This window comes from Nostoc commune NIES-4072 (assembly GCF_003113895.1).
Classification (GTDB): domain Bacteria; phylum Cyanobacteriota; class Cyanobacteriia; order Cyanobacteriales; family Nostocaceae; genus Nostoc; species Nostoc commune.
Genome location: NZ_BDUD01000001.1, coordinates 4,709,654 through 4,767,324, shown reverse-complemented (window position 1 = coordinate 4,767,324; position 57,671 = coordinate 4,709,654). Strand labels below are relative to the sequence as shown.

The following is a 57,671-nucleotide window of genomic DNA, read 5'->3' as shown; positions in this document are numbered from 1 at the left end:
TAAATGGACGCTAAAAGTCAGGTAAGGGGAAGGTTGAAACTTATCCAGGCTCTTTTCTAACAACAAGCCATTGGTACACAAGTAAATATACTTCTTGCGCTCAATTAATCCCTGAACAATCTCATCAATCTGGGGATGTAGAAGCGGTTCTCCCCCCGGAATTGAAACAACCGGTGCGCCACACTCTTCCACTGCGGCAAAGCACTGTTCTGGGGTGAGATTTTGCTTTAAAATTTCCTTTGGATGTTGGATTTTACCACAACCAGTACAGGCCAGATTACACCGAAAAAGAGGTTCCAACATCAATACTAAGGGGAAGCGTTTACGTCCTTTCAAACGCTGGGTAACAAGATACTTCCCAATATCCATAGCTTGTTGTAGATTAACTGCCATTCTATTACTCCTCTGTTATCAAAACACCACGTTCTCAACCCCAATATTGATCTGTGGGGTCTTTAATTTTGAATTTTGAATTTTGAATTTTGAATTCCCCAGAGGGGTTGACATACCCCTGAGCAACAAACCAATTCACGGCATCCTTGAGTGCCACCTTTAGCGGAGATTGAGGTAGACCCAACTCTCGTACAGCCTTGGCGGCATTGTAATACATAGGTTGTTTCGCCATCCGAACGCCATCCAATGGCACTGAGGGCGATTTACCCAAGGGTGCGAGAATGTTTTCATCAACCCAGGCAACACTAAAAGGGAGCCAAGCGGGTACTGTTCGTTGAGGTGCTATTAGACCTGTGATATCGGCGAGTTGTTCGAGTAGTTCCTTGAGGCTTAGGTTTTGATTACCTAAGATATAGCGATCGCCTGATTTACCCCGTTGCAAAGCCAGTAAATGTCCCCATGCCACATCCCGCACATCGATAAAATTTAAACCAGTATCTAAGTAAAAGGGCATTTGCCTACGCAAAAACCGCAGAATTATATCACCTGTCGGGGTAGGTTTGATATCCAACGAGCCAATTGGGCTGCTGGGATTGACAATAACTACCTCCTGACCTTTAGCAAAGGCTTGTATGGCTTCTTGTTCAGCGAGAAACTTAGACTTTTTGTAGTCACTCACCAACTTTTCTAAGGGACTCTGATGTGTTTCATCCACAACTTCCCCAGATGATCCTACCCCAATTGCCGCTACTGAACTGGTATAAACCGTGCGCTCAATGCCAGCTTTGCGGGCTGCTGCTAACACATTGCGCGTACCCAGAACATTGTTATGGTAGAGTAACTCCCGGTCTGTTTGCCAGAGGGAATAATGGGCTGCCACATGAAATAGATATTGACAACCTCTCATCTGTTGCCAGAGATTTGGATCGTTCAAATCGCCTTTGACAATTTCCACCTCCAAACCGCGTAGATTCTCCAAATTGCTGCTTGAGCGTACCAGGGCTTTGACATCATATCCCTGTTGTAGTAACAACCGTACTAAGTGGGCGCCAATAAAGCCCGTACCCCCAGTGACAAAAACTTGCATCAACTTCTTTCTCTCGTGCGAAATCGGGGAAACCAATCGTCTAAAATTGCGTAGACTACCGGCACAACTATCAAACTGAGGATAGTTGAAGTCACCAGTCCACCTGCGATCGCTACAGCCATCGGCGATCGCAATTCTGAACCAGCACCAAAACCTAATGCGATCGGTAGCATCCCTAAAATAGTGGAGGCAGTGGTCATCATAATTGGTCTGAGGCGCACTAGTCCGGTGTTGAGGATTGCCTCAGTGCGGTCTAAGCCAGCGTTGCGTAATTGATTGATGTAATCCACCAGTAAGATGGCATTTTTATTTGCCAGCCCCAGCAAAAACACAAAACCGATCAGTGAGATCATGCCAAAGTCGCTTTTGGTAATTAGTAATGCCAACATTGCCCCCACTAGCGCTAAAGGCAAAGAGACACCAATCACCAGAGGGTCTACCCAGCTTTTGAACAGCAAAATTAGTACTATGACAATACACAGAGCAGATAGAGCTAAAGTACTGCCAAAACTGTTAAAAACCTTACCTTGGCTAGCAGAGTCTCCTCCTAAATTTAAGGAAACATTAGGGGGTAACACCGCCTTAGCTTCAGCTACCACTTTGTCAGTAGCATCACCCAAGGATAAATCCTTGCCAAGATTAGCACTGACGTAAGCCACGCGCTGATTATTCAGACGCTCGATTTGAAAAACTGTACCCTGTGGATTCGTTTCACCTGTAACTGTGACATCAGCGAATCCCGGTAGTCTCTGAATTCTCTCTTTAATTGCTTTGACTGCTTTGCTTAAGGCTTGGAGATCATTACCGCGTAAAGCTATCTGGAGGGGTTTTTGACCGCCAGAATCAACAAATTGAATATCTTCGACACTAGTAGTTACTCCAGAAAGAGTAGGTAATGAGGAGCGGAATTGGTCTTGTAGTTCGGCAGTTGTGATTGTGCGGTCTTTTTTAAGCTTTACATATAGTATCCCTTTGTTCGGCTCACCCTCACGGGAACCAACAGTGGTAAATACCGTTTCTACTGCCGGTGATTTTCTTACAACCTCTTCTAATTTCTTTGCAACCTCAAGAGAATCGTTCAAGGGATTGGGGATTGGGAATTGGGGATTGGGCACTAGCGATTGGGATGAGGGAATTAATTTTTCTCCCCCTGCTGCCCCTGCTCCCTTACTTGCCAAATCGGGGATACTCGGTAAAGGAGCCGTATAAGCAATATTAAATTCACCGCGATCGAGTTTAGGAATAAAGCCTTTGGGAATTAGTGGAATCAGTGCTATACCTGCGATAAAGCTGAGTACAGCTAATCCGATAACTATCTTGCGGTGATTCAAAGACCAACTCAGCAAGTTTCTGTAAAATTGGCTAAACGCTACCGATATATTTGCTTCTCGACGCGGGGAGAGCGAGGATTTGGGTTTCAGCCAGTAGATAGCTAGGACTGGAGATAAAGTCCGAGCAACTAGCATAGAAGCGAGCATCGCGGCTGAAACAGTAATACCGAAAGGCTTGAAGAACTGACCGATTACCCCGCCCATCAAACCTATGGGCAGAAAAACCGCTACTGCTGTTAAAGTGGCGGCGGTGACTGTCAACCCAATTTCATTTGTAGCTAAAAGCGCTGCTTGGCGAGGAGTTTCCCCATCATCTACGTGTCGCATGATGTTTTCCACATCAACGATCGCATCATCAACAATACTACCAATCACCAAAGCTAAAGCCAGCAGGGTAATTGTTTCCAGGTTAAAGCCGAAAATCGCCATGACGATAAACGTCGCCAACAAAGACGTAGGAATCGCCAAGGCAGAGATTAGAGTGGCTCGCCAATTCCATAAAAAAGGAAAAATTACCACTATCGACAACAAGATTGCTTCCATCAGCGCATCAATTGTTGACCTAGTGGCTTGGCGGATATATTCTGCTTGAGTAGAAGCTAAAGTGAGTTTGACATCCTTCAGGCTAGACCGCAGCCTTTGGACTTCTTTTTCAACTCGACTCACTACTTCCAAAGTGTTAGCATTGCCACGTTTGATTACCTGAAATGCGAGTGCATCTTGCCCATTAAATCGGACTAATGTTGCCCCTGCTTGGGGAATAGCTGCACTCGCATTCAATGGATTTACGGGAGGAGTTGCAGTAGCACCACCCAACAGCGAGACTTTTAGAACTCCTGGCAGTTTAGCGATCGCACTCACAATCTCGTCTTTCGCCAACTCTGTCAAATCTGTAAGATTCCGTGTGGAACTCTCAATGGCATAACTAATGGCGGCTGATTCATTTAAATTCAGGGGAATAATTTTAGAAGTCGCCCCTTGAGGTAGAGTCAACTGCTTGAGGGCAGTTTCAACTTTTTTGGTCGATGTTTCTAAATTCGTCCCAACCGCGAAAGAAAGGGCAACGGCTGTTTGACTAGGATAAGTGGATGAGCGAATATTCTCCAGTCCTTCTAGGGAGCGGAGGCGTTCTTCCAGGGGTTTAGTGAGCTTTGCTTCTGTATCCAGGGCAGTTGTCAGGGGGGCTGTAGCATTCACAACCACCACTGGAAATGTAATATCTGGAAACAAGGCATACTTGAGGGAACTGAAAGCCAGAACACCAGCTACTGTTACGGCAATCCAAAAACTCACTGTCAGCCACGAAAATTGAATCGCCAATTTAGAAATATTGAAGACTTCTCGTGCGGATTTGGAGTTATGAAGCTTTACCATCTTGGAAAATTATCGTGTGGGTGACACAATTATTTAGTCATGCTACAGCAATCACCTTCGGTTTGCGAGTTTTGGTTAGTACTAAACAGCAATATTACTTATTGTCACTCAGATATGACCCAATCTTTAATACAAAAAGAAACATCCTTGAGTTAATACCCAAACGTAAACTTGAAACTGTCGAGAGGGCTAGTGCCTAATTTTTTGCCCATTACCACAATTCTGGTACCTCAGGGAGCAGAATAGTGCGATTCGTTGGATAGTGAATCACGGTAATCAATCCGTAAATAACTAACCCAGCCTGACAGCAGATTACTGTCGCCAAAGGCTGAACTCTCGGTCAGATGCAGGTGCAAGTCCTGCCATTCAGACTCAGAATTGACTCCTCATCTGCCCACACCGAACAAGCTCGGTTCTTGTAGAGTGAAGCTGGGAACAGGGCGCAATCAGACGACCGTTGCGGGTTGACACTGGCGCTAATAGGGAGTTCCTACGATGAAACAGAGCCTAGAAAAGCGACTTACTCCCAGGCAGGGCGCAACCAAAAAACCCCTGACCCCACTGGAGTCTATTCCCGCCGAATACTTACTCTAATATCGGCAAGAGTCCAGGGAATCCAGTAGTCGAAATGGCTGCATCTAACGGAACAATCAATCTCTCCGAGGGAACGAATAAAAACGAGTTGTGGGTCTAGGGGCTTTCGTTCCCCAAGTAGCCCAGACGAGCGGAGGAATCCCCACAATTCGGGTAGGACAGACCGTAATTGGTCTGAGGTGTTCAGAAAATACAAACTCTAGAAGAGAAAATGATTAGACACAGTTATAAAACTAGTGAATCTTGGAGAGCTTTACCGTGGAAGAAATTCCGCCGTAACCTTTTCCGCCTTCAAAAGCGCGTATTTAAAGCTGTTCAAGTTGGAGACAAGCGGAAAGCTCGGTCACTCCAAAAGCTTATTCTTAAATCCACCTCGGCTCGATTTCTTGCAATAAGACTTGTATCTCAGCTAAACGCTGGTAAAAAGACGGCTGGTATTGATGGGAAGAAATCCCTCTCATTTGAAGAACGCTTCAAACTTGAAGAACTACTGAAAATGAACAGTGGAAATTGGAAGCATCAAGGACTAAGGGAAATCCCCATCCCCAAAAAGGACGGGACTACCAGAATGCTCAAGATACCGACCATCGCGGATAGAGCTTGGCAATGCCTAGCAAAATATGCACTCGAACCAGCACACGAAGCCACTTTCCATGCTAGGAGCTATGGGTTTAGAACTGGGCGCTCTGCCCATGATGCACAAAAGTACATCTTTGAAAATCTTAAATCCACATCCAATGGAATAGAAAAACGAGTAATTGAACTCGATATTGAAAAGTGCTTCGATAGGATTAACCACTCAGCAATAATGGACGAACTCATTGCCCCTTTTGGCTTAAAACTCGGAATATACCGATGCCTCAAGGCAGGGGTAAATCCAGAATTCCCAGAACTTGGAACCCCACAAGGGGGAGTGGTCAGCCCATTACTAGCTAATATTGCGCTCAACGGAATTGAGAGTATCCACAGACACCACGTTCAATATAGAGATGGTAAAAGGATTACACCTAAAACATCGGCAGAAAGAATTGCCGAGCCATCAATCCGATACGCGGATGACATGGTTATTATACTCCGACCCGAAGATGATGCAACAGAGATACTTGAAAGAATCAGCGAGTTCCTCCGCAAACGCGGAATGAATGTAAGCCAAAAGAAAACCAAAGTTACCGCCGCGACAGATGGGTTTGATTTCCTCGGCTGGCACTTCAAAGTCCAGAAAAACGGAAAGTTCAGATGTAGCCCCTCAGTGGACAACTTCAAAGCTTTTCGTAAGAAAGTAAAATACATCGTCAACAACTCGAATTATGGTGCTACCACAAAGGCTCTTGAATTAGCCCCGGTAGTTAGAGGTTGGAGGAATTACCATAAGTTCTGCAAGATGGACGGGTCTAGAAACTCGCTATACCACATCGAAACAAGAGCATACAGGGTATTTAACAAGGAAACCAAACAAAACCGCTACTCTAGCAAGAAGTTACTAGACAAGGGATTCCCAGCAGTTTCCTACTCCGAAAATAAACACGTCTCAGTCAAAGGATTAAAATCCCCCTATGACGGAGATATAGCCTACTGGAGCGAACGTAATAGTATGCTCTACGAGGGCGAAACTTCTATTGCTCTTAAGAAGCAAAACCATAGATGTGCTTCCTGCGGCTTAAGGTTCATCAATGAAGAACGGGTTCACCTGCATCACATCGATGGAAATCACGCCAACTGGAAGAAAAACAATCTGGAAGCAATTCATGAGAGTTGCCACGATTATAAACACATGAGCAAAGGCGCAAGCTAAGAACATCGGGAGCCGTGTGCAGTGAAAGCTGCACGCACGGATCTAACTGAGAGGTGCGGGGAATAATATCCCCCATCGACTCAACCTAAAGCTGTCTGTCGCGGATTAAGCGGCGTTACTGGTTCTATCCCAACGGTAGTAGCCATACCTGTCGGGATGAAGCCTTTACTTAAATACCTACAACAAGGACAATTTTTAGGGACTTCCAGAGTGCTGATTATGGGTATCTGTGGCAGCTTGAGCGATCGCTATACAGTTGGTGATATTGTTTTGTATCAAGATTGTATTTATCAAGGGAAGCGGCTAGAGTGCGATCGCACTTTCACAGCACAATTACACTCAGCACTCAGTACAGACGCGATTAATCGCGTTTCTCCCCACTCCCTACCCAATTTAGTCAAGTCACTGACAAGCGATCGTGTAATTTGGTCTGCTGCCGAAAAACGTCGTTTAGGTGAGATGGCGGCTGATGTTGTTGATATGGAAGGATTTACCGCCCTAGAGTTTTTCAATGCAGCTGGAGTTGCAGTGGCAATGCTGCGAGTAGTCAGCGATGATTGTCAGCACAATATCCCTGATCTCACACCAGCAATTAACTCTGATGGTTCCCTAAATCCTTTGCCTTTAGCGATGGGAATGCTTCGACAGCCCCTTGCTGCTACTCGGCTGATTCGAGGTTCATTAACAGCATTAAAGGTGTTAAAGCAAGTTACGAATCGCCTCTTTTCTGGCAATAGATTGTAGTAATAAGTATTAGACGACTAGAAGCCGCTACTACATAAACAAAGTCCACCTCCGTGGACTAAAACAAAATCAAAGGTTTGCTAATCTGCGGAGGCAAATTTTGTCTCATGTAGTCAAGCTAGTGCGACTTATTGCTGCCAGGACTACTGCTTTTGGGAATGGAAAGGACAACCCCCTGCGGTTAATTTTTGAAGAAAGACATTATTATCAAAATAATGCTCTAAAGATTCAATCTTCAAATCATCACTCACGCGAGCAATGCTAATTCCTACGATTTCTATTGTTTCTCCTGTAGGTGCATAGTCTTTATAAGAACCATTAAATGTTCCCCAATGCCGCCACTTAAAAGTAACATTAGGTGGCCCCGAAAGGACTTCTGTTAATTCCCAAAGGAAGCCATTAGGAAAAGCATTATGAAAAACCTGAAATGAAGATTCAAAGGTTTCTGTTTCAGAGCTATATTGCTCACTTTCACCCAGGAAGAGATTATAAGTACCTTCGACTGCAACATCCTGAGCAGTGTATTGTTGCCCTCCATTGGTACTCATCTTAAACTTATCAGTAACAATAGAAAGCCACTGTTGAGGATTAGATTTATTAGAAGCTTCCATCTCAAAATTTCGGACTAAGTTTTGTGCGATCGCTTCTAAAGAACCTTCTGGATGCTGAAATTTACTTTCTTGATGAAGAAATTCATTGGTATAAGAATAATCCGGGCGTTTTCCTTCTCGCCATTGTACTTCTTCATCATGAGCAATGACTATATCTCTATCTTGTAACCAGAGCGGTAATTCTGTAGTTTTTTTGCTACTCATACAAGTTGACTGGCTATAAACATCGTTTCTCAGAATAAAGTTTTATGGATACAAGTCAGTCAAAAAATATATAAAACTAAAAAATATTTATCATTAACTTAAAAAAGTTGACTTTTTGCACAAATCTAAATAATGCCAATTATCTAATACCAATTCGCAATTCGCTTTTTCGCCCATTCGTAATCAAGAAACTTAGATACAGCAAGACTTTCCTGATTTACATCTGTTGCCTCATTTTGGAGAATTGGTATAAGAGGCTGCACAAAATCAGGCTTGTCCAGGCTTGAAGCTTAACCTGTATCACAAAATGAGAATAAAGAGGGGTCAAAAACTAGTTTTGAACCTCAGTATGCTTTCAAAATTCAAGCCGGAATCCTATATTTGCTTTGATATTACATAAAAACAAACTAATAAATATTAATAAAATAACAATCAATCCAGTTACGTATTAATGCTGAAGTTACTTAAAAAATAATTTTTACACAAACTTTATCGTTATATATATCAACTAGAAAACTAAATTGGGAAGCATAATATATAACCTGATCAGGGTTGGGTTACATGAGAGCTAATTTCACTAGAGAATAAAAAATCCTTTTTTGTCAGGATAGCTCGGAACTAATTAGCCAATTATCAAATATTATTTATGAACCTCAATCACAAGCTCTACCTCTACTCGTTCCTAGCTAATTTCAGATGGCTCAAGAAAAGTTACACCGCTAAAATCATGTTGGTGGCATTTTTGGGCACTCACGTACCACTTTTGACCTTACTTTTGAGTTTCGTTATCTCAAACTCCTATTCTTTAGAGATGGCGGCGCGAGTTATGATTATTGCTCTGTTAGCGACGTTAGTGGGTACGGCTATCACCCTCTATGCGCTAAACCATCTCCTCAAACCGGTCATTTTGACATCTGCTACATTGCAAAATTATCTGAACACCAAAGCTCTACCTGAATTGCCCACAGAATTTGCTGATGAAGCGGGTACATTGATGGCGGATACCTCACAAACTCTTCACAAATTAGATGAGTTAATTCACTACATCACTAATTATGATGACCTGACTGGATTACCCAATCGTGATTTATTCTGCGATCGCCTCCGTGAAATTCTATCCCAACCTGAAAACAACCAGCGCCTGGTAGCTGTCTTTTTGCTAAGTATTGATGATTTCACTGGGATAAGTCATGGGTTGGAGCATGAGGCAATAAATTTGTTGTTAAGAGCAGTTGCCCAGAGGTTATCAACCTGCATGGCACAAACAGATATTCTTGCCCATTTGAGCAAAGATGAATTTGCCCTTGTCCGAACAGAAATTCATTCTTTTGAAAGTGTGATTAAGCTATCTCAGGTGCTGTTGAGTACCCTGAGCAAACCTTTTTCTGCTGGGGATAACTTGATTCATATCACTGCCAGCATTGGGATTACAATTAATGACCTAAATGAGCGCAATAGCGTAGACCAACTTTTGCAACAGGCTCATATAGCACTTTACCAGGCAAAGCAGCAAGGGCGTAGCCAATACCAATTCTATTCGCCAGAAATTAATACTCAGTTGCAGGAGCGACTGACATTAGAAAATGAATTACATGGGGCGCTTGAGCGCAACGAAATGGTGGTTTATTATCAACCTCTGATTGATTTACATAGCGGACAAATTACAGCTGTGGAAGCGTTGATTCGCTGGCAGCATCCTACTTTAGGCATGATTTCGCCAGCAAAGTTTATTCCGATTGCAGAAGCCAATGGTGCGATCGTACAAATTGGCGAATGGGTTTTGCGAACTGCTTGCGCCCAAAACCGTGCTTGGCAGCTTGCTGGATTTACCCCAATTAGGATGTCTGTGAACCTGTCATCTCGACAGTTTGAACAACCGTATCTGGTTGAGATCATCAATCAAATTCTTGAAAAAACTGAACTCCAAGCATCCGATCTGGAACTGGAAGTAACAGAAAGCTTCTTAATGGGTAACATTGAGCGATCAGTCAAAACCTTAAAACAATTACGAGAACTCGGTATATGGTTGGCTCTAGACGACTTCGGCACTGGTTATTCCTCCCTGAGCTACTTGAAGCGGTTTCCTGTGAATATACTGAAAATTGATCAGTCATTTGTGCAAGATGTCGTGTCCAATCCTGATAGCGCTGCCGTCACCGATGCCATTATTGCCCTCGCAAAAAGCCTCCGGTTGAGTATCACGGCAGAGGGAGTAGAAACCCAAGAACAGCTTGACTACCTGAAAATGCAGGGATGTGACGAAGGACAGGGTTACTACTTCAGCCGTCCTGTCCCTGCTGATGTAATTGCCCCTATGTTGCAGAAAATTTCTCAGCATATTGAGGCAATTGCACTATAGGTGGATGCCTAAGCCAAAGAGTCACCCGAATACGGTTCTGATAAGTAATCTTCATCTTGCTTGTGCTTAGGGAAAAGGTAAAGGATGTCTTCAAAACCTTTTCCTTTTCCCTTTCAGCCGTTTCACCTTAATTTTGATAGAAATGTCACGGGTAAAACTTACCACCCCCACTAACGTATGCAATCATGATTGGCAATAGAGAGGTAGTGAGAGTTACTTGGGATGCTGCCAATATTACCAATAACCGCACCTTTACAGACGGACACCACTACCGTTAGAAAGATTAAAATCTCTTAACCTTTCGTTACACTAAAGACATCGAGAAGGACGAAAGTAAACCTCTCGAAGCTGAAATCAAAGGTGAACGACATGAATGGCACAATTCGCGTTGGTAATCTCTTCGGAATTCCCTTCTATATCCATCCGTCATGGTTTTTAGTTCTAGGTTTAGTAACTTGGAGCTATAGCAGTGGACTGGCGGCACAATTTCCCCAATTGTCTGCGGGATTAGCTTTGCTACTGGGATTGATGACAGCGCTGATGTTATTTGCCTCTGTCGTCGCCCATGAATTAGGCCACAGTTTTGTTGCGATTCGTCAGGGTATTGATGTCAAATCTATTACTCTGTTTATATTTGGCGGTTTAGCTAGTTTAGAAAAAGAGTCAAAAACCCCAGGTGAAGCTTTCTGGGTAGCGATCGCCGGGCCCTTAGTTAGCTTACTCTTGTGCGGTATCGTTACAGCTATTGGTGTTACTACTACTGCATCAGGGCCGTCAGCTGCAATTCTAGGTGTTTTAGCTTCTGTTAACTTGGCATTAGCCCTGTTTAACCTGATTCCTGGCTTGCCATTAGATGGCGGAAATATACTGAAAGCTTTGGTTTGGAAAATTACAGGCAATCCTTATAAAGGTGTGACCTTTGCTAGTAGAGTTGGGCAAATCTTTGGTTGGGTAGCAATTCTTTCAGGTGTACTTCCCCTAGTCTTATTTGGCAGCGCCGGTAACTTCTGGAACTTGTTAATTGGTTTCTTCTTGTTGCGAAATGCTGGTAATTCGGCTCAATTTGCTAGAGTGCAAGAAAAACTCACAGGTTTGACTGCTGAAGATGCTGTAACTCATGATAGCCCGATTGTATCTGGTAATCTTACCCTAAGAGAGTTCGCCGATGAGCGAGTTATAAGTGGGCAAAACTGGCATCGGTTCTTGGTGACTGATGATGATGGACAATTAGTAGGTGCGATCGCTATTGATAATTTACGAACCATCCCAACAGCACTGTGGTCACAAACTCAAGTAAAAGAAGTCATGCAACCAATTACCGAATCTACCACAGTTCAATCCGATCAACCTTTGTTGGAAGTCATGCAGTTACTCGAACAACAAAAGCTATCTGTGCTTACTGTGATTCGTGAGAATGGTGCCTTAGTTGGAATCTTACAAAAAGCTGCAATTATCCAGCTACTTCAAAGCCGAACCCAACCTAACCCTGCATAGTTAAACTGATTGCGGCAAAGATTCCCCCACCAAATTTTTAATTATGGTGGGGGAATCTTTGCAGTTTTCTTACTCTTTACTGGGAAAAAGTTTTTGAAATTTGATGGTGGGTAATGAGTATTTCGGAATGCGTAGGCGCAACCCGCCCCCTGGTTTTATTGCAAATTAACTCATCCCACGGCTTTTTATGAAAACATGGCTTTGCTAGTTTCCATAAAAAGCCGTGGGGAAATCGAATCATTGGTCATTAGAAAGTCGTGTCTCTCCCTGTGCCTATGGCGTTACTGCTAGTAAGCTGTTCAACATTAGTAATTGCAGAACTACTCAAGGGTGACTCACCCACAAAACCTGTGGCTCCGAATAGGACATCATTGTTTGAAGCAATGCTACCCAAGGACAGAACTTGGATGTTGTCAACTATTAGTGCCGAATCAACACTAGCATCGCCAACATCTACAACCCCAAAATTTAAAGTGTAGGTTCCAGTTTGAGCAATGCCAACAGAAATAGTTTGAAACCCTGTTTCTTGACTAAAATTGACGGCTGAAGTGCCGAAAAAACCGCTCGAATTAGTATCTGCTAATTCCAAAGCAAAAGGACTGACGCCAAAAAACGCAAAATCGTTGAAAGAAGATGGAGTTGCCTCATTAGTCAAGAAGTTCCAATCAAAAGTCAAGACATCGCCAGCATTGGCTGTAAAAGTTTGTTTAATTGCAGAACCTTCTGTCGCATCTCCATTACCTAGATTATCCAACAGACCAGATGAGAAATTGAGAAATTCTTCCAAATCTGATTGCTCAACTGAACCCCCAGAAGCGCTAGCACCAGTGGTAAGTAAGGCTTGAAAAGTGCCTTCGCTAGTACCAGTTCCCAAAGCTGCTGTCTCAATCCTGGTATCACCGATAGTTCGCCAATTGCTGAAAGTACCAACCTCAAAATTGCCGTTGACAACTGTCATCTACTTCTCTCCATGACTTGATGTAATTCAATGAAATCATGTAACTAATAGTAAATTATAATACTAATTTTATTTAGGCAATCGCTCTAAGGGGAGATGACAGCAAGCAAAAAACATATAATTAACATGCTATTAACCTGCAATTAGCTAATTAGCAACTTAAACAAGCCCCTAGAGCAATACCGTTCGGTTAAGGAATTTCTTGGTTAAGGCAGGCAGAGGGAGCAGGGGGAGAAGAGAAGCAGGGGAAGAAAAGAATGCCTGAAGATATACCCTATATACCCTCTTGCCTCAAGAGCTTATCCGAACCGTATTGATGCAACAGGAATGTCAATGCATTCATTGCCTGAATAATCAGTGAGAATGAGGCATTGAAGAAGGTAGGAATTTTATCGTTATCACAGCAATTAATCCTTAGCGATAAAAAACCCTTTCCCTTTTTTCTTTTCCCAAGTTTGGAATTAGATGGTGTTGAGAGTAACAGATAAATTCCAACCTCCTCCCTTCTTCACCATCTCTGTGCTGAGAACACGTTGCCAAGTTAATTCTTTTGTAGTCTTATCCCAATGCCAGCGTAATAAATTAGCGGGTTGACTCTTGACAATTTCTGGTAAACCAATCGCTTTTCTAGGTGCATTAGTAGCTAGTAAAATTGCACTTTCTACGTCACAAATTCCCCACTTCACCAAATTCTGCACTCCCACTAACAAAGGTAAAGTCGTCCCCGACAAAGTGCCATTCGCCAGTCGTGCCGTACCATTTTTAACTTCAATTTGCCGACTATCCCAAGGATACACCCCATCGGGTAGCCCTAAAGGTGAAAGGGCATCACTGACGAGGAACAGCCCTTTTTCGTAATTACTAGCGCGAAGTAAAATTTGCAGCATCGTGGGCGAAACGTGTTCACCATCAGCAATAAAACCACACATTACATTAGGATGGGTAATTGCTGCCCCTAATAATCCTGGTTCGCGGTGATGTAGTGCTGGCATGGCGTTGAAAGCATGAGTTACCATCGTTGCACCCTCCTCAAAGGCACGTTGCGCTTGGGCAGCTGTTGCTTGAGAATGCCCTAAACTGACAGTAATTCCCAGAGAACGCAAATATGGAATGACTTCGCCAGTGGGATCTAACTCCGGTGCTAAGGTGATGATTTTCACAACATGAGCATAATTACCCAAAACCCGCTTTACCTGATCGATTGTTAAGGGTAACAAGTACTCTGCTGGATGTGCGCCGCGCTTTTGGAGATTCAAAAAGGGGCCTTCTAAATGTACTCCAAGAATCCTGGCACCAGCATTTTGAGTGGGAATAACCTCAGCAATAATAGCAAGCGATCGCTGAATATTTGCGACTGAAGTTGTGACAAGTGTAGGTAAAAATCCATCTACCCCAACATCCCACAAAAATTGTGAGATTTTTTGGAGTACATGAGCATTTTCAGCCGTCAATTCGGGAAATGCCAAACCCAACGCACCGTTAATTTGCAAATCAACGCCGCCTAGAGAAATCCAGTCACCACCAACATCTAGTAGGGACGTACATCTGTGCATCCCTACCGTACCCATTGGCAAGATTTCTTCAATTATGCCTTCTTGGTTAACCAAGAGCATCTGCAAATCTTTGTAACCAGGTACTCTAGCATTGATAATATCTACAGGATTTTGTGTTGCTTTGGTCATCACACTGGCTAGGGAATAATTAAACCTGACCCGATTTTAGATGGAACAATCGGCAATTAATCCAAAATCCAAAATCCAAAGTCCAAAATCCAAAATTCTATGACTCCCTTAGTTGGTATTATCATGGGCAGCGATTCCGATTTGCCCACCATGAAGGACGCGATCGCAGTTTGTGAAGAATTTGGTGTTGAAATCGAAGTGGCGATCGTTTCTGCTCATCGTACCCCAGAACGCATGGTGCAATATGCTCAATTTGCACACCAACGCGGTATTAAGGTAATTATTGCTGGTGCTGGTGGTGCAGCACATCTGCCGGGAATGGTAGCCTCTTTAACTCCACTTCCTGTTATTGGTGTTCCTGTACCTACTCGTAACTTACAAGGCGTTGATTCTTTGTATTCTATTTTACAAATGCCTGCGGGTATTCCAGTAGCAACAGTGGCGATCGGTAATGCCAAAAATGCCGGACTTTTAGCAGTACAAATCCTCGCAACTCATCAACCAGAATTGTTAGACAAAGTGCAGCAATATCGCCAAACGTTATGTGAATCAGTAATTGCAAAACAAGCAAAACTAGAAGAATTAGGCTATGAGCAATATTTACAGCAAATGTTTTAAGATTAGTGTCATATTGCTCACTTGAAGCAGATTCTTTATTTTTAGGGATCATTTGGAATATCTCAGCTTTCAATTCTAAGATTGAAGCGATCGCTCCAGAATCAATGAGCATTCTGAAGTATCTTGATCCTGAGGCCGTAGTCAAAAATTGAGAGCGACAACATCCATGTGTCAATTGCTCGGAATGAATTGCAATGTTCCAACGGATATTTGCTTTTCTTTTGAAGGGTTTTCTGCACGGGGAGGAAAAACGGATGATCATAGCGATGGTTGGGGCATTGCTTTCTTTGAAGGAAAGGGATGTCGAATGTTTTTAGACGCTCAACCTTCTGTTGCTTCTCCTATCGCAGAGTTTGTGCGGAGTTATCCCATCCACTCAACCCATGTTATTGCCCATATCCGTAAAGCTACTCAGGGTGAAGTTGCCTTACACAACTGTCATCCTTTCCGCAGAGAATTGTGGGGTCAATATTGGGTGTTTGCCCACAACGGTAATTTGCCAAATTTTGAACCAGAAAATTTGGGATTTTATCAAGCCGTAGGTGATACAGATAGCGAAAAAGCATTCTGTATGATCTTAGAAACATTGCGATCGCGCTTTCCTGGAGGTAAGCCTGACATAAAGGAACTGTACCCTGTGTTGCAAGAAATTACTGCTGTAATTGCAAACGTGGGTATATTTAATTACTTATTATCAGATGGAGTCCACTTTTTTGCTTATTGTTCAACCAAACTCAGCTACATTGTCCGCCAAGCGCCTTTTGCAGCTGCCCATTTAATTGACCAAGACATGACTGTAGATTTTCGGGAGGTGACTACAGAACGCGATCGCGTCGCTGTCATTGCCACCACACCCCTTACTGACAACGAAGTTTGGACACAAATCCAACCTGGAGAATTACTAGTTTTTCAGGATGGACTACCCCTGAAATATGCATTTAGTTAAGAATCTGATCCTGTTGGCGAATTCACAAATTAACCAGAAATTTTCCCATTTAGATATAGATACTTTCTAGATGGGTTTTATTTTTGATAACTTTTTGGTACATACCTCGCCCTTTCTAGGCGAAAAAAACCAATGATATCAGACTAATTCAAACTATGTCAAAAAGTGGGCGTGGTTTCTCTGGGACTAATAACTAAATGAAGCAATTTGCTGGATTTACTAGGTAGCGAATTGTGATGATAAATTGATAGTTAAAAGTAAAAGCATTGTAATTGTTCACAAAACTGCTAAAATCACCATATTCTTGATAAAGAATGTGAGGTTTGTTAGTGTTTGCAACTAGATACATGGAATTATCCAGTATGATAAACACTAATAACTGTATTCCCATCAATTATTTGTAGATTTAGCGGAGGAAATAAAATGAGTTTGTGGCAACGCCCACTAAAAAGGTTACAAGCGATGTCTTATGACAAGCTGCTTCTCTGCGAGACGCTCCGCAAACGCATCTACGTTAAACATAGAACGTATCGGTTCAGACTAAATTCGCTCAAAAGCTTTGTATCACTCTTTTTGGTAGGGACTGTATTGAGTTTGGCGCTTGCCGCCTGCTCTGGTGGAACAGCGAGTAATCCTTCCTCTGAAACCCCTGCTGCCAGCCCTGTGGCAGCAAGTAAAGATAATGTTGAACTAACTCTGGTTTCCTTTGCAGTTACCAAAGCGGCTCACGAAGCAATTATTCCTAAATTTGTAGAACAGTGGAAGAAAGATCATAACCAAACTGTCGTCTTCAAGCAAAGCTATGGCGGATCTGGTTCCCAAACTCGCGCCGTTATCGATGGTTTGGAAGCAGATGTTGTTCACTTGGCACTAGCTGGAGACACCTCAAAGATTGAGAAGGCTGGATTGATTCAGCCAGGATGGGAAAAAGAAGTTCCTAATAATGGGATTGTTTCTAAATCAGTGGCAGCATTAGTCACCCGTCCAGGCAATCCGAAAAACATCAAGACTTGGCAAGATTTATCTAAGGACGGTATCAAACTAATTACTGCTGATCCTAAAACATCAGGAGTTGCTCGCTGGAATTTCTTAGCTCTTTGGAATTCAGTAATTAAAACTGGTGGAGATGATGCTAAAGCGACTGAATTTGTTACCAAAGTGTACAGAAATGTGCCCTTGTTAACTAAAGATGCCCGTGAAGCTACTGATGCCTTTTTTAAGCAGGGTCAAGGTGATGCCCTGATTAACTATGAAAATGAGATTATCTTGGCAGAACAAAAGGGTGAAAAATTAACTGCGATCATCCCTGATGTCAATATATCTATCGATAATCCCATCGCAGTGGTAGATAAAAATGTTGATAAGCACGGTACGCGTGAAGTTGCCGAAGGTTTTGTCAAATATCTATATACTCCAGAGGCTCAACAGGAATTTGCAAAATTGGGATTCCGGCCAGTGGATGATACTTTGACCCTAAGTAAGGAAGTAGCAGACAAATTTCCTAAGGTGAAAACTTTAGGTACAGTTGCAGACTTCGGCGGTTGGGATGGAATCAATCAGAAGTTCTTCGCAGAGGGAGCGATTTTTGACCAGATTCAAGCCAAGAAAAGGTAATTAGTCATTTGTCATTTGTCATTTGTCATTTGTTAATGGTCGGTGAACAAAAAGACCAACTAATGACGAAAAACTTCGGTCTTGCTGAATCGAGGTATAAATCGAGATGTAGAGACGTTGCATTGCAACGTCTCTACAAAGATTTTAAAATGACGCAAAATTATTTTTCATATCCCAATCAGCAACGCCAAAACTTCTTGTGAATTTCAATTTTTGAATTTTTGACTATGACAACTGTATCTCCGTCTCTCGAAGTTGAACGCAAAACACCGTTTTGGAAGAAATTGGGGCGGGTTCCTTGGACTTGGCGAATCACCATAGGATACCTGACAGTGATGTTGTTTATCCCCATAATTGCCATGTTCCTGAAAGCAAGTACGGAACCTCCAGCGAGATTTTGGGCGATCGCAACCAGTGATGTAGCATTAGCAACATACAATGTCACTTTTTTTACAGCAATCTTTGCAGCCTTGCTCAATGGCGTATTTGGTACTCTAATTGCCTGGGTTTTGGTTCGCTACGACTTTCCCTTCAAACGCTTGATTGACGCCACAGTGGATTTACCCTTTGCACTACCAACATCGGTAGCAGGGTTAACATTGGCAACAGTTTACAGCGATAATGGTTGGATAGGTTCGCTACTAGCACCACTGGGAATTAAGGTATCCTTTACCCGCACGGGAGTAGCAGTGGCAATGATATTTATCTCACTACCTTTTATCGTGAGAACTGTGCAACCCGTGCTTCAGGAAATGGAACATGAAATTGAAGAAGCCGCTTGGTGTCTGGGTGCTTCTCAATGGCAGACCTTTTGGAAAGTGATTTTGCCACCTTTATTTCCGACAATTTTAACTGGTGTTGCCTTGGGTTTCTCCCGTGCAGTTGGGGAATATGGTTCGACTGTAATTATCTCTTCCAATACGCCATTCCAAGATTTGATCGCACCTGTGTTGATTTTCCAACGGTTAGAGCAGTATGACTATTCTGGTGCAACAGTAATTGGCATAGTTTTACTATCCATTTCATTGGTACTACTATTGGCAATTAATTTCTTACAAGCATGGGCAAGGCGATATGACAGTAGATAAGCCAAGTTTTCACTCATCTGCATCTGATACAGATATAGCCAAACCGAAAGAGCAGAAGAGTTGGGTACCAATACTTTTAATTGGTATAGCGATCACCTATTTAGCTTTAGTTCAATATATCCCGGCAATTAACGTTTTTGTGCAAGCCTTCAGCAAAGGAACTGGGCCGTTTTTATCCAACCTGTTGCGCCCAGCTTTTCTCCATGCAGCTTGGTTAACACTGTTATTAGCTGTGATTTCTCTACCTTTAAATACGGTATTTGGTTTATGTGCAGCTTGGGCGATCGCTCGTCATAAATTTCCCGGACGCGCTGTAGTTTTGAGCATTATTGACCTGCCCTTTTCCATCTCGCCCGTAGTTGCAGGATTGATGATTGTGCTACTTTACGGTCGCAATGGCTGGTTTGGGCCTTGGCTCCAGGCTCATGATATCAAAATTATCTTTGCCTTTCCAGGTATGGTGCTGGCTACAGCGTTTGTAAGTATGCCCTTTGTGGCGCGGGAAGTAATTCCTGTTTTAGAGGAATTTGGCAAGGATCAAGAAGAAGCTGCTAGAACTTTAGGTGCGAAAGATTGGCAAATATTTTGGCGCGTCACCTTGCCTAGTATCCGTTGGGGTTTACTCTATGGTTTAATTTTGACCAATGCCAGAGCAATGGGTGAATTCGGCGCGGTTTCGGTGGTATCTGGCAACATTGCTGACCAAACCCAGAGCCTACCACTGTTTGTAGAAGACGCTTACAAACAATATGAAACCGAAGCTGCCTTCTCTGCGGCTGTACTGTTAGCGTTGCTAGCAGTAGTAACCTTAGTACTGAAGGAGCTTTTAGAACGGAAAACCCGCATTAAAGATGTTGAATAGAAAAATTAAGAGATTATAGTTATCCTGTGAATAGGATACAAGCAAATCATGGGACATGGTACGATCTACTTAGTACCTATCAGGAAATTACCGCTAAGGTTAAGAGTAGTTCTGTACCAATCCCTATCAGGGATTGAAATAATTCAGATATGGCTACTGACAATACACTTACTAACAAACGGATTCTACTAAGAATTCCCAAAGACTATCACCAGGAACCTGTAATTTCTCGCCTGGTATCTGACTATGGACTGACTGTGAATATCACCGCAGCCATGTTGGGAGCGAATGCTGTCGGTGATGGTTGGTTTGACCTGGAATTACAAGGAACAGATGCACAAATTCAGAGCGGGTTAAGTTATCTCCGCGACTTGGAATTGGAAGTCTGGGATGACACTAAAGCAAGTGATTGGTAAACTCAAAGGCAGGTGAAATTAAATTACTTTGGGCTTACTAACGCTTTTTTATGACTCTCACGAGATAAAAATCAGAAACTAATGTTTGTGATTAGTTTTTATAAATCTAAGCGTAGGTTGGGTTTCACTTTGTTTAACCCAACCTACAAATATTTTATTTTTTCATAGTAATAAAAGAAAATATTTAGCGATCGCTCTCTGGAGAAAAACTTTTTGGTTTACTGATATATGCGATCGCCCACTAGCCAATCAATTACTTTCGATTAAAAAACCTTAAAATTGCGTTTCAAGCTGTGGAAACACTTTAATATTATTACGTCATATATATACTACAGATATAGTGAATTGTCAACAGTAGTGCTATAATACTCCAAATAAACTGAGCATAGTTACGTGCATTTACACATTGCTTTTTTGCAAACTTTGTGATACGTTGCTTTGCATAAGAATAAATGCGTAAAATCGATAGTGTTACCGTAGTTTAATAGAAGCCAGAAATATGAAAATCTCTATGAGGCTGACATTCATGGAAGCACAGTTGAGTTGCAGGGGTACGGCATTAGCAAAATTCTCTGCCGAACCTAAAGATTGCGTAGGCACAGTCCCCTGTAGGCATCGCTATTGGGAATTAATCTGATGTCTCAGAGTAAATCTGTAGAACCCGCTTCAGTCCACAGTCGAATTCTTGTGCCTCAGAGGTATCATAGGCAACCTGTAATTTCTCGACTGGTGTCTCGTTATGATTTAACCGTTAATATCAAAGCCGCATCCTTGATATCTGACAGTGACAGCGATGGCTGGTTTGACTTGGAACTTTCGGGAAATCCTCAAAAACTGACAAATAGTCTAACTTACTTGCAAGGATTGGGAGTGAATTTGCTGGAATTAGCGATCGCTAACCACATTCAACCCAACCAACACTCTTTAACTTTCCCACATCCAGCTAGCATGAGTCCCAAAGACTCTGCATGGCTAAAAAATCAATGGCAAGAACAATTCCAGCAATGGATTTCTCTCGGTCAAACCAGTCGATTGCGCTTGCAAGTGTGCGTCTTAAAATCTTATTACGAAGAACCAGTGATTTCCGAGTTAGTTTCTCGTTATGGACTAACAGTCAATATCACCAGTGCTAGACTCCAACCCGATACCGAAGATGACGGCTGGTTTGATTTGGATTTATGGGGGAGAACAAAGCAACTCTACTCTAGCCTGAGTTATTTAGAAAAACTGGGGCTACCAATTTGGCTAGATTTGTCTAGCGTTTATAGCGATGTATACGACGGGCTACGCCTACGCTAATTCACAAAATAGTCACTACCCAATGGCAGCATTAAATAACCGTCACAATTCCCAAACCAGATTATCACTGGTTTCTTCAGTTTACACAAAAAGCCAAATCACCCAGATTCGGCTGCGGATATATATTCCTAAATGCTATCTGCAAGCGCCTGTGATTTCGCAGTTAATTTCTGCTTACGGCTTGGTAGTTAATATTACTAAAGCTATGCTACAACCAAATACAGATCAAGAAGGATACTTTGACATTGAATTGCGGGGAACAGTGTCACAAATCTCTAGTGGTCTGGCTTACCTGGAATCCCTGAATCTGAGAATTGTGGGTAAGCCGAATGCTGACGGCGATGGCTGGTTTTGCTGAAATAATCTAAATTTCATAGTACCAAATTTCTTCTTCTCGCAGCACAATTCGATGCAAGGAAAGACGAGCAATCAGGCCCTCTTGCTCAAACTGTCCAAGAATACGAGTGATAGTCACACGAGTTGAACCGAGCATTTCCGCCAGGTCTTCGTGAGTCAGACGCATATCTATTAAACGTCCTTTTTCAACTTCTGAACCAAACTTTTTGGATAACCATGCCAATAGCTTGAGCAGCATAGTTTCAACTTTTTTATGGCTACGAATAACCATCAATTCTTGAGCCTGTTGGATATGGGTAAGTAGAGTTTCTGTTAGTTGAGTCCATTCCTCTAGAGGTAAGACCGTCGCCTCTACTTTAGTTAGGCATTCCATTTGGTAAGGATCTAATTTTGACAAAGCCTTACCAACGACATCTCCAGGGCCCCACAATCCCAGCGCGACGGTTGTACCATCTTCCAGATAAGTAAAAGTCCTGATAAAACCCGTTTCAATCTTCCAAAGTCCGTTTTCATGCTCTGGTAAAAATGACCTACGGGCAAAAACTTCTTTAGTATTATTACTTGAGCTAGATAAACTTGTGTACAAAGCTACCATAATATATAAGACTATTCTCCGATAAATTAACCGTAGTATTATATTTATATCAGGTTCTCAGAGGCTATGAATATTTTAAAGAGGGGAGTGGGGAGTGGGGAGTGGGGAATGGGGAGATGAGGGAGATGAGGAGAATTAATAACCAATGCCTAATGCCCAATACCCCATGCCCAATGCCCAATGCCCCATGCCCCATGCCCCACAACCAATGCCCCATGCCCAATGCCCAAAATTAAATTCCCGCACCATCAAGAAAATCTTCAATTATCCCATCAGAATTATTGCTCTTAGGGTTGTCGGTTGGTTCGTTGTCAAGCTCAGTTGGGGACAAACTTGATTCTTGCAACTCCTCGAATTGTTTCTCTAGAGCCTTGACGCGTTCAAATAAAGCGCGGATGACTTCAGCTTCTACGTCGCGTACTTTATCATGATCCAGAACATTGGTAGACGAGTTGTTCTGACGAGTCACGCGCCCTGGAATCCCCACTACAGTAGTGTTACTGGGGACATCTCGCAACACCACAGAACCTGCTCCAATACGGACGCGATCGCCAATTTGAATATTTCCCAAGACCTTTGCACCCGCTCCCACAACTACATGAGAGCCTAAAGTTGGATGGCGTTTGCCGCTTTCTTTCCCAGTCCCGCCAAGGGTAACACCTTGATAGATCAAGGCATAATCGCCCACGATCGCAGTCTCGCCAATCACTACTCCCATCCCGTGGTCTATAAACACTCCCTGGCCAATTAATGCCCCAGGATGAATTTCAATTCCGGTTAAAAACCTACTAATATGAGAGATGAGCCTTGGTATAAAGGGAATACCAATTTTATACAGCCAGTGTGCTAATCGATGAAACACTAAAGCTTGGAGTCCAGGGTAACAGAACAATACTTCTAGCCAGTTACGGGCTGCTGGGTCACGCTCAAAAATGGTTCGCAAATCAGTTAGTAGCATACTCTGTTAAGGTTTTCGTTAGTAAGTGAGGTTCTGAAAACAGAAACTCAGAATAATTCCCACTAAAAGATCAGGTCATTTATAGGAATTGTGTAGGATAATAATCTACGGTAAGCCGATAGGATAGAGTGTTTTTGCGGGTAATAAGTGGGATGCTATCACATTCCACACTTTGAGAAAAATAAATTTCGCTTAAACTGCGAGAAGTCCCCCAATTTACCGTAGTATGTTGAGTACAGCCTTGAATAGCCAAAACTACGCTCTCTTGGATTTGTCTTCCAAAGTGGAATACGCGCTGCTGGCACTCTTAGAACTAGCAAGCCACCACGGGAAAAAGCTTCCTCTAACCATGAGTGAGATCACTGCCAAGCAACCCATACCTGAGCGCTATTTGGAACAAATTTTGACCAACCTCCGGCGTGCTGGTGTGGTGCAGAGTCAACGCGGCTCTAAAGGAGGTTTCGTTTTAGCTCGTGAACCTTGGCAGATTACAATACTTGAAATTGTCACTTTGGTAGAAGGCGAGCGGAAAGAGAAAGATACCTCTGACTCTCCGACTCTGGAAAAGACTCTGGTTTATGAAGTTTGGGAGCAAGCTAACGCTGCCTCAATTGAAGTTTTGGGTCGTTATACACTCCAAGACTTGTGCCAGGAAAGAGAGACTCGCGCACAGCAAAGTCCAATGTATTATATTTAGACACGACGGAGTACCTACATGCGGATAGCCAAAGATATCACAGAGTTAATCGGCCGAACTCCTTTAGTTCAATTAAATAAGATTCCCCAAGCTTCAGGAGCGGTTGCTCAGATTGTGGTGAAGCTAGAAAGCATGAATCCAGCATCTTCTGTCAAAGACAGGATTGGTGCGAGTATGGTGGAAGCGGCGGAGGAAGCAGGCTTGATTCACCCTGGAAAAACTGTTTTAGTAGAGCCGACTTCTGGAAATACAGGAATTGCGCTGGCGATGGTAGCAGCCGCCAAGGGGTACCATCTTATTCTAACAATGCCTGACACAATGAGCCATGAAAGACGATCCATGCTCAAAGCTTATGGCGCTCAACTAGAGTTAACGCCAGGGGTAGAAGGGATGCGAGGAGCGATCGCTCATGCAGAGGAAATTGTCGCTAAAACGTCCAATGCTTATATGTTGCAGCAGTTCCGCAACCCCGCTAACCCGAAAGTTCACGCCCTAACCACGGCAGAAGAAATTTGGGATGATACCGATGGAGAGGTAGATATTCTCGTGGCGGGAGTGGGTACTGGTGGGACGATTACCGGAGTTGCCGAAGTTATTAAAAAACGGAAGCCAAGTTTTCAAGCGATCGCAGTTGAACCAAGCAATAGCCCAGTATTAGCAGGCGGTAAATCAGGGCCTCACAAAATTCAAGGTATTGGCGCGGGATTTGTCCCAGCAATTTACCGTTCAGAATTGGTGGATGAAGTGATTCAGGTAGCGGATGAGCAAGCGATCGCTTACAGCCGTCGTCTAGCAAAAGAAGAAGGATTGCTATCGGGGATTTCTACTGGTGCTGCGTTGTATGCTGCTATTCAAGTAGCACAACGGCCAGAAAATGCAGGTCGCCTAATCGTGATGATACAGCCCAGCTTCGGTGAACGCTACCTCAGTACTTCACTGTTTAAAGACCCAGAGGAGAATGAGTGGTTGAGCAAAGTTTAACTAATTTCAGCAGAAGTCCCACGTCTCACTAGACGGAGCGTGGGATGAATGCGAGTGAGTTGACGACTGTCAGTAGACCGATATTGAGCGTAAGCCAAATCAAGTTCATAATTTTTTGTAGCTATAGCCAAATCAGCGTATACTAAAAGAGTAACACTTATCTAGTCGAACAAGTGAGAACATCCTATCAGTACCGATTAAAACCAACTGCATTGCAAGCTCAGGCTATTGACAACACGTTAGATATGCTGCGTTGCCAGTACAATTATCAACTTGCTCAAAGGTTTGAATGGTACGAGATGAACCGATGTCCAATAGATAGATGTTCTCTAATTGTTTGTCATATTCGAGAACTTAAAGATAAGCCTAATCGCTTTAGTCAACAGGCAACGCTAACCCAGCTAAAGAAAGTCCGTCCTTGGTACAAAAATATTCACTCTCAAGTACTACAGGAAGTACCAAAAAAAGTTGAGATAGCTTTTGACCGATGGCTAAAAGGTGACGCTAATGGTAAGCGTAGCGGTAAGCCTAGATTCAAGGGTAAAGGTCAATATAAGACTTTCACTTATCCACAATTCAAACCGACCTGTACTCAGGCGGTGTAGGTAGGTCACTTGTAAGAATTTAGGAGCAAAGCCGCAGAAGCTCCGCCGAGGCGTCAGAATTCAGGATTGAGAATAGTTAGAGAATCAGAAGAATTTTCAGCGATCGCAATTAATAAGTCGAATGCGAGATGCTATTATAGGCATCTCGTATTTGCATAATTTCTTATTTTTATCTGGCTAGAATCATCAAACGCTCATCACGATCAAGCAATCACATAAAAATCGTTGTTAGTTAGTGACACTCCACCAAATAGTTGTGCAAATTTTACCTGAGTAAACCCACCTCGACTGCCATCTTGGTCAAAGTACAATGCACCTGTAGTGTCATCATAGATAAATCGGTGAGCGATCGTGGTTGCAGATGTTCCAAGGGTAAACTCCCTAGCAGAGAGGAAACCTTTTAATAACCCCCCACCAAAACCAGCAGGCGATACCTGAATAAATTCATTATTTGCGTTGAAGTCATAAATACTATCAACGCCTTCATTATAACTATTGAAAGCAAAGGTATCAGCACCATTTCCTCCATAGAGGGTATCATTACCGTTCCCACCCTTCAGGAAATCACTCCCAGCACCACCCTTGAGAGTGTTATTGCCAGAAGCGCCAGAGGCACTAAGAGAATCATTGCCATTGCCCCCATCCAAGAGATTATCGCCACTTGAATTGTCAATATTCAAGCTATCGTTACCAGCGCCACCGTCGAGGGTGTTATTTCCAGAAGCTTCATAGACGTAGTTATAGATGTCGTTTTCAAGGTAGTAGTTGTAGTAGGAGCGAGAGGCAAAGAGATAATCATTGCCATTGCCCCCATTTAAAAGGTTATCACCTGCTGAACCGTCAACGTTCAAGGTATCGTTACCAGCACCACCGTTTAGCGTGTTATTTCCAAAAGCACCATCATCGTCATTATACAGGCGAGAGAAAAAAAGAGAATCATTACCATCTCCCCCATTTAGAAGGTTATCGCTTCGTGATAGGTTAACATTCAAGGTATCGTCACCAGCACCACCGTTTAGGGTGTTATTTCCAAAAACGCCATCATCGTCGTAATAATACTGGCGAGACACAAAAAGATAATCATTACCATCGCCCCCATTTAGAAGGTTATCGCTTTGTGGTAGGTCAACATTCAAGGTATCGTCACCAGCGCCACCATTTAGGGTGTTATTTCCAGGAACATTATTGAATTCTTGGAAGGATTCAAAGTAGCCATAGACAGAGAGAGAATCATTGCCATCGCCCCCAAAGGCTAGATTATCGCCTGTTCCACCAACAATCAAGGTATCGTTACCATCGCCACCGTTGAGAGTGTTATTACCTGAGGAGTCAAAGAGACTCCCTCTAATTGTGAGGGCATAGGAACTGAGAGAATCATTACCATCGCCCCCAAAGACTAGGTTATCGCCTGTTGAAGATCGAACATCCAAGGTATCGTTACCATCACCACCGTTGAGGGTGTTATTCCCTGAAGTCTCATATCTCTCGAAGTAGTAGTAGTCGTAGTAACCAGAGGCAGAGAGATAATCATTGCCATCGTCCCCAAAAAGTAGGTTATCACCTGTTGAACCGTCAACATTCAAGGTATCGTCACCAGCGCCACCGTTGAGGGTGTTATTCCCTGAAGTAGGATAAAAGCGGTAGCGATAGTTGGAGGAGGCAAAGAGATAATCATTGCCATTGTCCCCAGAGAGTAGGTTATCGCCTGTTGAACTGTCAACATTCAAGGTATCGTTACCATCACCACCGTTGAGGATGTTGTTGCCACTATTATCAATGAGAGTATCATTCCCCAGATCACCAGTGAGAGTATCATTCCCCGTACCACCGCGCAGCAGGTCGTTGCCACTTTTGCCGTTGATGCTGTCATTACCGCCCTGACCATTGATGACATCATTTGAGTTGTCAAAGCCGATGACATAGTTATTCAGGTCGTTAAAAAAGGTAACTGTGTTCTTGTTGAACGGGTTCTCTTGGATGGAGTTGGCATTGACGACATCAAAGCTATCACTGATGCTGGTTTGCCCAGAAAACTGGATATTGCCCAGCGTTGATAGGTTATCTAGGTTTTCCAGGGTAAAGTTTTGCAGGATGACTTTCGTCTCAACGAAATATGGATCGCTAAAGTAAGCCGGATAGTTATCAATCAGATCACCCACCTCTTCAAAGGTAATTTCCAGATTGTTACCATTTTGGATGAGTAGCAGATTTTGGGCAGTTATATCTTGGAATATCAAGGTATCCACTTCGGCAATGACTGGTGCCGAGGGATTTGAGCCTTTACCTACGCCACCGAAATCGGTGATAATATCGATGCCGTCGTACAAGTCATAAACAAATTTATCGTTGCCGCTGCCACCAGTCAGGATATCATTGCCTATATCGCCTTTGATGGTATCGTTTCCCCTGCCACCAGTCACGATATCATTGTCTATACCACCTGTAATGGTATCGTTCCCCCTTAGACCGTCAATTGTATTCTCGTCGGAGTAGTCGCCCACTAGAGTATCATTACCGTTGGTTCCAATGATATTTGCCATAACTTTTACCTACCTGAATCGATTTTTGAGGACACAATTAACTCGCCAAGAGTTGAAGCTTTTAGCAATATGATCAATAAATACAAAATATTTACTTAGATATCTATACTTAAAGAGACATCTTTGCTTAGTCTTCACATTATTGATTGATAAATGTATATAAAAATACTGAACTTTGTATAATCTTCACACTTTTATATTGATGGTAGCGATGCCTGGGTTAGGCTACACCTAAGGGATGATGAAGGTTAAACTATCGCTTCACATCATTTTACAATACCTATTTGGGACGAAAAATATGAATGCGATCGCTCCGGTCTAAATTGGTGTTTCGTTAATCTGAAAATCGCTAGAATTTAAATATCGTGTCAATATTGACTCTAATTGAACTACTCGAATTGGTTTGATAAGATAGTCGTTAGCACCAGCTTGCACAATAGAAAGCTTCTCCTGTGGAAGCTCACTAAAGCCCATCATCACTACCTGCAAATCTGGGAAATAAGGCTCTTGTTTGAGAACATTTAACAAATCCCAGCCACTAGCATTACCTATTAACTGGACATCTAACAAAATTAAATTTGGTTGGAGGTTTTGCACTTGTTCTAAAAAGTTATTTATGTTGTCTATCCACTTAACTTGATAGCCAATTGTCTGGAGATAATCTTGCAATACTATGGCAGCATTTTCTTCTTCTTCCACAAGTAAAATGATTTGATTCTGGGGGGTAGCTGGGGAAGATGTTGTTGCTGTATCTTGCTGTCCTTTATTTTGTTCTGTTTGCATCTCCACTGGATTTGGTAGAAATAGCGTGAACTGACTACCTTCTCCCAAAGTCGATATAACAGTCACATCTCCACCATGCAAACGTGCTAATTTGCGTGTTAACGCTAAACCCAAACCAGTACCTTCATACTGCCTATTTAACCGACTATCAAGTTGTTTAAATGGTTCAAATAAAAATGTAAACTGATTTGAATCTATACCAATTCCAGTATCTGAAACTGTAAATGTTATTCCTTGCGATACATTTTTTACTACTAGCGATACCTGACCGACTGAGGTGAATTTAATCGCATTAGTGAGTAAGTTGAGTAACATTTGCTTAATACGCCGCTCATCACCAATACAAATATTATCTTCTACGTCAATTTTACAGGTGAGTTGCAATCCCTTTTCTAAGGCGCGATCGCGCACTGTCCATATAGCATAATTACATAAATCTGACACTGGCAAAGGTGAGAGTAAAAGTTCCTCTTTATCTGCTTCTATCTTAGATAAATCCAGGATATCGTTAATTAGTGCCAGCAGATGTTCACCACTACTGTATATACAACTTACATATTCGTTCTGCTTTTCATTGAGAGAGCCAACTATTTCTTGTTGCAACAACTGCGACAAACCCATAATTGCATTGAGAGGTGTCCGTAACTCATGGCTCATGGTTGCTAAAAATTCACTTTTTGCCCGACTAGCAGCTTCTGCTGCTTCTTGAGAAACACGAAGTTTCAATTCTGTTTCCTTACGTTCAGTAATGTCCTCAATCATCGCTAGAAAAAACTCAGGTTCACCATTGCTGGCTGGGATAACAGAAACAGAGATATGAGTCCAAACTAAACTACCATTTTGATGCAGGCAGCGTCTCTCCATCTCAATCCGATGTCTTTCGACAAACTGTTCCTGATGTTTGGAGGGTTGGAAGCCTACTCTCGAAGTTCTCTCTAAGTCTGTGTGAATTCCTGACGTCAGTTGTTTGTAAAGTTTTAAATCCCCCCTTTGTGTGCAAATGTAATCTGTAAAGCGCTTGCCGTCTAACTCTTCTCGGCTATATCCTAAAATCTCGCACAGTGCCAGATTAGTATCGACTATCTGCGCTTTCATATCTATAAGTGCAATGCCGATAGAAGAACGCTCAAAAATCGCCCGAAATTGCGCTTCACTCTGTCGCAATGCTTCTTGTGCGAAGTTTCGCTCTTTCGCTTCTATAGCCAGCGTCACAAAATCTGCAATGGAGCCAGCAAAAGTCTCTTCCTCTAAAGTCCATTGGCGTTTTTCGCCTATGTGTTCATGACAGACTACACCTATCAAACAACCCTCTAACCAAATTGGTGCATCCAGCACGGATGTGATGCCCCAAACTGAAAGATAGGACTCGGCTAATTCTTGGGTTCTTTTATCGTTTATGGCATCATCTACGGCAATGGTACGTTCTTCTTCTAAAGCCTGGAAATAAGCTGGATAATTTTTTTCTGAAAGCGAGTTACCAAAGCTATGCTCCTTGGTGCTTACATTATATAAATCGATACATTCAATTTTTGAACGTTCTTGATTATATAACCATACACCAACGCGCTTTACTGAAAGCGTCCGAGCAGCAGCCTTTGTGATTTCCTTTAAAGCTGCATTGAGATCACCTTGCTGAAATGTCTTGCTTCTTGCCAACTGCACCAGCGTCTGACTTTGTTTTCGCCGATGATTTTCTTTGATTTGCAAAGCCTTTTGGGACTGGTTGCGCTCTGTAATATCTCTAGCTGACACCACCTGCATTAGTTGACCTCAAGAAGAAACAATTTTGCCTTGCAGTTTTATGGAAAAAGTAGAACTGTCTTTGTATAACTACAACTACTTAATCTAGTTTTTCATAACCGGAATATATATTTTTTCTAATTAAAATTTCTGATTTTGGATAACAAGTTTTAAACTAAATTTTTATCATCGCTTCTGTTACTTCATACCAGTGATTTTTACCAGGGGAGAATTAGCATTTCAAATAATTTCAATATCAAGTAATTCTACTATAGGAATCCGGTTTGATTTGGAGAAAATATACGTAGGATGTGTTAGCACGGAGAGTACGGCATCAAACCTGTGATAGTAGTGCGTTACGAACTCCGTTCTAACACACTCTACAATACTTAATTTCGTTCAAAAATCAAATAGTAATCCTATATTAAGTAGTATCAGTAGTATAGGATTTTGAATTTGGGTCTAAAGACTGAGGGTTAGGAAAGACTCTTCCAAATACCGAACACTGAGTTTAATTTATTGCTGAGTGTTGACTACTAAAACAAGCTTAATTCTCCTAGAGAAAGATGCCTAATGACTCAAATTTTGCGAAAATTGAAGTAACGGCAGGTTTTGTGGAGGTGGAGCGATGACGGATAGTAATGTGAGAATTGTTTCCCTGATTCCCGGTGGAACAGAGATATTAGCGACACTAGGCTTGGTTGATGCTATTGTGGGGCGATCGCACGAATGCGATTACCCTCCAGAAATCCTCAATCGCCCTATTTGTACCCAAGCACGCTTGAACTCCAATGCCTCTAGCAGCCAAATTCATGATCAAGTGAGCAATTTATTGCAATCTGCTCTTAGTATTTACCAAATCAAAACAGATGTTTTAGAGAAATTGCAGCCTACCCACATTCTCACTCAAGACCAGTGTGATGTTTGTGCTGTCAGCTTACACGATGTTGAAAAGGCAGTTGCTACACTCATTGACAGTAAACCGCAGATTATTTCTTTACAACCCAATCTTCTCCAGGATATTTGGGCTGACATTGAGCGAGTCGGCAACACCTTTAGCGTAGACTCTGTAAAAGTCATAGAAAATTTAGAAGCTCGCGTCAAAATTTGTCAGCATAAAATCCAGGGACTTTCGTTAAATGAACAGCCTACAGTCGCCTGTATCGAGTGGACTGATCCTTTGATGGTAGCCGCCAATTGGATTCCCGAATTAGTTAACTTAGCAGGAGGACAGTCTCTATTTTGTACTACAGGTCAGCCTTCTCCTATTTTGCCGTGGGAAACACTGTTAACAACCAATCCTGATGTAATTGTTTTTATGCCTTGTGGCTTTGATTTAAATCGCACTCGCCAAGAAGCCAATTCATTAACTCAACATTCAGACTGGGAAAAACTGCACGCTACCAAGGCTGGTAGAGTATACATCACTGATGGCAATTCTTACTTTAATCGTCCAGGGCCACGACTGGTAGATTCTCTAGAAATTTTGGCAGAAATTTTGCATCCAGAAATTTTTCAATACGGCTACAAAGGAACCGGTTGGGAGGTTTTGTGAAGAAGAATTCAGGAGTCAGCAGTCAGAATTCAGTATGAATTCGAGTTTGAGTGGGTGATATTATGTCCGCTTGATAGCTTATTAAACCCGGAGAACCCCACTCCGCCAAAGCTTTGCTTTGTCTCCCCTCCCCGCATGTGGGGAGGGGTTCTTTTATTACGGCTAATTTTGCGTAGTTACTTATTAGTTTAAAACCTTGGCGGTTTCCAATTCTACACGAAGAATAATTCTGATTCCTGGATTCTGAATTCTTCTTTAAGGTGTTTGTTCAGAGTCTGCCGATGGTTCATTGTTAAATAACAGCAGGCGTGCAGCAAGGATGGCAAATCCCACAGCAGCGATCGCTTTTAACAAGCGCGTAGGTAATAATTCTGCTACTGCACCTCCTGCTAATGCACCTAAAAGGCTTGTCAACAGCAATGCGCCTGCTGCACCAAAAAATACTGCACGCGGAGAATTACAACGCCCTGAAAGTGCGATCGCCGCTAGCTGACTTTTGTCACCCAATTCTGATAAAAAAACTGTAATAAAGCTCAGTCCTAAAAGATGCCAATCCATATTATTAAGGGGGAGTGGGGAGTGGGAGTCGAGGAGATGAGGGAGCAGGGGAGGCAGGGGGAGAATGACAAATGACTAATGACTAATGACTAGTAAATACATCCCAAAACAGCATTAGGGAAATCACCAACAACATCACACCTGCTGATTTTTCTACAGTTTTTGGGCTGAGTCGGGTGGCTATCCAACTACCTAAAAGCACACCTAATAAGCTGGTGGTTATTAGTGCAGCCGCAGATCCGATAAATACCACCCACGGTGAATGAGATTCTGCACTCATTAACAGCGTGGATAGCTGAGTCTTATCTCCAATTTCTGCTAGAAAAATGGTTATAAAAGTTGTGCCAAAAACTACTAGTGCTGATTGCTGCTTCTGAGGACTATCGGCAACTACAGCCTCAACTGGTTGGGCGATCGCAGGAGTTAAGTTAAAATCATTGCTGTCTTTCAGTTCTAGCTCGATCTCAGTCTGAGATATGCCAGAAATGTCCAAAGGAGCAGAATCAAGTTTCACAGGCAATAGTTTGGTTGCGAGGTTGTTTTCATATTTCTATCATATTCTCAGATTGTTGTAATAAATTGCAATTCTAGATACTAAAACCAGCAGTGGGTGTGTTACAGCCCAACAGTTTGATTGAAGCGTAGTATTTCCAGACTGCGATCGCCGTATACTCCTTCTATTTGCTGGCGACAGCAGTCAATAGCAAAATCGTTGACTTCTTCTGGTTCAACCCCATACATATCTTGAAATACTTCTGATTCCACACGACAAAAACGAGGACGATCTGAGTAAATGCGGCATTCTCGCGTGCTATGGTCGAAGTTAACGCACCATCCGCCTTCGCCTACCATGCTGAGGTAGAGTTCTAGTTCGGGTGGTGAGAGATACTCATCTAAATCTGGACGATCTGCTGGATCGAGATTACAGCAGGCTCCACATTGTTTTACACATTGCCAAGTTGCCATTTTAGATTGGGGAGTAGGGAGATGAGGGAGATGAGGGAGCAGGGGAAGCAGGGGAAGAAGAACTATTGATTCTTGAGCCATGCCCAATGCCCAATGCCCAATGCCCCATTCCCTCATTTTACGTTTTTATGTCTTTTCTTATAATTTTGTTAAGTAAATTAAATCTAACAGGCCATAGCCAGATATGATCGATTGCGGGTTTTGTAATTAAGTTATTGAATTTTTTAAGACTATTGGCAGGAGAAAAGGAAAAATGTTTGACGCTGTGTCTGACTTGTTTAATGCTTTTACCAGTATCAATTGGGAAGTTATTTTCCAATTGTTGTCTGTGGCGCTAATTGTGATTGCTGGCCCAGCAGTAATCTTTGTGCTGGCATTTCGCAACGGCAATCTATAAGAGTTTTGAGTGCTGACTCAGGAGTTAACAGTTAAGAGTTAGGAATGAGAAGTTAATTAAGAATTCATAACTCATAACTCATAACTCATAACTCAGCACTCAATACCGATAATGCCTGAAGGGCAGCTTGAATAATGCTGTCATACTGTGGCTGAGAGATATCAACTTCTTTAGCGTTCTGACGATTAGTGCCTAGTAAACCGATTATATGTCCTGGCTGCATGGCTAAGACTTTGCCCTCAGAGTTTTTAATTCTTAATTCTGCTTCAATACCGTTTTTATAGAAACCACAAGTATAGTGTCGTTGGTTGTATTCAAAAGTGGTGCTTGATGGGGTAGGTGGTGAAGCAAAAACTTGTTGAAGCTGAACTGGCAGTCTGACACCTATTAACTCTAGCTCAATGGTGGTGTTACCGTTAAAGTAATTTTCTCGCAGTTTGTAAGCGACATCCACTCGCGGCGGTAAGCAGAAATAGTCGCCCCAACGCCAAGCGATCGCTTTAATTTTATACTCCTGATTATCAATAGTTTGGGCAATTGTCAGTTTAATGTGGCCTTTCCCGACAATTTTTTGCTCAACCACTTTAACATTAGGTGTCCAAAAAATTGGATCGGGGTTGTCCATACCGCAGGGGTGCAGAGCATTAAGCTGTTGATAAAGCTGCTGATTAATGTGATTGAGGTTGACTTCGGCATCAATTTTGAGCAGAGGCTTGAGATGGTGGGGTTCAAGACAGTGGTTAGCAAACTCAATCAAACGCGATCGCAACATCTCTAAATTCTCTGCTGGTAGAGAGAATCCCCCGGCTGCTTTGTGTCCGCCAAATTTCCCTAGTAAATCGTGACAATATTCCAAAGCTTCAAATACATGAAACTCTGGAATTGAGCGTGCAGAACCGCGTATATGTCCCTCATCCTCATAAGTACCGATGAACACGGGAACGCCGTAGCGTTCTACCAAGCGGGAGGCGACAATGCCAATAACACCATGATGCCAATTTGGTTGAACAACTATTAATACACGGTCATTTTGTAAAGACGCGATATATTGCGTCTCCACATAAGCGATCGCTTCTTGTTCAATTTGCTGACACATCTCCTGGCGACTGGCATTTATTTGTTCACATCGCATTGCAAGTTCCAGCGCCACCCCCATATCATCTGTAGTCAGCAATTCAATTACAGTTTGGGGATTACCAATCCGACCAATAGCATTAATTCGCGGCCCCAAGCGAAACCCGATGTCTTCAGGCTTTAGCGATTTTGGATTTTGAATTTTGGATTTTGGATTATAAATTTTCTCCTCTGCTCCCCTGCTCCCCTGCTCCTCTGCTCCTCCTGCTCCCCTTGCTCCTTCATCTCCCCTTGCTTGTACGCCACCTACCTGAATCAACGCCTGTATACCAGCTAAGTTGGATTTGGGTAAATGCTGTAAACCACGTTTTACCCAACGGCGATTTACACCAGTTAAGGGGGCTAAATCTGCGATCGTTCCTAGCGTAAATAGTGCTAGCATCGGCTGGATCAAGCCCTTAGTCTCCCCTAGCTGTTGTGCTAAAGACACTGCCAAAATGTAGGCAACACCAACACCAGCAACACCCCGATAAGGTGAGGATTCAGCTATTAGTTTAGGATTGAGGATAGCGTTAGCTGGTGGTAATTTTTGGGGTATATCGTGGTGATCGGTGATAATAACTGCAAGACCAAGTTCTCTAGCTCTAGCAACTGGTTCAAACGCAGAGATGCCATTATCTACAGTGAGAATTAATCCCACACCCTCGCTGTGAAATTCTTCAACTATGCGTTTATTGATACCGTAACCTTCGTGCATCCGGCTGGGAATAGCATAATCTACTTGTGCGCCCAAAGTGCGGAGACTACGCAAAAGTAAAGCAGTGCTGGTCATTCCATCAGCATCATAATCACCACAAATAGCAATTTTTGTTTGAGAAGCGATCGCATTTTGCAACAACTCCAAACTAATCGCTAAATCTGGGAAATCTTCTAACGGCGAAGGCAAAACTAAAGACTCTGGATTTAAAAATGCTTGTACCTGTTCTGGTGTTTCCATCCCCCGATTAATCAACAACTGGCTGACAATGGGTGAAATGTTTGTCAAAGCTGCCAGATTTTGGGCAAATTCTGGTTTTTGTGGATAAATTTGCCAGCGCTGATTGGGTAAGCGCCTAGTAGGTTTTGATAGCTCAGATACAGGTCGGTCTAGCACAATACAAGTTAGGAATTAGAAGTTAGGAGTTAGAAGTTATAAATTAGGAGTTTTTAATTAAAAGTTATTTCTTAACTCATAACTCATAACTCCTAACTCCTAACTTTTTTCTTTTAAAACACGTTGATTCTACCATCATCCATAATATATAACGAGCGATCGCCTGGAGAGCGCAAAGTCGGACGCAGTTCCAGCCGCAATGTGCCAAAGTTAGGTTTAGAGACAATTGCTTGTAGTGATAAACCCTTTTCGCTCCAAAATATCAAAGATGTATTTGGCTCAGTACCCTCTATTTGTTCTAGATTTAACTTCTGCCCTGGACTCAAGGATATTGCATCAGTCCCAGAGGGTTTTTGGATTTTAATCAGGTTGGGTGTACTATTTATAACTTCAACTCTGATGTGTTGCCCAGGTGTAAACTGAATTGGGTGCGACCCACACTTAGAGGCACAAGTTCGAGCTAAAGTTGCACCGGGATTATTAATTGATGCAACTACAATAGTAGCTGCAACTAAAGCAAATGACAAAGGCTTAAACATAATACACAATATAAGTACTAGACTTAAATATTACTTTAATTAAGTACTTTCGAGCCTCAGTATATTTTCCAGAATTACTTTGGTAATTCCGAGTTATTAAATTACTAATTACAATTTATTTTTATAAACATCTCCTCTCGCACCAATAGCGTAAATTTCGATGTCTTTGGAATCAATATCGACTGTAAAAATAATTCTGTTTTTACCTATGCGTAGTCTGTAAAATCCCTCCCAATCACCTTTCATCTTTTTGATATCTAGTTCTGTAAACGGGATAATACCTTGGTCTTCGATAGCAATAAAAATTTGCTTTATTTGCTCCCGAATATTCTCAACATCTTCGTGATTTGCTTTTTCTAAAAATTTAATCGCTTTTTTGCGAAATTTTATTACCATATCTTACCCAATCGGTCATATCAATTACTTCATCCTCAGTATCATCTGAAGGTAGACTAAATTCGGCTTCAAGTTCGCGTTGCTCATCATCACTTATGTAAGGAATAAGAATTTGGCACAGGCGAAGTCTTTCTTCTTGCAGAACTTCACGCATAGTTTCTTTAATCAATGCTTTTAATTCTTGAATTTCCACTGTATGCCTTTAATTCATGATTATATGTATATATATTACCTAGCCTCAGCTTGTACTGGGGGGAAAGGTTAAAGAGCAAATGAATAATAGTTGCTCATAACTGAACTTGGCTTTTACCTTTCCCCTTCTGCTGTTATGCCTCTTTAACCGAAGCGTCCACTGATATAATCCTCAGCTTCTTTAGTTTGAGGAGAACTGAACATTTGGGCTGTAGGATTAAACTCAACTAATTTCCCGCGACGTTTACCATGCTCGTCAATTTCTGTATTGAAAAAAGCCGTGAAATCTGCGACTCTAGAAGCTTGCTGCATATTATGTGTCACCATAATGATGGTGTATTGCTCCTTGAGTTCTAAGCAGAGTTCTTCTACTTGGCGACTAGAAATTGGGTCGAGAGCAGAACATGGTTCATCCATTAATAATACATCTGGCTTCATGGCGATCGCACGAGCAATGCAAAGTCGTTGCTGTTGTCCGCCAGATAATGCAGTTCCCTTCTCTTTGAGTTTGTCTTTGACTTCATCCCAGATAGCAGCGCGTCTGAGAGAATCTTCCACCAATTCATCGATGTTACCTTTGTAACCGTTAGCACGCGGCCCAAAGGAAATATTTTCGTATATTGACTTGGGGAAAGGATTCGGTCTTTGAAAAACCATTCCGATTTGGCGGCGTAATTTTACAGAATTTATCTTAGGATCATAAATATTGCGATCGCGGTAATTCAGTCTACCCTCAACTTTAGCTCCAGGGATTAAATCATTCATCCGATTGAAGCAACGCAGTAAGGTACTTTTACCACATCCTGAAGGGCCAATAAAAGCAATAATTTGTTTTGCAGGAATCTTTAAGTAGACATCTAAAAGCGCCAAAAGTCCCCCATAATAGACCTTCACACCTTCAACATTAAAGACGTTATTCTCGTGCTCGATTGTGGCACCATCTAATTTACTTCTACTGTTGCTATAAGTCATGTTGCGTATCTCCTAATAACCGTGAATATATCCAATTAGATATTTAATTATCTAGCGTATTGAAAAGCGTTGACGGATATAAATTGCTATACCATTTAAAACTAAAATCAAGAGTAACAACGCAATAATTGTTGCTGCTGCTGCATTAGCAAAACCTGGTTCAGGACGAGTAATGTAACTGTAAATTTGAATGGGTAATGCCATAAATCTTTGGAACAAACCAGGGTTAAAGGTGAGAAAACCCACAGCACCTACAACAATTAGAGAGGCTGCATCACCAATTGCACGGGATACAGAGATAATTACCCCTGTCAAAATACCAGGAATAGCATAAGGTAAAACGTGACTGCTGATAGTCCGCCATTTAGTGACACCTAATCCATAAGAAGCATTTCTTAGGGAATCCGGGACGGCGCGAATTGCTTCTCTAGCTGTCACAATAATTACTGGTAAGGACAACAAAGATAAAGTCAACGCACCAGAAATTAAAGCGGGGCCGAACCCAAGCAAATAATTGAAAACCCCTAAACCCAGCAATCCGTAGACAATGGAAGGTACACCTGCTAAATTGCTGATATTAATCTCAATAATCACTGTCCACCAAGCTTTAGGTGCATACTCTTCTAGATATAAAGCTGCTCCAACACCAACTGGTACAGTGACTAAAATCACAATAATTCCTAAAAGAATACTACTGACAATAGCCGGACGGATGCCACCTTGGTCAGGAAAACGAGAAGGAGTTTCTGTTAAAAAGCCGGGTGTTAAAAATCTGGCTAATCCATCTCGAAAAATATCGAAAAGTAGCAAAGCCAAAACAAATATACCAATCAGCAACCCTAACAAAAAAAGTATTTCAAATACTTTTCCTAATGTCTCCCTACTCTCAACATTCTCAGTAAATTCTGCCGCCGAATCCAAAGAATCATCTCGTTGATAACTTGTTGTCATGCCTATTACTCGTACTTTTCTTTAAAGCGATTAGCAATCCAGTAACTAACAATATTTAAAGCTAGGGTCATTAGAAATAAAAGAGCGCCCACAGCATATAAAGTCTTGAAATTGAGACTACCACGCGGACTATCCCCACCAGAAATTTGCGCCATGTAAGCTGTCATTGTTTCTACTGATTCTGCAAAGTTAATCGTCAGTTTTGGTTGTTGACCTGCGGCGATAAGGACAGTCATCGTTTCACCCACAGCACGAGAAATACCCAAAATAATTGAGGCTATAATTCCAGAAAGTGCTGCTGGGAGAACTATTTTAAAAATGCTTTCTAGTTTAGTAATACCTAAAGCATAAGCTCCTTCCCGCAAAGAACGTGGAACAGCTTGAATCGCATCTAAGCTAATAGAACCAACAGTAGGAGTAATCATTACCCCCATCATTAACCCTGCGCTTAAGGCATTAAATATTTCTAGAGGAATAATATTTCGCAGCAATGGTGTGAGAAATAACAGTGCAAAGTAACCATATACTACTGTAGGTATTCCTGCCAAAAGTTCTACTGCGGGACGTAAAATTGCTGCTATTTTTGGTTGAGCATATTCACTCAAATAAATTGCAGAAGATAAACCCAAAGGAATAGCAACCGCCATAGCAATAGCTGTAGTTAAGAAAGTGCCAGATATCAAGGGCCAAACGCCAAAATGTCTCTCTGCAAATAGAGGTGTCCATTTAGTATCAAGAAAGAATTCGGCAAAGGAAACTTCTTGGAAAAAACCAAATGCCTCCTGAAAGATAATTACGACAATACCAAAGGTTGTTAGAACCGAAACTAAAGCACAACTAAATAAAATTACCGCAATAATCTTTTCTGAGATATCTTCAAATGCATTTTTCTCTAATGACTGTCTGAACAGCAGAGAAGGATCGTCTTGAGAATTAGGATTTTGCATAAATAAATTAGTTAAGCCTTTACTAAATTCATACTACAAAAACTGGTCTTTATTTAAATAAAGTTGGTGATTGGTTCACCTGGTTTTGCTTTTTTGAATTTTGTCCCAGTTTCACCACTAGCCAATTTTTGTTTTACCTTGACGTAAGCTTCATCAGGTAATGCTACATAACCAACGCTATCTACCCACTTCCAAGAATTTTCTAGATAAAAATCTACAAATTCTTTGACTGCTGGCTTGCTATCTAAGGATTTTTTACTAACATAGATAAACAGAGGACGTGATAATGGTGTATAGAGATTTTTAATTACATTATCTATCGGAACTGGTTTCTCACATTTACCAGTGGGGCTTTCTACAGCAACTAGATTGAGTTTATCTTGGTTTTGAATATAGTAAGATATGCCTACATAACCTAAAGCTGATGCTTCACCTGAAACTCCTTGCACAAGTAAGTTTTGATTGTGACTGGGAGTATAATCTGTACGACCATTTTTGGCTTTGCCGGTAACAGCTTGAGTCATATAATCAAATGTTCCAGTATCAGAAGCCGGAGCATACAGTTTCAGTTTTTGGTTAGGAAATTTAGGATTAACTTGATTCCATGTCAAAATTTTGCTGTCTGATTTAGCACCCCAAATCTTCCCTAATTCTTTAATAGTTAGACATTTGGCAAAGTTATTTTGACGATTAGTAATTACAGCGATGCCGTCTAAAGCTACAGGCAACTCGATAAATTCAATATTTTTACTTTTACATTTTTTAATTTCTTCATCTCTAATGGTACGGGAAGCACCAGCTATATCAATATCGCCATTACAAAATTTACTAAAACCGCCACCAGTACCACTTGAGGCAACACTAACTTTTGCTTCAGGTTTCACTTTACCATATTCTTCTGCAACTGCTAAAGAAACAGGAAAACCTACTGCTGCACCATCAATACTTACCTGACTTTTCAATTCCTGTCCACTGTTGCAAGCACTTATACTGCTGGCAATAAGCATTAAAGATGTCAGAAAAAAGCTATCCTTAAATCGGCTACGAAAGCTCATAATTTATCAATTGAGATAAGTGATCAGAATTTCTTATGTTTGACTATCTGTAAGTAGCTCATGCGGCATTAAAAAAAGATATTATGCTTTGCTTGCAGCTTGAACTTTATCAAAAATTGCCCCATTTCCAAAAAACTTTTTCTGGATAATATCCCAACCACCTAAATCTTGAGATGTGAATAGAGTTTTAATTGGCGGATGTTGTGAGGCTACTTCTTGGGTAACGGTGGGATTAACAGGACGATATTGTAATTTTGCAAATTCCCGTTGAGCTTCTGTTGAGTAAAGAAAATCAACAAATGCTTGTGCAACTTCTCTTGTACCGTGCTTATCAACGTTTTTATCTACTATTGCTACAGGATTATCAATGGAGATATTCACTTGGGGTACAACATAAGGCAACTTAGCCCCATTTTTACCCGCCAAAATTACTTCATTTTCGTAGTTAATTAAAACATCTCCCTCACCCTTTTGGAAGAATAAATTGCTAGCCTCACGGGCATCTTTAGTTAAAATAGGGGTATTTTTATAAACTTTAGTGATATAATCTAGCGCTGTCGCCTCATCACCGCCTGTTAGAGTTACCGAACCCCAAAAAGCTAAGAATTCCCAAATAGCAATACCAGAAGTTTTTGGGTTAGCTGCAATCACTTTCACGCCATCTTTTGCCAAGTCTGCCCAAGTATTGATACCTTTGGGGTTGCCTTCGCGGGTAACGATCGCAGCAACTGATCTACTAACAATACCACTTCTAGGAGCTTTAATTTCCCAGCCTGATTTAATCAAACCCGCAAGAGCAATTTTGTTGACATCCAGGGGAAGCGCCAAATGTACTATGTCTGCTTCTTGCGAACCGGCAATGACAGCAGCAGCTTGAGCTACAGAACCTCCATAACTTTGCTCAAAAGTTACGTTCTGGTTATGTTCTTGCTTCCACTTTTCGACAAATTTGGGGATTATCTGGTCATGAGCTGCTTTGGTAACAGAGAAAGAAACAAGTTTTAGCTTAACATCATTTTTGCTAGCTGAACTGCTTCCACAGGAGGCAACTGCTATACTCAAAAAAGCACCTATGAGAAACAGACTCACAAAGCTTTGCACAGTGTGTCTATTGAACCAACTCCTAATTGTGTGTTTATACGAGAGTTGTATAGCCTGTAAAGCTTTCATGACATAAGCCTGTATCCCCTCATTTAGTAATTTACTTAATTGTGTTAGTTGTTGCGATTTACTCATCAGAATCACCCCTAAACATACGGTATTTATAGGCAGATACCGTAATTAAGAAAATTATAGGACATATATAGGAATCCGGTTTGATTTATGAAAATATCCGTAGGATGTGTTAGCACGGAGAGTACGGCATCAAACCCTTGATAATAGTGCGTTACGAACTCCGTTCTAACACACTCTACAACACCTAATTTCGTTCAAAAATCAAATAGTAATCCTATAAAACAATAGTTATCATCTGGCTTTAATTATTTTTAGAAGTTTTTACTGAGTGAGGAGTTACTGATTAAAGTAGCAAAAATAGTGTTTAAGCTCTGCGCTTTTCCCACCTCCAAAAGGCTGATTTATTTACAGCATACATAAGTATTTATGTATAAAATTGCCAAAATAATTTATTGCTAAGAATTCGGAAAAAACAAAAACTTTTCCTCTTTTGTCCGTAAGATGCCTCTAAGAGGTTTTGCTATGTAAAATCTGTCCCTCTCGCCTGTCGGTGAGGAATTTGAACTAAAGAATGGGGATTTGGAGATTGCGTATCTTTTATTGTCATGCAATATAGCGGAATCACGGAAGCATTGACTGCTGATGAGCATTTTCAACGAACTTTGGGGGTTTAAGTCCCCAGCAAGATAGGCAGCACGTTTTGTGTCGGGGTCTAAATCCCCGTCACAAAACGTAATTGCGAATTGCGAATTGCGAATTGGTTTAACAAGCAGGCTTTCGAGCATTACTACGAGAAAATTTGCCTTAAAGAATGGGAATTGGTGATTGGGAATTGGGTATTGGTATTGGTTATTCACAAATGACTAATGACAATTAAATATTTCGTTACAATCGGCTTATGCATTAGGCATTTAAGAGTTATCAGCCATGAAATTGATTTCCGATCCACCGATTCCTGTAAAAATTCAAAAAATGAAGGAACGGGTGCGGTGGATGCATCCAAGTTTTGTGCAACGAGGAATTGATCAAACCAGCATAGTTATTGACGATCGCAGAGAAGATAGTCCAGAATTTTCCTTTATGGTTATCGGTGATTCCGGTACCCAATCGCATTATCGGCAACACCCCCAACGAAAAGTTGCTGAACTAATGCTTTCTCACCGCAATGATTGCAGTTTCGTGTTGCACACAGGCGATGTAATTTATGTGGTGGGTTCCCAAGAGTATTATTCAACAAACTTTATTGAGCCTTACCGGGAATTTATTGTCGGTGGCGACAACCCAAAAGACATTCCTTACGATCGCATGGTGTTTAATCTACCATTCTTGCCAGTACCAGGTAATCATGATTACTACGATGTGCCGTTGATGTACCGTTTAGTTACTGGAACAACATCTTCATTACGTCGCCTGTTGCGCTACAAAGATATCGAGATTGGCTGGCATGGATCGTATCAAGGTAATGCCTATGCACGGGCATTTATGGACTATACGGGGGCGATATCTTCCCCAGAATTAGAACGTCATTTAGATCGACACTATACTGCTAAAACCGATACAGGGCACTGTTTGCGTTACGAACCTGGACAGTTTACCCGCTTACCCAATCGCTATTACACCTTTCGTTATGGCGGGATTGATTTTTTTGCTTTAGATTCCAACACCTTTAATACACCATCACCCTTACCTGCTACTCAAGAAGGAGAAATTTACCGCCACCAATTGCAAAAGCGTCGCCAGGAAATAGATCGAGAAGAATTGCAGATATTGGGAATATATGATCGTCTCAACCCAGATAAACCTACTGACGCGGAACAACTTGATGATCTTAGTGCCAAATTAGACCAAATTAATGAGATCAAAATCGACATTGAAAAACAATTAGCATCTCATAAAATGCCTGCGATAGATTTTGAACAACTTGAATGGTTGCGAAGCAGACTAATCGAATCTTGGAACAACTCCGATGTGCGCGGACGTATAATCTTTTTCCACCATCCACCTTATGTCACAGAAGCTACCAAGTGGAATCAAGCACAAACTTTGGCGGTTCGTCACCGCTTGCGCTGGGTGTTTGAACAAGTGGCAGAAACTCTTGGTTCTTTAATTAAAGAACGTCCCATAGTGGATTTGATTTTAAACGGTCACGCTCACTGTTTAGAGCATCTTTGCACAACTGATACCGGATTTGCTGACTCCCACATTAACTGCATTATCTCTGGTGGTAGTGGTCACCGTCCTCGTTATCAAAGGCGAGAAGGGACTGAATTAATGGAGACTTTTACAGAAATTGCAGGTAAACCCACTCGGAAAGTTGCCGATTCAACGCTTTTTGTGGGTCGTCATGATTACAATTTCCAGAGCCGTCTGCCTTACTCATGTGTGCGGATTGATGTTCTAGATGGTTGCCCACCCAAGTTTATCATCAGACCGCTTATTACTGAACGGGTTGAAGATGAGTGGCATAACCGCGAACTTGAACCTTTTGTGATTTAAACAGGATGCGATCGCTGAGTGTCTACTTTTTTGCTGATCTCAATCAATTGTAGCGATCGCCCATATTTACCTTGATCTAAAAATATCTTTACCAAATTTTAGAGACACGCCCGATCTAGCCTTGCACAATTATCTAAAGTTATGGTTATTGCCAGCGTTTATATCCTAATCTTAAATAGAGTTTTGATAATTTCAGATTATGGCAGGACATAGTAAATGGGCAAATATTAAGCGCCAAAAAGCGGTAGTTGATGCAAAAAGGGGAAAAACCTTCACTCAGTTATCGCGGGCGATTATCGTTGCAGCTAGAAGTGGCATACCAGATCCGGCGCTGAATTTTCAACTTCGCACGGCGATTGACAAGGCAAAGGCAGCGAGTATTCCCAATGATAATATTGAACGAGCGATCGCTAAAGGTGCAGGCATTTCTGGCGGTGATAATGCTACCTTTGAAGCGATTCGCTACGAAGGTTACGGCCCTGGTGGTGTAGCGATTTTAATCGAAGCCCTCACAGATAATCGCAATCGCACTGCTGCTGACTTGCGTGTAGCCTTTAGTAAAAATGGTGGCAATCTTGGCGAAGTAGGTTGCGTTAGCTGGATGTTTGATCAAAAAGGCGTTTGTGTAGTCCAGGGTGTGGTTGATGAAGAACAGCTTTTAGAAGCATCCCTTGAAGGCGGTGCTGAGTCTTATGAGATGACTGAAGATGAGATGGCTGAGGTATTTACAGACATTGGCAATTTAGAAACCCTTAGCCAGACACTCAAGGATCAAGGCTTTAAGGTAACTGATGCCGAATTGCGGTGGATTCCTAGTAATAGTGTAGAAGTTACCGATCCAGATCAGGCGCGATCGCTTTTCAAGTTAATTGATACCCTAGAAAGCTTGGATGACGTGCAAAATGTCACAGCTAACTTCGACATAGCAGAAGAATTGATGGCTCTCAGCTTTTCTTAATCAAAATTCATACAGAGCAAAATGTTACATCTAACTTTGGAATACTAGCAACTTTTATGGCTATGAATATTTTTTAACCAAGTATTTTCTATAATTTCGATATTTGACGGTTGTAAAAATAGACATGAAAGATTCATATCAATTACAAACTGACGACATATACCTATTAGATAGTTAGATTGTTGATTCGTTGATGAGGATTTTCAAGTGAATAAATTCGCTAAAGCTTTACTTTTGGCTCTAGTATTTGCTGCGCCTGTAACCGTTTTTGCATCTCAAGCTCAAGCTAAAACTATGCACCATGTTGCTAGCACAAAAGCTAGCAAAGCTAAACAACTGAAACATCACAAACACTACAAGCATAACGCTAAAAACCTAACTCATAAAACCCATAAATAGTTATTATTATGTACAAAACTTTCTAGTAACTATGTAATCAAGTTTAGTATTGGTTTCTCTGAAAAAACAACTGATTCTATGATTTAATCCCGTTGAAATCCCTACCAATCAACGGGTTTTTTTAATTAACTTGCTCATCAGGGCGCGATCGCGTCAAAATAAGAGTAAAAGACGCTGTAACCTAACTTAACAATGACCCTGCTTGAGCAAATTTCCCCTCAACCAACACCGCCAGACTTGCGGGGATATGAATATGATTTGGTAATTGTCGGCGGTGGGATTATTGGGTTAACTCTAGCCTCTGCTTTAAAAGATTCTGGCTTGAGTATCTTGCTGATTGAAGCAAAAGTGGCATCAGCAGCCGTAGCTAAAGGACAAGCTTATGCAGTTCATCAGCTTTCGTCGCTAATTTACCAAGGAATTGGAGTTTGGGACAAAATGTTGCCTCAAATAGCCAAATATTACCGAGTTCGTCTTTCTGATGCCGATTATCCCAATGTGGTGGAATTTACCACAAATGATATAGATACAGCATTGGGTTATGTGGCGGAACACCAAGCGCTGTTGCAGCCTTTGCAAGAGTTTGTTCAAGATTGTGCAAATGTGACTTATCTGTGTCCGGCTGAAGTGGTAAATACGCAATACCAGAAAGATATAGTAGCGATAGATATTAAAGTTGCCGATCAGTTATACTCAGTCAAGAGCAAATTACTGATAGCAGCAGATGGGGCGCGATCGCCAATTCGTCAAGCTGCTGGTATCAAAACCTCTGGCTGGAAATATTGGCAGTCTTGCATCGTGGCATTTGTCAAACCAGAAAAGCCGCACAATAACACCGCTTACGAGAGATTTTGGTCTAGCGGGCCCTTTGCGATTTTACCTTTACCAGGGAACCGTTGCCGCATTGTGTGGACAGCGCCTCACGAAGAAGCAAAAGCTTTATGTGCCTTAGATGATGAGCAATTTTTGGCAGAACTTACCCGTCGCTATGGTGATCAGATGGGGAAATTGGAATTACTAGGCGATCGCTTTGTATTCCAGGTACAACTCATGCAAAGCGATCGCTATGTTCTCCCCCGACTGGCATTAATTGGTGATGCAGCGCACAATTGCCATCCTGTGGGGGGACAAGGTTTAAATCTGGGGATTCGAGATGCAGCAGCTTTGGCGCAAGTAATCCAAACAGCGCACCAAGCGGGTAAAGATATTGGTGACATTCAAATTCTTAAAGATTATGAACGCTGGCGCAAGCTGGAAAACCTGACGATTTTAGGTTTCACAGATTTATTAGATCGGATGTTTTCTAATAACTTCTTACCTGTGGTAGTGGTGCGTCGCCTGGGTTTATGGTTTTTGCAGCGAGTCCCTGTATTAAAAGTGTTTATGCTGAAGTTGATGATCGGTTTGAAGGGACGGACTCCAGAATTAGCAAAACATAAACGCTATACTACAGCAGCCTGAAAAATCTGGTTTGGGGTAAGATTCAATTCAGGAAAAGTTTGGGAAATAATGCGATCATTATCTCGAAACTTACTTATTTGATATTCCTCATCAACCAAGTTACACACGGTAATTGTTGGTTGTTTGGGATTGCCAATAAAATTACGTCCACCCAAGGCAGCATAATCGACAATCCAGTATTCTGGGATACCCATCTCTTCTCTTCGAGACGCTACGCGAACGTAATCAGCGTATTTTAAGTAATAATCGTCCCGCCAGTTGGTTGATACAACCTCAATTGCCAAAGGTATTGATGCACCCAAGCTAACGGTAGATTCTTTTTTCCATAATTTTTCGTTTTCCAGATTTGCACGATTTAGCACCAACACATCTGGTAAATAACCCGAATCTTTTTCAGGAGGTCTAACTATAACTTGGTTGGGCATAAAGTAGGGGAGGTCTAATCGGTCAAATTCAACTGTTACTTTTCTTGCTAAAAAACCCTTTACTTCCTCATGTTCCCCTACTGGTTGCGCCATTTCAACAATTTCTCCTTTATGTAGTTTGTAGCGGACTCGTCGATTTTCGGGTAGCCAATCGACAAATTCCTCAAAGGTTACTAGCTTGGGTATAGCTTGAGTCATGGCTTTTAAGAGTTATTGCTGTTGGAAATATTATCTCTAATTTAGGCGACTGCGGACAGCTTTTTCACCACTGTTAAAAACGCGCTTATATTGGGAGCGCCGCATTTGCTATATTGGCGACTCCATTTGTTATTTCGGCGATCGCATAGTAGTATTTTGGAAGCAATGCCTATGGCGGGCTACGCTTACACTAGTTATTCGACCAAATTTTATTCAATATAATCTTTGATTTACTTGAAGTTCTCAGGGTATTGAGAAGGAATAGTGAAATTGAAAGACAGAGGAAAAAACAATGTCTCCCAAGTTAGCTCAACTAATTCAACAAGCAGAAAATCTTTCAGCAGAGGAACAATTAAAATTAATTGCTCATTTGGCTCAGAAATTGAGTGGAATTACGCAGGTAAATCCAAAACTTCCCCAGCCAGACAGTACTCAAGCGAAGGAGATTCCTGAGAGAGGAAAGTCTATTTGGCAAATTGCAGAAGATTTCGTCAAAGATATCCCTGAAGAAGAACTCAGCAAGCTTCCATCGGATGGTGCAGAGCAACACGACCATTACATTTACGGCACTCCAAAAATTGAGGCATGAGGCTCATATTTGCAGATACTTTTTACTGGATAGCATTTGTTAATCCAGCAGATGCTTGGTACAGAAGGGTTAGACAGGCTTTCAAGCAGCTTGAGCCTTGCAAACTGATCACTACAGATGAAGTTCTAGTCGAACTGCTTGCTTTTTACTCAAAGTCAGGCGTTCAGTTGCGGCAAAGAGTAGCCAATTTAGTCAGAGATATTTTAGACAGCCCAGATATTGAGGTTAAACAACAAACTCACGAATCTTTTTTGGCTGGTTTAACTTTGTATGAGAATCGGCTTGATAAAGGTTACAGCCTAACTGACTGCATCTCAATGAACACCATGCGACAATTGGGAATTATCGAGGTTTTGACCCATGATAAACACTTTTCTCAGGAAGGCTTTAATATTTTATTTCCTGAATGACTTCTCTGCTCGTCTGACAAATCATTTATGATATACCAAAGATAGATGCAATAGGATCTAATATGTGTTAGCTACTCATTACTGCCAACAGTAGGATTGAAAATTAGTATTTTTCTACATAAAATTAAAAATCTAAAATAAAAAATTGGTAAGACTGATGGTTAAGAGTGTTAAAGTTTCAAGAAATTCATCGGAACTTTTCAGCGGGTATTCATGCTGAAGAAACTACAGAAAAAGCAAATTTCGATAATTGCGGGTGCGGCACTGTTTGCCTTTTTAGCTGGGGCAATGGTATCAGCACCTCAGATTGGCAAGTCTCTGGGTAAATGGCTCAAACTGAGTCAGAATCAAGCAGAGCAAACATCAGAGGGTAGCATTGCCCAATCAGCCGTCCTTCCACTGATATCACAATCGCTACCAGAACGGGCGGCAAAACTAGCAGAGATTGCCGGGCAGTCGCGATCGCTAGATCGAAATCGCGCTCGTTATCTTTTGGCGAGTGATTACGTTGAAAGAACCCAAGCGCAAAAAGCGCTGGCTTTACTCGACGGGCTAGAGAAAGACTATCCTATCCTCGCGCCCTATATTTTGCTGAAACAGGCGCAGGCACAAGATATCCTGGGCGAAGACGGCAAAGCCTCGGATCTCAGGCAAAGTGTGCTGAAACTGTATCCCAAAGAAGCGGCCACGGTGAAAGCACTATATCTGATTGCCCAACCGAAGCAACAGGAAATAGCGATCGCTCAATTTCCTTCCAACCCTCTGACTTGGGAAATAATTCGTAAACGCTTGCAAGCAAATCCTAATCAGCCACAGTTACAATTGATTTTGGCTAAATATGCCTATGACCAACCTGGCATAGTGGGTGTTTTGGATCAGCTAGTAAAACAGCCCACCCTAAAACCTGAAGACTGGGAACTCATTGGTACAAGCTATTGGGAAAATAGTCAATTTCTCAAAGCCGCCAATGCTTATATCAATGCACCCAAAACATCGCGTAACCTCTACCGGACTGCACGGGGGTTACAGGTAGGAGGCAAAGATAAAGAAAAAGCGATCGCCACCTATAAACAACTAGTACAGCAATTTCCCAACAGCGAGGAAGCTGGAACTGCATTACTACGATTAGCAGAAACTGCAAAAACACCTAAAGACGGCTTACCTTATCTTGAGCAGGTAATTAGTAAATTTCCCAAACAAGCTAGTACTGCACTGGTACAAAAAGCTAAAACTCTCCAAGCTCTCAATAATCAAAAGTCAGCTAGCCAGGCGTGGCAATTACTCATAGCCAAATACGGCAATTCTGATGAAGCAGCAGAGTATCGTTGGAAAATCGCTCAAGGTAAAGCCAATGCTAAAGATTACGTCGGTGCTTGGCAATGGGCAGAACCAATAGTCAACAACAACCCTAACAGTATTTTGGCTCCAAGAGCAGGGTTTTGGGTAGGGAAATGGGCAGCTTCACTAGGCAAACAGCAGGAATCTCAAACTGCTTATGAGTATGTGATTAGCCAGTTTCCCTACTCATACTATGCATGGCGAGCCGCAACGATGCTGGGGCTGAATGTTGGCAACTTTGACAACGTGCGCGTCATGAACCCAGAAGTAGTCACACCCCAGCGTCCAGTACCGCCTGCTGGTTCTGATACTTTCAAAGAATTGTATCTGCTGGGTCAAAACCGCGATGCCTGGTTACAATGGCAGACAGAATTTCAGAATAAACTTCAGCCAACTGTAGCAGAGCAATTTACTGAAGGGTTGATGCGACTGGCAAAGGGAGAAAATCTCATCGGAATCGATAGAATTTCTAAATTGGAAGACCGGGAAACACCAGCAGAAATTGCCCAATATCAGGCTCTGAGCAAACAGATTAGCTACTGGCAAGCGCGTTATCCATTTCCCTATTTGCAGGAAATTGAAAAGTGGTCTATTGAGCGTAAACTGAATCCTCTGCTAGTAACTGCTCTGATGCGTCAAGAATCGCGGTTTGAACCAAAAATCAAATCCGTCGCTGATGCTACTGGCTTAATGCAGGTGTTGCCAAGTACAGCTAAATGGATCGCCCCACAAATTAAGGTAGATTTCAAAACCATAAACCTAGAAAATCCCAACGATAACATCATGCTGGGTACATGGTATTTGGGTCACACCCACGATCAATATAACAATAACTCACTGTTAGCGATCGCCAGTTACAATGCTGGCCCCGGTAATGTCTCCAAATGGCTGCAAACTCAAACTACACAAGATCCAGATGAGTTTGTTGAACAAATTCCCTTTGATGAAACTAAAAATTATGTGCGGCAAGTATTTGGCAACTATTGGAATTATCTGAGACTTTACAACCCAGAAATTTCTGGAGTCGTAGCAAAGTACTCGACTACACACCCAAAATTGCCGACGCAGTGATTTTGCCCAATGAGATGATCGAGTTGGATACGTGAGTTTGCTCTCTCCCTACCTAAAAACTCCATCCCGAAAGTGGTGTGGAGTTTTTTATCTGTACTTAACTACCTGTATCATTACCATTGATCATTGATGTGAACTGCGACTCGACTGCATTAACATAACCTTCATCGTTCAAAACTTGTGCTGGTAACCTATTAGCGTTGATAGCAGCCTGAACCACATCTTTCGCTGTTAGTTTTCCTATTTGAAATTGAAATATCAAATTACCTGCACTGGGAATACCCTGCTCTTTGAAAGCACCTTGATAAGCTAGAAAGGCAATATTGAAAGGTTGAAGATACCGGGTATTAGGCGAATTTCTGTTGATTTGTCCAAGACTGTTGCTATTATTAACTGTTTGAGCGTCAACTCCAGGTACAAAAGCAATACAAGCAACAATAAGTGCAGAATTTATCAAATTTGTAATTTTCATAATTTTCTCCTTAATTGAGCTAGGTTAATTAGTTTTACCTAGTAACAAAATCCAATTTTTTAGCAATTTTAGGCTCTTGATATTAATTCACTATCTTCTAAATTATTCTTTAATCAAAATTACTCAGACCCATCATTTGATATGCAATAAAAGCAGTATCAAAGGATTGGAGATAATTTACCTTCTTGGAATAGCTAGATAAAATGTCAGAGTTGACGGTTGTGTTCATTGATGCTCCACTTTCTTTATTTTTAACTGTATGAATATGAATGCTAGTGATTTTAGGCATAAAATTAATCTTTTTATACATACTTTTTACTTTCAGCTATAAACTGAAATTTATTTTTTTGCTAATTAAGTTTCCATACCAATATGCTAGGAAATATTCATGAGGGAAGCAAATACTTTTAATTTTTAATTTGATAAACAAAAGTGATACCAATTAATACTGGTATTGCAAAATTTTCTATAAACCTTACTGACTATTTGCTTGAGCTTGGATAAATTCTGATATCAGTCAGCCGTTAAGGAAGATAAAATAAGCCGATCGTGTCAAAATGTTAAGTGTTGTAAATATTAATTGATTTTATACCCATATATACCCAATAAATGTAATATGGGTATATGAAATTATCTGATTACGCAAAGAAAGTTGGAGTAAGCTATAAAACAGCACATCGTTGGTGGAAAGCTGGGCAACTAAATGGTTATCAAATCCCATCGACAGGGACGATTATTATTGAGTCTGATAATCCAACAGAAAAAGAGCAAATCGCTCTAATTTATGCCAGGGTTTCATCGGCAGAAGCAAAACCAAATCTAGATCGCCAAGCCATTAGATTAACTGATTATTCTATCGCAAGAGGTTATCGTATTTACAAAGTTGTCAAAGAGATTGGCAGTGGACTTAATGATAATAGGAAACTTTTCTCGAATGCTTTGCAAGATTCCAATTATAATATTTTAGTTGCAGAGCATCGAGATAGAGTGACTAGATTCGGGTTGAACTACATTAAATTGTTATTAGAGGCAACAGGTAAAAGATTAGAGATTGTTAATGATGCTGATAATGGTGAGCAAGTCCCAGTCTTGCCGGTTCCCGGCGATTGGGAACTTGCTCACCCGGAGGGGAAAGATGAATTGATGCAGGATTTGGTTTCAGTAATTACATCGTTTGTACAGCGTATTTATGGCTTGAGGAGAGCTAAACGTAAGACTGAAAAGTTAATTGCAGAGTTGAAAAAAAATGGGGTTGAAGAATGAGATTAGTAGAACGCCATATAATCAAGATAAGTCATCAGTTTTACAAAGAAGTTGATGAATTAGCATGGCGTTCCAAGAATCTATACAATTATGCTAATTATTTAGTTAGGCAATCATTTATCAAGGATTCTACTTACTCACTTATGCCGAAAGCAATTTGGAATGGCGCAGTTTTAGCCGAGAGTGATAATACCGTAGTTGTGGAAAACAACCATTATTTCCCTGCTGACAGCATTAACAAGCAATACTTCACAGACAGTAGCACCCACAGTACTTGTCCTTGGAAAGGTGTCGCTAGCTACTACAGTATCGACGTTGATGGGCAAATCAATAAAGATGCTGCTTGGTATTATCCCAGCGCCAAGGAGAAAGCTAAGAATATTGAGGGTTATGTGGCATTTTGGAAAGGTGTAAAAGTTGAGGCTTAATAAAGGTTCCCAAAAGTACTTTAGTTTCAGGCACATTAATATTATGTCCGACTAATTGCCCATAAAATAATTAGCCCGCGCAGACATAAGCCTGAGCGGGCTTCGTATTTAAACTGTTTGCGGATTTATTTTAATATGTAATTATATCTTCGCCTTGTGAAACGCTGCTTGCTTTCTCTTCGCTAACCAAGCCAGACTACAAGCAAGTATACTACCAGCGATCGCGCTTGGTTCGGGTACTCTTGTCAGTAAAAGGATATCCGTTGTAAGAGTAATGTTCCCTCCTGCTCCTGAATTATTGCTACCAGCAGCGATCGCGCTTGGTTCGAGTACTCTTGTACCGATAATGCCACTGGCTGTAATAGTTACGGTGCCTCCTGCTCCTGAATTATTGCTATCACCAGCGATCGCGCTTGATTCATTGGGTGGTGCGATTATAAAACCATTAGGGAAGTCGATAGTTATGTTGCCTCCTCCTCCGAAATTATTGCTACCACCAGCGCTCGGGCTTATTATAGCTCCTGATCTCAATATAAGAAGATCGGTTTTGAGAATTAGGTTACCTGCTGAACCACTGCTGGTTTGCTCAGAATTGATGTTGGCGCCATTGGAAATCGTTAGGCTACCAGTAGAAATAGTTAAATTGCCGGCGTTGCCGACGTGACCAGTGTTACTTAGATCCCTAACCTCACTCTCACTACCATTGGTCACCGTCACCTCATTAGCATTGATATTCACACTATTTTTACCCTTAAAAGTGCTATTAATAAGCGTCAGTTTACCAGTAGGGTTATCTATTTTCAGATTGTCGCCGTTGATGGTGCTATTAATAAACGTTAGGTTACTAGAATTGTAAGCGTTGATATTACCAGCGATCGCTAGCCCAGAAAATGTAACATTGGCGGCGCTAATGTCAAACACGGGGAAGTGATTATTGCCACTGATGGTAAGTAAGTTAGCACCTGGGCCATTAATGGTTAGGTTTTTAGCGATCGCAACTGCCCCACTTGTTAGGTTAATTGTACTAGGATGACTCCCCAATAAGAACTCTACCACGTCATTGCTATTTGCAATGTTGATAGTGTCTCGCAACGAGCCAACGCCACTATCATTGAGATTGTTAACCACAAAGGTAGCAGCTTGTGCTGATTCCACTTGCATTATTACCCAACCCAGAGCAACGGCTGTGGAAATAGCTTGAGCAACAGCCTTTTTTCTATTGTTTTTTGTCATCTGAAACTCCTTGTATTAATTTGCCAAAATTCAAAATTTATCGGATATTCTTCTTACATTTTCTAGCTGAATATTAATCATCTTTATGAATTAATTTTTGTTGCTTTTAGCCATGCAAAAACCTGTGTAACTGTTAAATTAAGTTGCAAAAAATCAGGTACAGGCAATACTTCATCTCCAGTCATCTCTATAGGTTGCTGTCCTGGCAAAAATACCAATACTAAGCGTTCATCTGGATCGATTAACCACCCTAATCTAGTACCATGTTTTAGACAGTGAAGAATATTTATAATTACCTTAGTTGTATTCTGTTCTGGTGAAAGAATTTCAATTGTCCAATCAGGGTAAATTCCAAAGGTATTTTCAATTTCACCATTAGCATCAAAAGGAATCCGTTCCCAAGTAAATACACTCACGTCTGGGACAATCGAACGTCCGCCAAAGGTGCAGCGTAATTCTGGAAAAGCCAAAGCAATTTCTTGTTCTTCAGCAACTTGGCTAATTGCGTTACAAAGTTTTAGTTGTAGCCGGGAATGTTTGCCTTGTGGCATTGGTTTTTGGTAAATACGACCGTCTATAAATTCACTAGCAGGCTTGGTTTCTGGCAGTTTGAGGAACTCTGCTAAGGAAATTGATTTGTGCAGCGTGGTTGTCATAGCTGTGCAAATGCCATATTTGATTGGAATCTTAGCATTTTCTATCCTTGGATTTTAGGGAGCTAGTCTATTAATTCTTGATGTTGCTGCTTGAAATTAGCTAATATTTGTTGAATTTCTTGTGCTGAGATGTTTTCTTGTTCAGATTTTGAATTGTATATCCAACTCCGTGTATATTATCTCCTGGTAATTCTCCTGATTGCAGTTGTTCTATTATTGGTTGAATATCATTACTAATATTTCAGTACTTTTTGGCTAAAATATGCACATTAGTTTAAATTTAGCAGTGGCTTTGACTTGAATCAAAGGTGGTTCACTCTGCATTAATACCTTCCCACAGTTGAGATATAGGTATAGTATTTCGGGTCATCGCATCGTACCAACCTTGACGAAAACTTTCACAGGCAGACTCAACAAGTTCATTATCCTCTTCATTCTCTTCTGTGATTAAGACAATGACTCGGACGCGGCTGTGTTTTGCTATAGTTAACGGCTTGTCTAAAGAAATTTGACCCCATTCGTTCACGGTTCCTTTGACTTCAATTGCTTTCATTGTCGTGAATCTGAGTTGTGCCGTTAATAATATAGGACTTGTATATATAAGTTTTGCTTAAGCTGTGGTAAAGATCGCATAAGCGTTGTCACAAATAGATAAGCGTTCTTAACGAAACAACTTAATTGATAAGCTTTGCTTAAGTGTTGTTAACGAAGGCATAAGTTTTGTCACAAAAACACAAGCATTCTGGACGAAACAACTTGTGTTCTGGACGAACGGACAAGTTTTCTGTAACAACGGATAAGCGTTCTGAACGAAACAACTTGTGTTCTGGACGAACGGACAAGTTTTCTGTAACAACGGATAAGCGTTCTGAACGAAACAACTTGTGTTGTGAACGAACCGACAAGTTTTCTGTAACAACGGATAAGCATTCTCAACGAAACAACTTGTGTTGTGGACGAACGCACAAGTTGTGGTAACGAAAACAACTTTATTCTTAACGTCCGCTTCTGTTTTGATAACAAATTGACAAGCTGTTGCGATCGCGGGAACTTTCTTTGTAACGTAGCTGCTGCAAAAATACTCAAATTATTCGTGTGAAGAGGATTTTTGCCAAGCTTCGCATTGTACGAGTAACAAGATTATGCTGATGCCAAGCTTGATAGAAATCGGGGTAAGGCATATTCTGGGCGCATTCCCAGGCTAAATCGTAGTACTCCCCATTGTAGTACACCCCAGTGTAGTCCTGCCTCTGATACAATAGATCCTCATAGAATAGGCAATAACCACTTAAAGCTTGAACTACCGCAAAGGGATGCTTATTATTCTGTAGAATTTTCCCTAAGATTGACGCTGCCTGCCAACGGGCGTAGTTATTCACAGTAGTTGATTGCAGCACTTGCACCAAGGCAGCAATCGCAATTTCATTGCCAGGGTCGATTTCCCCTAAGCTTTCTGCTGCTTGCCTACGGGCGTAGTTATTCACAGTAGTTGATTGCAGCACTTGCACCAAGGCAGCAATCGCAATTTCATTGCCAGTGCCGATTTCCACTAAGCTTTCTACTGCCGACCTACGGGTGTCGTGATCCACAGTAGTTGATTGCAGCAGTTGCACCAAGGCTG

At 41.6% G+C, this 57,671-nt stretch carries 56 protein-coding genes and 1 pseudogene (1 of these 57 cut by a window edge); 26 read left to right on the top strand and 31 right to left on the bottom strand.

Annotated elements, in window-relative coordinates; translation table 11 throughout:
- The 3 genes in view from hpnH to CDC33_RS21155 are tightly spaced (at most 34 nt apart) and all read right to left on the bottom strand, a layout consistent with a single transcriptional unit that may run on beyond the window.
- Positions 1-393: the start of an adenosyl-hopene transferase HpnH gene (gene hpnH / locus CDC33_RS21165; protein WP_109010485.1), read on the bottom strand. It extends 627 nt beyond the left edge of the window; the window shows 393 of its 1,020 coding nt (coding positions 1-393); it begins with the start codon at positions 391-393; the stop codon falls past the left edge of the window.
- Between the two features lie 34 nt (positions 394-427).
- Entirely contained in the window at positions 428-1,480 is a 1,053-nt protein-coding gene (gene hpnA, locus CDC33_RS21160; protein WP_244919302.1) for a hopanoid-associated sugar epimerase, read from the bottom strand.
- Complete coding sequence (locus CDC33_RS21155) at positions 1,480-4,185, bottom strand: efflux RND transporter permease subunit (RefSeq protein WP_109010484.1); 2,706 nt, start codon at positions 4,183-4,185, stop codon at positions 1,480-1,482. Before CDC33_RS21155 ends, hpnA begins: the two co-directional genes overlap by 1 nt.
- 805 nt (positions 4,186-4,990) lie before the next feature.
- On the opposite strand from CDC33_RS21155, the gene CDC33_RS21150 reads away from it, so the two are divergent.
- Both CDC33_RS21150 and CDC33_RS21145 read left to right on the top strand, forming a co-directional pair.
- Entirely contained in the window at positions 4,991-6,571 is a 1,581-nt protein-coding gene (locus CDC33_RS21150) for a group II intron reverse transcriptase/maturase (protein ID WP_109010482.1), read from the top strand.
- A gap of 156 nt (positions 6,572-6,727) precedes the next feature.
- The gene (locus tag CDC33_RS21145; RefSeq protein WP_369694336.1) at positions 6,728-7,315 is read left to right on the top strand and encodes a 5'-methylthioadenosine/S-adenosylhomocysteine nucleosidase family protein; all 588 of its coding nucleotides are present in this window, start codon (positions 6,728-6,730) and stop codon (positions 7,313-7,315) included.
- Positions 7,316-7,458: 143 nt separating this feature from the next.
- On the opposite strand, the gene CDC33_RS21140 is transcribed toward CDC33_RS21145, so the two are convergent.
- Positions 7,459-8,130, bottom strand: a complete 672-nt coding sequence (locus tag CDC33_RS21140) for a nuclear transport factor 2 family protein (RefSeq protein WP_109010479.1) — start codon at positions 8,128-8,130, stop codon at positions 7,459-7,461.
- Between the two features lie 646 nt (positions 8,131-8,776).
- On the opposite strand from CDC33_RS21140, the gene CDC33_RS21135 reads away from it, so the two are divergent.
- A complete protein-coding gene (locus CDC33_RS21135) occupies positions 8,777-10,489 on the top strand; it encodes a putative bifunctional diguanylate cyclase/phosphodiesterase (protein WP_109010478.1) in 1,713 nt (570 codons plus the stop codon).
- 369 nt (positions 10,490-10,858) lie between these two features.
- Complete coding sequence (locus tag CDC33_RS21130) at positions 10,859-11,983, top strand: site-2 protease family protein (RefSeq protein ID WP_109010477.1); 1,125 nt, start codon at positions 10,859-10,861, stop codon at positions 11,981-11,983.
- A 247-nt stretch (positions 11,984-12,230) separates the two neighbouring features.
- Here CDC33_RS21130 and CDC33_RS21125 read toward each other — a convergent pair whose 3' ends face one another.
- Together CDC33_RS21125 and nagA are read right to left on the bottom strand one after the other, a co-directional pair.
- Positions 12,231-12,941: a PEP-CTERM sorting domain-containing protein gene (locus tag CDC33_RS21125; protein WP_109010475.1), complete on the bottom strand. Its 711-nt coding sequence runs from the start codon at positions 12,939-12,941 to the stop codon at positions 12,231-12,233.
- Between the two features lie 461 nt (positions 12,942-13,402).
- A complete protein-coding gene (gene nagA / locus CDC33_RS21120; RefSeq protein WP_109010473.1) occupies positions 13,403-14,623 on the bottom strand; it encodes an N-acetylglucosamine-6-phosphate deacetylase in 1,221 nt (406 codons plus the stop codon).
- A gap of 99 nt (positions 14,624-14,722) precedes the next feature.
- Between nagA and purE the strand changes: the two genes are divergently transcribed.
- The 6 genes from purE to CDC33_RS21085 all read left to right on the top strand — a co-directional run bounded on the left by purE (position 14,723) and on the right by CDC33_RS21085 (position 20,167).
- Positions 14,723-15,241 carry a 5-(carboxyamino)imidazole ribonucleotide mutase gene (gene purE / locus CDC33_RS21115; RefSeq protein WP_109010472.1) on the top strand — a complete coding sequence of 173 codons (519 nt, stop codon included), beginning with the start codon at positions 14,723-14,725 and terminating at the stop codon, positions 15,239-15,241.
- 166 nt (positions 15,242-15,407) lie between these two features.
- Positions 15,408-16,187, top strand: coding sequence for a class II glutamine amidotransferase (locus tag CDC33_RS21110; RefSeq protein WP_109010471.1), 780 nt, complete (start codon positions 15,408-15,410; stop codon positions 16,185-16,187).
- Between the two features lie 423 nt (positions 16,188-16,610).
- The gene (locus CDC33_RS21100; RefSeq protein WP_109010468.1) at positions 16,611-17,801 is read left to right on the top strand and encodes a sulfate ABC transporter substrate-binding protein; all 1,191 of its coding nucleotides are present in this window, start codon (positions 16,611-16,613) and stop codon (positions 17,799-17,801) included.
- Positions 17,802-18,028: 227 nt separating this feature from the next.
- Positions 18,029-18,889: a sulfate ABC transporter permease subunit CysT gene (gene cysT, locus CDC33_RS21095; protein ID WP_109010466.1), complete on the top strand. Its 861-nt coding sequence runs from the start codon at positions 18,029-18,031 to the stop codon at positions 18,887-18,889.
- Entirely contained in the window at positions 18,876-19,751 is an 876-nt protein-coding gene (cysW, locus tag CDC33_RS21090) for a sulfate ABC transporter permease subunit CysW (protein WP_109010465.1), read from the top strand. Before cysT ends, cysW begins: the two co-directional genes overlap by 14 nt.
- A 149-nt stretch (positions 19,752-19,900) precedes the next feature.
- A complete protein-coding gene (locus CDC33_RS21085) occupies positions 19,901-20,167 on the top strand; it encodes an NIL domain-containing protein (protein ID WP_109010463.1) in 267 nt (88 codons plus the stop codon).
- Positions 20,168-20,638: 471 nt separating this feature from the next.
- Here the strand turns inward: CDC33_RS21085 and CDC33_RS41360 are convergent, their stop codons facing one another.
- A complete protein-coding gene (locus CDC33_RS41360; protein WP_280524429.1) occupies positions 20,639-20,767 on the bottom strand; it encodes a hypothetical protein in 129 nt (42 codons plus the stop codon).
- Positions 20,768-20,803: 36 nt separating this feature from the next.
- Between CDC33_RS41360 and CDC33_RS21080 the strand changes: the two genes are divergently transcribed.
- Both CDC33_RS21080 and CDC33_RS21075 read left to right on the top strand, forming a co-directional pair.
- Entirely contained in the window at positions 20,804-21,466 is a 663-nt protein-coding gene (locus CDC33_RS21080; RefSeq protein WP_109010462.1) for an NIL domain-containing protein, read from the top strand.
- Positions 21,438-21,824 (top strand): NIL domain-containing protein, encoded by a 387-nt coding sequence (locus CDC33_RS21075; RefSeq protein ID WP_369694335.1) that lies wholly within the window; start codon positions 21,438-21,440, stop codon positions 21,822-21,824. Before CDC33_RS21080 ends, CDC33_RS21075 begins: the two co-directional genes overlap by 29 nt.
- 6 nt (positions 21,825-21,830) lie before the next feature.
- Here the strand turns inward: CDC33_RS21075 and CDC33_RS21070 are convergent, their stop codons facing one another.
- Entirely contained in the window at positions 21,831-22,418 is a 588-nt protein-coding gene (locus CDC33_RS21070) for a Crp/Fnr family transcriptional regulator (protein ID WP_109010458.1), read from the bottom strand.
- A gap of 232 nt (positions 22,419-22,650) precedes the next feature.
- Positions 22,651-23,376, bottom strand: coding sequence for a serine O-acetyltransferase (cysE, locus tag CDC33_RS21065; RefSeq protein ID WP_109010457.1), 726 nt, complete (start codon positions 23,374-23,376; stop codon positions 22,651-22,653).
- Positions 23,377-23,602: 226 nt separating this feature from the next.
- Between cysE and CDC33_RS21060 the strand changes: the two genes are divergently transcribed.
- Together CDC33_RS21060 and cysK are read left to right on the top strand one after the other, a co-directional pair.
- Positions 23,603-24,073 carry an RrF2 family transcriptional regulator gene (locus tag CDC33_RS21060; RefSeq protein ID WP_181374095.1) on the top strand — a complete coding sequence of 157 codons (471 nt, stop codon included), beginning with the start codon at positions 23,603-23,605 and terminating at the stop codon, positions 24,071-24,073.
- Between the two features lie 18 nt (positions 24,074-24,091).
- Positions 24,092-25,054, top strand: a complete 963-nt coding sequence (gene cysK, locus CDC33_RS21055; protein ID WP_109010454.1) for a cysteine synthase A — start codon at positions 24,092-24,094, stop codon at positions 25,052-25,054.
- On the opposite strand, the gene CDC33_RS41355 is transcribed toward cysK, so the two are convergent.
- The gene (locus tag CDC33_RS41355; protein ID WP_280524428.1) at positions 25,051-25,185 is read right to left on the bottom strand and encodes a hypothetical protein; all 135 of its coding nucleotides are present in this window, start codon (positions 25,183-25,185) and stop codon (positions 25,051-25,053) included. The genes cysK and CDC33_RS41355 overlap by 4 nt on opposite strands.
- Positions 25,186-25,227: 42 nt before the next feature.
- Here CDC33_RS41355 and CDC33_RS21050 point away from each other — a divergent pair.
- Positions 25,228-25,635: pseudogene (locus CDC33_RS21050) on the top strand (RNA-guided endonuclease InsQ/TnpB family protein); the annotation flags it as partial.
- Positions 25,636-25,862: 227 nt separating this feature from the next.
- On the opposite strand, the gene CDC33_RS21045 reads toward CDC33_RS21050, so the two are convergent.
- Complete coding sequence (locus tag CDC33_RS21045; RefSeq protein WP_109010452.1) at positions 25,863-28,199, bottom strand: beta strand repeat-containing protein; 2,337 nt, start codon at positions 28,197-28,199, stop codon at positions 25,863-25,865.
- Between the two features lie 318 nt (positions 28,200-28,517).
- Positions 28,518-30,743, bottom strand: coding sequence for a hybrid sensor histidine kinase/response regulator (locus CDC33_RS21040; protein ID WP_109010451.1), 2,226 nt, complete (start codon positions 30,741-30,743; stop codon positions 28,518-28,520).
- Positions 30,744-31,350: 607 nt separating this feature from the next.
- Here CDC33_RS21040 and CDC33_RS21035 point away from each other — a divergent pair.
- Positions 31,351-32,277 (top strand): cobalamin-binding protein, encoded by a 927-nt coding sequence (locus CDC33_RS21035; protein WP_109010449.1) that lies wholly within the window; start codon positions 31,351-31,353, stop codon positions 32,275-32,277.
- 255 nt (positions 32,278-32,532) lie between these two features.
- Here the strand turns inward: CDC33_RS21035 and CDC33_RS21030 are convergent, their stop codons facing one another.
- From CDC33_RS21030 to CDC33_RS21020, 3 genes are all read right to left on the bottom strand, one after another.
- A complete protein-coding gene (locus tag CDC33_RS21030; protein ID WP_109010448.1) occupies positions 32,533-32,835 on the bottom strand; it encodes a TMEM165/GDT1 family protein in 303 nt (100 codons plus the stop codon).
- An 82-nt stretch (positions 32,836-32,917) separates the two neighbouring features.
- Positions 32,918-33,349 carry a TMEM165/GDT1 family protein gene (locus tag CDC33_RS21025; RefSeq protein ID WP_109010446.1) on the bottom strand — a complete coding sequence of 144 codons (432 nt, stop codon included), beginning with the start codon at positions 33,347-33,349 and terminating at the stop codon, positions 32,918-32,920.
- A gap of 101 nt (positions 33,350-33,450) precedes the next feature.
- On the bottom strand, positions 33,451-33,801 hold the full coding sequence (locus CDC33_RS21020; protein WP_109010445.1) for a YkgJ family cysteine cluster protein: 351 nt from the start codon (positions 33,799-33,801) through the stop codon (positions 33,451-33,453).
- A 253-nt stretch (positions 33,802-34,054) separates the two neighbouring features.
- Between CDC33_RS21020 and psb30 the strand changes: the two genes are divergently transcribed.
- Positions 34,055-34,198 carry a photosystem II reaction center protein Ycf12/Psb30 gene (gene psb30 / locus CDC33_RS21010; RefSeq protein WP_069068686.1) on the top strand — a complete coding sequence of 48 codons (144 nt, stop codon included), beginning with the start codon at positions 34,055-34,057 and terminating at the stop codon, positions 34,196-34,198.
- An 85-nt stretch (positions 34,199-34,283) separates the two neighbouring features.
- On the opposite strand, the gene CDC33_RS21005 is transcribed toward psb30, so the two are convergent.
- From CDC33_RS21005 to CDC33_RS20965, 9 genes are all read right to left on the bottom strand, one after another.
- Entirely contained in the window at positions 34,284-36,425 is a 2,142-nt protein-coding gene (locus CDC33_RS21005) for a single-stranded-DNA-specific exonuclease RecJ (protein ID WP_109010443.1), read from the bottom strand.
- A 113-nt stretch (positions 36,426-36,538) separates the two neighbouring features.
- Positions 36,539-36,964, bottom strand: coding sequence for a hypothetical protein (locus tag CDC33_RS21000; RefSeq protein WP_109010442.1), 426 nt, complete (start codon positions 36,962-36,964; stop codon positions 36,539-36,541).
- 108 nt (positions 36,965-37,072) lie between these two features.
- On the bottom strand, positions 37,073-37,360 hold the full coding sequence (locus CDC33_RS20995) for a type II toxin-antitoxin system RelE family toxin (protein ID WP_109010440.1): 288 nt from the start codon (positions 37,358-37,360) through the stop codon (positions 37,073-37,075).
- Entirely contained in the window at positions 37,329-37,553 is a 225-nt protein-coding gene (locus tag CDC33_RS20990) for a hypothetical protein (protein ID WP_109010439.1), read from the bottom strand. The genes CDC33_RS20995 and CDC33_RS20990 overlap by 32 nt, the downstream gene beginning before the upstream one ends.
- A 143-nt stretch (positions 37,554-37,696) precedes the next feature.
- Positions 37,697-38,524: a phosphate ABC transporter ATP-binding protein PstB gene (gene pstB / locus CDC33_RS20985; protein ID WP_109010437.1), complete on the bottom strand. Its 828-nt coding sequence runs from the start codon at positions 38,522-38,524 to the stop codon at positions 37,697-37,699.
- 51 nt (positions 38,525-38,575) lie between these two features.
- Positions 38,576-39,475 (bottom strand): phosphate ABC transporter permease PstA, encoded by a 900-nt coding sequence (pstA, locus tag CDC33_RS20980; protein ID WP_109010436.1) that lies wholly within the window; start codon positions 39,473-39,475, stop codon positions 38,576-38,578.
- Positions 39,476-39,480: 5 nt separating this feature from the next.
- Complete coding sequence (gene pstC / locus CDC33_RS20975; RefSeq protein ID WP_109010434.1) at positions 39,481-40,422, bottom strand: phosphate ABC transporter permease subunit PstC; 942 nt, start codon at positions 40,420-40,422, stop codon at positions 39,481-39,483.
- Between the two features lie 53 nt (positions 40,423-40,475).
- Positions 40,476-41,477 (bottom strand): PstS family phosphate ABC transporter substrate-binding protein, encoded by a 1,002-nt coding sequence (locus CDC33_RS20970; protein WP_109010433.1) that lies wholly within the window; start codon positions 41,475-41,477, stop codon positions 40,476-40,478.
- Positions 41,478-41,558: 81 nt separating this feature from the next.
- Entirely contained in the window at positions 41,559-42,713 is a 1,155-nt protein-coding gene (locus CDC33_RS20965; protein ID WP_109010431.1) for a sulfate ABC transporter substrate-binding protein, read from the bottom strand.
- A gap of 867 nt (positions 42,714-43,580) precedes the next feature.
- On the opposite strand from CDC33_RS20965, the gene CDC33_RS20955 reads away from it, so the two are divergent.
- The 4 genes from CDC33_RS20955 (at position 43,581) to CDC33_RS20940 (ending at position 47,967) form a co-directional block, all read left to right on the top strand.
- Positions 43,581-45,149 carry a metallophosphoesterase family protein gene (locus CDC33_RS20955; protein ID WP_109010428.1) on the top strand — a complete coding sequence of 523 codons (1,569 nt, stop codon included), beginning with the start codon at positions 43,581-43,583 and terminating at the stop codon, positions 45,147-45,149.
- A gap of 199 nt (positions 45,150-45,348) precedes the next feature.
- Positions 45,349-46,107, top strand: coding sequence for a YebC/PmpR family DNA-binding transcriptional regulator (locus CDC33_RS20950; protein WP_109010427.1), 759 nt, complete (start codon positions 45,349-45,351; stop codon positions 46,105-46,107).
- A gap of 207 nt (positions 46,108-46,314) precedes the next feature.
- Positions 46,315-46,506 (top strand): hypothetical protein, encoded by a 192-nt coding sequence (locus tag CDC33_RS20945; protein ID WP_109010425.1) that lies wholly within the window; start codon positions 46,315-46,317, stop codon positions 46,504-46,506.
- 192 nt (positions 46,507-46,698) lie between these two features.
- Entirely contained in the window at positions 46,699-47,967 is a 1,269-nt protein-coding gene (locus tag CDC33_RS20940; protein ID WP_109010424.1) for an FAD-dependent hydroxylase, read from the top strand.
- On the opposite strand, the gene CDC33_RS20935 is transcribed toward CDC33_RS20940, so the two are convergent.
- On the bottom strand, positions 47,949-48,590 hold the full coding sequence (locus CDC33_RS20935) for a Uma2 family endonuclease (RefSeq protein ID WP_109010422.1): 642 nt from the start codon (positions 48,588-48,590) through the stop codon (positions 47,949-47,951). The two genes, CDC33_RS20940 and CDC33_RS20935, sit on opposite strands and share 19 nt — an antisense overlap.
- Positions 48,591-48,882: 292 nt before the next feature.
- Between CDC33_RS20935 and CDC33_RS20930 the strand changes: the two genes are divergently transcribed.
- From CDC33_RS20930 to CDC33_RS20920, 3 genes are all read left to right on the top strand, one after another.
- Complete coding sequence (locus CDC33_RS20930; RefSeq protein WP_109010421.1) at positions 48,883-49,179, top strand: hypothetical protein; 297 nt, start codon at positions 48,883-48,885, stop codon at positions 49,177-49,179.
- Positions 49,176-49,589, top strand: a complete 414-nt coding sequence (locus CDC33_RS20925; RefSeq protein ID WP_109010419.1) for a type II toxin-antitoxin system VapC family toxin — start codon at positions 49,176-49,178, stop codon at positions 49,587-49,589. The genes CDC33_RS20930 and CDC33_RS20925 overlap by 4 nt, the downstream gene beginning before the upstream one ends.
- A 213-nt stretch (positions 49,590-49,802) precedes the next feature.
- Positions 49,803-51,998, top strand: a complete 2,196-nt coding sequence (locus CDC33_RS20920) for a lytic transglycosylase domain-containing protein (protein ID WP_109010418.1) — start codon at positions 49,803-49,805, stop codon at positions 51,996-51,998.
- A gap of 97 nt (positions 51,999-52,095) precedes the next feature.
- Here the strand turns inward: CDC33_RS20920 and CDC33_RS20915 are convergent, their stop codons facing one another.
- Positions 52,096-52,470 (bottom strand): hypothetical protein, encoded by a 375-nt coding sequence (locus CDC33_RS20915; RefSeq protein WP_109010416.1) that lies wholly within the window; start codon positions 52,468-52,470, stop codon positions 52,096-52,098.
- Positions 52,471-53,094: 624 nt separating this feature from the next.
- On the opposite strand from CDC33_RS20915, the gene CDC33_RS20905 reads away from it, so the two are divergent.
- Entirely contained in the window at positions 53,095-53,733 is a 639-nt protein-coding gene (locus CDC33_RS20905; protein ID WP_109010413.1) for an IS607 family transposase, read from the top strand.
- Positions 53,734-53,876: 143 nt separating this feature from the next.
- Complete coding sequence (locus CDC33_RS20900) at positions 53,877-54,161, top strand: DUF427 domain-containing protein (protein WP_109012654.1); 285 nt, start codon at positions 53,877-53,879, stop codon at positions 54,159-54,161.
- Between the two features lie 141 nt (positions 54,162-54,302).
- Here CDC33_RS20900 and CDC33_RS20895 read toward each other — a convergent pair whose 3' ends face one another.
- The 5 genes from CDC33_RS20895 to CDC33_RS20875 form a co-directional block, all read right to left on the bottom strand.
- Positions 54,303-55,394, bottom strand: coding sequence for a PEP-CTERM sorting domain-containing protein (locus CDC33_RS20895; protein ID WP_109010411.1), 1,092 nt, complete (start codon positions 55,392-55,394; stop codon positions 54,303-54,305).
- Positions 55,395-55,477: 83 nt separating this feature from the next.
- Positions 55,478-56,050 (bottom strand): Uma2 family endonuclease, encoded by a 573-nt coding sequence (locus tag CDC33_RS20890; protein ID WP_109010410.1) that lies wholly within the window; start codon positions 56,048-56,050, stop codon positions 55,478-55,480.
- Between the two features lie 313 nt (positions 56,051-56,363).
- Positions 56,364-56,603 carry a type II toxin-antitoxin system RelN family antitoxin gene (locus CDC33_RS20880; RefSeq protein ID WP_109010408.1) on the bottom strand — a complete coding sequence of 80 codons (240 nt, stop codon included), beginning with the start codon at positions 56,601-56,603 and terminating at the stop codon, positions 56,364-56,366.
- A 139-nt stretch (positions 56,604-56,742) separates the two neighbouring features.
- Positions 56,743-56,955: a hypothetical protein gene (locus tag CDC33_RS37895; protein WP_146195847.1), complete on the bottom strand. Its 213-nt coding sequence runs from the start codon at positions 56,953-56,955 to the stop codon at positions 56,743-56,745.
- A 177-nt stretch (positions 56,956-57,132) separates the two neighbouring features.
- Positions 57,133-57,671, bottom strand: a 539-nt coding sequence (locus CDC33_RS20875; RefSeq protein WP_146195886.1) for a HEAT repeat domain-containing protein, incomplete at its 5' end; no start/stop codon positions are given.

Bases quoted from the DNA above. Each gene is read 5' to 3' on its own strand.
- hpnA (WP_244919302.1), bottom strand. From the start codon at position 1,480: ATGCAAGTTTTTGTCACTGGGGGTACGGGCTTTATTGGCGCCCACTTA.
- CDC33_RS21155 (WP_109010484.1), bottom strand. From the start codon at position 4,185: ATGGTAAAGCTTCATAACTCCAAATCCGCACGAGAAGTCTTCAATATT.
- CDC33_RS21150 (WP_109010482.1), top strand. From the start codon at position 4,991: ATGATTAGACACAGTTATAAAACTAGTGAATCTTGGAGAGCTTTACCG.
- CDC33_RS21145 (WP_369694336.1), top strand. From the start codon at position 6,728: ATGAAGCCTTTACTTAAATACCTACAACAAGGACAATTTTTAGGGACT.
- CDC33_RS21140 (WP_109010479.1), bottom strand. From the start codon at position 8,130: ATGAGTAGCAAAAAAACTACAGAATTACCGCTCTGGTTACAAGATAGA.
- CDC33_RS21135 (WP_109010478.1), top strand. From the start codon at position 8,777: ATGAACCTCAATCACAAGCTCTACCTCTACTCGTTCCTAGCTAATTTC.
- CDC33_RS21130 (WP_109010477.1), top strand. From the start codon at position 10,859: ATGAATGGCACAATTCGCGTTGGTAATCTCTTCGGAATTCCCTTCTAT.
- CDC33_RS21125 (WP_109010475.1), bottom strand. From the start codon at position 12,941: ATGACAGTTGTCAACGGCAATTTTGAGGTTGGTACTTTCAGCAATTGG.
- nagA (WP_109010473.1), bottom strand. From the start codon at position 14,623: ATGACCAAAGCAACACAAAATCCTGTAGATATTATCAATGCTAGAGTA.
- purE (WP_109010472.1), top strand. From the start codon at position 14,723: ATGACTCCCTTAGTTGGTATTATCATGGGCAGCGATTCCGATTTGCCC.
- CDC33_RS21110 (WP_109010471.1), top strand. From the start codon at position 15,408: ATGTGTCAATTGCTCGGAATGAATTGCAATGTTCCAACGGATATTTGC.
- CDC33_RS21100 (WP_109010468.1), top strand. From the start codon at position 16,611: ATGAGTTTGTGGCAACGCCCACTAAAAAGGTTACAAGCGATGTCTTAT.
- cysT (WP_109010466.1), top strand. From the start codon at position 18,029: ATGACAACTGTATCTCCGTCTCTCGAAGTTGAACGCAAAACACCGTTT.
- cysW (WP_109010465.1), top strand. From the start codon at position 18,876: ATGACAGTAGATAAGCCAAGTTTTCACTCATCTGCATCTGATACAGAT.
- CDC33_RS21085 (WP_109010463.1), top strand. From the start codon at position 19,901: ATGGCTACTGACAATACACTTACTAACAAACGGATTCTACTAAGAATT.
- CDC33_RS21080 (WP_109010462.1), top strand. From the start codon at position 20,804: ATGTCTCAGAGTAAATCTGTAGAACCCGCTTCAGTCCACAGTCGAATT.
- CDC33_RS21075 (WP_369694335.1), top strand. From the start codon at position 21,438: ATGTATACGACGGGCTACGCCTACGCTAATTCACAAAATAGTCACTAC.
- CDC33_RS21070 (WP_109010458.1), bottom strand. From the start codon at position 22,418: ATGGTAGCTTTGTACACAAGTTTATCTAGCTCAAGTAATAATACTAAA.
- cysE (WP_109010457.1), bottom strand. From the start codon at position 23,376: ATGCTACTAACTGATTTGCGAACCATTTTTGAGCGTGACCCAGCAGCC.
- CDC33_RS21060 (WP_181374095.1), top strand. From the start codon at position 23,603: ATGTTGAGTACAGCCTTGAATAGCCAAAACTACGCTCTCTTGGATTTG.
- cysK (WP_109010454.1), top strand. From the start codon at position 24,092: ATGCGGATAGCCAAAGATATCACAGAGTTAATCGGCCGAACTCCTTTA.
- CDC33_RS21045 (WP_109010452.1), bottom strand. From the start codon at position 28,199: ATGGCAAATATCATTGGAACCAACGGTAATGATACTCTAGTGGGCGAC.
- CDC33_RS21040 (WP_109010451.1), bottom strand. From the start codon at position 30,743: ATGCAGGTGGTGTCAGCTAGAGATATTACAGAGCGCAACCAGTCCCAA.
- CDC33_RS21035 (WP_109010449.1), top strand. From the start codon at position 31,351: ATGACGGATAGTAATGTGAGAATTGTTTCCCTGATTCCCGGTGGAACA.
- CDC33_RS21030 (WP_109010448.1), bottom strand. From the start codon at position 32,835: ATGGATTGGCATCTTTTAGGACTGAGCTTTATTACAGTTTTTTTATCA.
- CDC33_RS21020 (WP_109010445.1), bottom strand. From the start codon at position 33,801: ATGGCAACTTGGCAATGTGTAAAACAATGTGGAGCCTGCTGTAATCTC.
- psb30 (WP_069068686.1), top strand. From the start codon at position 34,055: ATGTTTGACGCTGTGTCTGACTTGTTTAATGCTTTTACCAGTATCAAT.
- CDC33_RS21000 (WP_109010442.1), bottom strand. From the start codon at position 36,964: ATGTTTAAGCCTTTGTCATTTGCTTTAGTTGCAGCTACTATTGTAGTT.
- CDC33_RS20995 (WP_109010440.1), bottom strand. From the start codon at position 37,360: ATGGTAATAAAATTTCGCAAAAAAGCGATTAAATTTTTAGAAAAAGCA.
- pstB (WP_109010437.1), bottom strand. From the start codon at position 38,524: ATGACTTATAGCAACAGTAGAAGTAAATTAGATGGTGCCACAATCGAG.
- pstA (WP_109010436.1), bottom strand. From the start codon at position 39,475: ATGACAACAAGTTATCAACGAGATGATTCTTTGGATTCGGCGGCAGAA.
- pstC (WP_109010434.1), bottom strand. From the start codon at position 40,422: ATGCAAAATCCTAATTCTCAAGACGATCCTTCTCTGCTGTTCAGACAG.
- CDC33_RS20970 (WP_109010433.1), bottom strand. From the start codon at position 41,477: ATGAGCTTTCGTAGCCGATTTAAGGATAGCTTTTTTCTGACATCTTTA.
- CDC33_RS20965 (WP_109010431.1), bottom strand. From the start codon at position 42,713: ATGAGTAAATCGCAACAACTAACACAATTAAGTAAATTACTAAATGAG.
- CDC33_RS20955 (WP_109010428.1), top strand. From the start codon at position 43,581: ATGAAATTGATTTCCGATCCACCGATTCCTGTAAAAATTCAAAAAATG.
- CDC33_RS20950 (WP_109010427.1), top strand. From the start codon at position 45,349: ATGGCAGGACATAGTAAATGGGCAAATATTAAGCGCCAAAAAGCGGTA.
- CDC33_RS20940 (WP_109010424.1), top strand. From the start codon at position 46,699: ATGACCCTGCTTGAGCAAATTTCCCCTCAACCAACACCGCCAGACTTG.
- CDC33_RS20935 (WP_109010422.1), bottom strand. From the start codon at position 48,590: ATGACTCAAGCTATACCCAAGCTAGTAACCTTTGAGGAATTTGTCGAT.
- CDC33_RS20930 (WP_109010421.1), top strand. From the start codon at position 48,883: ATGTCTCCCAAGTTAGCTCAACTAATTCAACAAGCAGAAAATCTTTCA.
- CDC33_RS20925 (WP_109010419.1), top strand. From the start codon at position 49,176: ATGAGGCTCATATTTGCAGATACTTTTTACTGGATAGCATTTGTTAAT.
- CDC33_RS20920 (WP_109010418.1), top strand. From the start codon at position 49,803: ATGCTGAAGAAACTACAGAAAAAGCAAATTTCGATAATTGCGGGTGCG.
- CDC33_RS20915 (WP_109010416.1), bottom strand. From the start codon at position 52,470: ATGAAAATTACAAATTTGATAAATTCTGCACTTATTGTTGCTTGTATT.
- CDC33_RS20905 (WP_109010413.1), top strand. From the start codon at position 53,095: ATGAAATTATCTGATTACGCAAAGAAAGTTGGAGTAAGCTATAAAACA.
- CDC33_RS20900 (WP_109012654.1), top strand. From the start codon at position 53,877: ATGCCGAAAGCAATTTGGAATGGCGCAGTTTTAGCCGAGAGTGATAAT.
- CDC33_RS20895 (WP_109010411.1), bottom strand. From the start codon at position 55,394: ATGACAAAAAACAATAGAAAAAAGGCTGTTGCTCAAGCTATTTCCACA.
- CDC33_RS20890 (WP_109010410.1), bottom strand. From the start codon at position 56,050: ATGACAACCACGCTGCACAAATCAATTTCCTTAGCAGAGTTCCTCAAA.
- CDC33_RS20880 (WP_109010408.1), bottom strand. From the start codon at position 56,603: ATGAAAGCAATTGAAGTCAAAGGAACCGTGAACGAATGGGGTCAAATT.